At 73.2% G+C, this 57,671-nt stretch carries 43 protein-coding genes, 1 tRNA gene and 1 rRNA gene (1 of these 45 running past the window's edge); 14 read left to right on the top strand and 31 right to left on the bottom strand.

Annotation, left to right across the window (positions count from 1 at the left end):
* On the top strand, positions 1-1,141 hold the 3' portion of the coding sequence (locus ACF1BH_RS05210) for a trypsin-like serine peptidase (RefSeq protein ID WP_391641056.1). It extends 80 nt beyond the left edge of the window; the window shows 1,141 of its 1,221 coding nt (coding positions 81-1,221); its start codon lies off the left edge, out of view; it ends in the stop codon at positions 1,139-1,141.
* Positions 1,142-1,220: 79 nt separating this feature from the next.
* Here the strand turns inward: ACF1BH_RS05210 and hflX are convergent, their stop codons facing one another.
* The 9 genes from hflX to ACF1BH_RS05165 form a co-directional block, all read right to left on the bottom strand.
* The gene (gene hflX, locus ACF1BH_RS05205) at positions 1,221-2,705 is read right to left on the bottom strand and encodes a GTPase HflX (RefSeq protein WP_391641055.1); all 1,485 of its coding nucleotides are present in this window, start codon (positions 2,703-2,705) and stop codon (positions 1,221-1,223) included.
* Positions 2,706-2,955: 250 nt separating this feature from the next.
* Entirely contained in the window at positions 2,956-4,494 is a 1,539-nt protein-coding gene (locus ACF1BH_RS05200) for a M1 family metallopeptidase (protein ID WP_391641054.1), read from the bottom strand.
* A gap of 172 nt (positions 4,495-4,666) precedes the next feature.
* Positions 4,667-6,928, bottom strand: coding sequence for a RelA/SpoT family protein (locus tag ACF1BH_RS05195; protein WP_391641053.1), 2,262 nt, complete (start codon positions 6,926-6,928; stop codon positions 4,667-4,669).
* 191 nt (positions 6,929-7,119) lie between these two features.
* Positions 7,120-7,995, bottom strand: a complete 876-nt coding sequence (gene dapF / locus ACF1BH_RS05190) for a diaminopimelate epimerase (RefSeq protein WP_391641052.1) — start codon at positions 7,993-7,995, stop codon at positions 7,120-7,122.
* A 125-nt stretch (positions 7,996-8,120) separates the two neighbouring features.
* Positions 8,121-8,723: a hypothetical protein gene (locus ACF1BH_RS05185; protein WP_391641599.1), complete on the bottom strand. Its 603-nt coding sequence runs from the start codon at positions 8,721-8,723 to the stop codon at positions 8,121-8,123.
* A gap of 107 nt (positions 8,724-8,830) precedes the next feature.
* On the bottom strand, positions 8,831-9,769 hold the full coding sequence (miaA, locus tag ACF1BH_RS05180; RefSeq protein ID WP_391641051.1) for a tRNA (adenosine(37)-N6)-dimethylallyltransferase MiaA: 939 nt from the start codon (positions 9,767-9,769) through the stop codon (positions 8,831-8,833).
* 67 nt (positions 9,770-9,836) lie between these two features.
* Positions 9,837-10,550 carry a class III extradiol dioxygenase subunit B-like domain-containing protein gene (locus ACF1BH_RS05175; RefSeq protein WP_391641050.1) on the bottom strand — a complete coding sequence of 238 codons (714 nt, stop codon included), beginning with the start codon at positions 10,548-10,550 and terminating at the stop codon, positions 9,837-9,839.
* A gap of 164 nt (positions 10,551-10,714) precedes the next feature.
* Positions 10,715-12,202, bottom strand: a complete 1,488-nt coding sequence (miaB, locus tag ACF1BH_RS05170) for a tRNA (N6-isopentenyl adenosine(37)-C2)-methylthiotransferase MiaB (RefSeq protein WP_391641049.1) — start codon at positions 12,200-12,202, stop codon at positions 10,715-10,717.
* A 168-nt stretch (positions 12,203-12,370) separates the two neighbouring features.
* Positions 12,371-13,816, bottom strand: coding sequence for an FG-GAP-like repeat-containing protein (locus tag ACF1BH_RS05165; RefSeq protein ID WP_391641048.1), 1,446 nt, complete (start codon positions 13,814-13,816; stop codon positions 12,371-12,373).
* 342 nt (positions 13,817-14,158) lie between these two features.
* On the opposite strand from ACF1BH_RS05165, the gene ACF1BH_RS05160 reads away from it, so the two are divergent.
* Positions 14,159-15,184, top strand: coding sequence for a TAXI family TRAP transporter solute-binding subunit (locus tag ACF1BH_RS05160; protein ID WP_391641047.1), 1,026 nt, complete (start codon positions 14,159-14,161; stop codon positions 15,182-15,184).
* 57 nt (positions 15,185-15,241) lie between these two features.
* Here ACF1BH_RS05160 and ACF1BH_RS05155 read toward each other — a convergent pair whose 3' ends face one another.
* The 4 genes from ACF1BH_RS05155 to ACF1BH_RS05140 form a co-directional block, all read right to left on the bottom strand.
* Positions 15,242-16,849 (bottom strand): DEAD/DEAH box helicase, encoded by a 1,608-nt coding sequence (locus ACF1BH_RS05155; RefSeq protein WP_391641046.1) that lies wholly within the window; start codon positions 16,847-16,849, stop codon positions 15,242-15,244.
* A gap of 41 nt (positions 16,850-16,890) precedes the next feature.
* A complete protein-coding gene (locus tag ACF1BH_RS05150) occupies positions 16,891-17,094 on the bottom strand; it encodes a cold-shock protein (RefSeq protein WP_030288153.1) in 204 nt (67 codons plus the stop codon).
* A 224-nt stretch (positions 17,095-17,318) separates the two neighbouring features.
* On the bottom strand, positions 17,319-18,734 hold the full coding sequence (locus ACF1BH_RS05145; protein WP_391641045.1) for a sensor histidine kinase: 1,416 nt from the start codon (positions 18,732-18,734) through the stop codon (positions 17,319-17,321).
* A 13-nt stretch (positions 18,735-18,747) separates the two neighbouring features.
* The gene (locus ACF1BH_RS05140; protein ID WP_391641044.1) at positions 18,748-19,482 is read right to left on the bottom strand and encodes a response regulator transcription factor; all 735 of its coding nucleotides are present in this window, start codon (positions 19,480-19,482) and stop codon (positions 18,748-18,750) included.
* Between the two features lie 338 nt (positions 19,483-19,820).
* Here ACF1BH_RS05140 and ACF1BH_RS05135 point away from each other — a divergent pair, with 338 nt between their 5' ends.
* The 7 genes from ACF1BH_RS05135 (at position 19,821) to ACF1BH_RS05105 (ending at position 26,662) form a co-directional block, all read left to right on the top strand.
* Positions 19,821-20,606 (top strand): amino acid ABC transporter ATP-binding protein, encoded by a 786-nt coding sequence (locus ACF1BH_RS05135; protein ID WP_359041512.1) that lies wholly within the window; start codon positions 19,821-19,823, stop codon positions 20,604-20,606.
* Positions 20,607-20,663: 57 nt separating this feature from the next.
* Positions 20,664-21,581 carry a glutamate ABC transporter substrate-binding protein gene (locus ACF1BH_RS05130; RefSeq protein ID WP_391641043.1) on the top strand — a complete coding sequence of 306 codons (918 nt, stop codon included), beginning with the start codon at positions 20,664-20,666 and terminating at the stop codon, positions 21,579-21,581.
* A 191-nt stretch (positions 21,582-21,772) separates the two neighbouring features.
* Positions 21,773-22,420, top strand: coding sequence for an amino acid ABC transporter permease (locus ACF1BH_RS05125; protein ID WP_391641042.1), 648 nt, complete (start codon positions 21,773-21,775; stop codon positions 22,418-22,420).
* A gap of 73 nt (positions 22,421-22,493) precedes the next feature.
* Positions 22,494-23,414 carry an amino acid ABC transporter permease gene (locus ACF1BH_RS05120; protein WP_391641041.1) on the top strand — a complete coding sequence of 307 codons (921 nt, stop codon included), beginning with the start codon at positions 22,494-22,496 and terminating at the stop codon, positions 23,412-23,414.
* A 178-nt stretch (positions 23,415-23,592) separates the two neighbouring features.
* Positions 23,593-25,383 (top strand): FAD-dependent monooxygenase, encoded by a 1,791-nt coding sequence (locus ACF1BH_RS05115; RefSeq protein WP_391641040.1) that lies wholly within the window; start codon positions 23,593-23,595, stop codon positions 25,381-25,383.
* 159 nt (positions 25,384-25,542) lie between these two features.
* Complete coding sequence (locus ACF1BH_RS05110; protein ID WP_391641039.1) at positions 25,543-26,085, top strand: cysteine dioxygenase; 543 nt, start codon at positions 25,543-25,545, stop codon at positions 26,083-26,085.
* Positions 26,086-26,263: 178 nt separating this feature from the next.
* A complete protein-coding gene (locus ACF1BH_RS05105; protein WP_391641038.1) occupies positions 26,264-26,662 on the top strand; it encodes a rhodanese-like domain-containing protein in 399 nt (132 codons plus the stop codon).
* Positions 26,663-26,913: 251 nt separating this feature from the next.
* On the opposite strand, the gene recX is transcribed toward ACF1BH_RS05105, so the two are convergent.
* The 3 genes from recX to ACF1BH_RS05090 all read right to left on the bottom strand — a co-directional run bounded on the left by recX (position 26,914) and on the right by ACF1BH_RS05090 (position 29,293).
* Positions 26,914-27,543 (bottom strand): recombination regulator RecX, encoded by a 630-nt coding sequence (recX, locus tag ACF1BH_RS05100; protein ID WP_391641037.1) that lies wholly within the window; start codon positions 27,541-27,543, stop codon positions 26,914-26,916.
* A gap of 6 nt (positions 27,544-27,549) precedes the next feature.
* Positions 27,550-28,668 (bottom strand): recombinase RecA, encoded by a 1,119-nt coding sequence (gene recA, locus ACF1BH_RS05095; RefSeq protein WP_391641036.1) that lies wholly within the window; start codon positions 28,666-28,668, stop codon positions 27,550-27,552.
* A 250-nt stretch (positions 28,669-28,918) separates the two neighbouring features.
* Positions 28,919-29,293 (bottom strand): VOC family protein, encoded by a 375-nt coding sequence (locus tag ACF1BH_RS05090; RefSeq protein ID WP_391641035.1) that lies wholly within the window; start codon positions 29,291-29,293, stop codon positions 28,919-28,921.
* Between the two features lie 83 nt (positions 29,294-29,376).
* On the opposite strand from ACF1BH_RS05090, the gene ACF1BH_RS05085 reads away from it, so the two are divergent.
* A complete protein-coding gene (locus ACF1BH_RS05085) occupies positions 29,377-29,838 on the top strand; it encodes a MarR family winged helix-turn-helix transcriptional regulator (protein WP_391641034.1) in 462 nt (153 codons plus the stop codon).
* 13 nt (positions 29,839-29,851) lie between these two features.
* Here ACF1BH_RS05085 and ACF1BH_RS05080 read toward each other — a convergent pair whose 3' ends face one another.
* Together ACF1BH_RS05080 and ACF1BH_RS05075 are read right to left on the bottom strand one after the other, a co-directional pair.
* A complete protein-coding gene (locus ACF1BH_RS05080; protein WP_391641598.1) occupies positions 29,852-31,027 on the bottom strand; it encodes an AI-2E family transporter in 1,176 nt (391 codons plus the stop codon).
* A 147-nt stretch (positions 31,028-31,174) separates the two neighbouring features.
* Complete coding sequence (locus ACF1BH_RS05075) at positions 31,175-31,369, bottom strand: DUF3046 domain-containing protein (protein ID WP_030288116.1); 195 nt, start codon at positions 31,367-31,369, stop codon at positions 31,175-31,177.
* Between the two features lie 193 nt (positions 31,370-31,562).
* On the opposite strand from ACF1BH_RS05075, the gene ACF1BH_RS05070 reads away from it, so the two are divergent.
* The 3 genes from ACF1BH_RS05070 to ACF1BH_RS05060 all read left to right on the top strand — a co-directional run bounded on the left by ACF1BH_RS05070 (position 31,563) and on the right by ACF1BH_RS05060 (position 38,371).
* Entirely contained in the window at positions 31,563-32,483 is a 921-nt protein-coding gene (locus ACF1BH_RS05070) for a hypothetical protein (RefSeq protein WP_391641033.1), read from the top strand.
* 128 nt (positions 32,484-32,611) lie between these two features.
* On the top strand, positions 32,612-37,396 hold the full coding sequence (locus ACF1BH_RS05065) for an ATP-dependent helicase (RefSeq protein ID WP_391641032.1): 4,785 nt from the start codon (positions 32,612-32,614) through the stop codon (positions 37,394-37,396).
* 174 nt (positions 37,397-37,570) lie between these two features.
* On the top strand, positions 37,571-38,371 hold the full coding sequence (locus ACF1BH_RS05060) for an Fpg/Nei family DNA glycosylase (RefSeq protein ID WP_391641031.1): 801 nt from the start codon (positions 37,571-37,573) through the stop codon (positions 38,369-38,371).
* Between the two features lie 167 nt (positions 38,372-38,538).
* Here the strand turns inward: ACF1BH_RS05060 and ACF1BH_RS05055 are convergent, their stop codons facing one another.
* The 10 genes from ACF1BH_RS05055 to ACF1BH_RS05010 form a co-directional block, all read right to left on the bottom strand.
* Complete coding sequence (locus tag ACF1BH_RS05055) at positions 38,539-38,802, bottom strand: hypothetical protein (RefSeq protein WP_391641030.1); 264 nt, start codon at positions 38,800-38,802, stop codon at positions 38,539-38,541.
* A gap of 290 nt (positions 38,803-39,092) precedes the next feature.
* On the bottom strand, positions 39,093-39,563 hold the full coding sequence (locus ACF1BH_RS05050) for a Dps family protein (RefSeq protein ID WP_391641029.1): 471 nt from the start codon (positions 39,561-39,563) through the stop codon (positions 39,093-39,095).
* A 243-nt stretch (positions 39,564-39,806) separates the two neighbouring features.
* Positions 39,807-40,190, bottom strand: a complete 384-nt coding sequence (locus ACF1BH_RS05045; protein ID WP_345086987.1) for a helix-turn-helix transcriptional regulator — start codon at positions 40,188-40,190, stop codon at positions 39,807-39,809.
* A 94-nt stretch (positions 40,191-40,284) separates the two neighbouring features.
* Positions 40,285-40,812 (bottom strand): CinA family protein, encoded by a 528-nt coding sequence (locus ACF1BH_RS05040; RefSeq protein WP_391641028.1) that lies wholly within the window; start codon positions 40,810-40,812, stop codon positions 40,285-40,287.
* Positions 40,809-41,447: a CDP-diacylglycerol--glycerol-3-phosphate 3-phosphatidyltransferase gene (pgsA, locus tag ACF1BH_RS05035; RefSeq protein WP_391641027.1), complete on the bottom strand. Its 639-nt coding sequence runs from the start codon at positions 41,445-41,447 to the stop codon at positions 40,809-40,811. Before pgsA ends, ACF1BH_RS05040 begins: the two co-directional genes overlap by 4 nt.
* Positions 41,444-42,910 carry a 30S ribosomal protein S12 methylthiotransferase RimO gene (gene rimO, locus ACF1BH_RS05030; protein ID WP_391641026.1) on the bottom strand — a complete coding sequence of 489 codons (1,467 nt, stop codon included), beginning with the start codon at positions 42,908-42,910 and terminating at the stop codon, positions 41,444-41,446. Before rimO ends, pgsA begins: the two co-directional genes overlap by 4 nt.
* A 106-nt stretch (positions 42,911-43,016) precedes the next feature.
* On the bottom strand, positions 43,017-43,826 hold the full coding sequence (locus ACF1BH_RS05025; protein ID WP_391641025.1) for a helix-turn-helix domain-containing protein: 810 nt from the start codon (positions 43,824-43,826) through the stop codon (positions 43,017-43,019).
* 237 nt (positions 43,827-44,063) lie between these two features.
* Positions 44,064-46,820, bottom strand: coding sequence for a DNA translocase FtsK (locus ACF1BH_RS05020; protein WP_391641024.1), 2,757 nt, complete (start codon positions 46,818-46,820; stop codon positions 44,064-44,066).
* A 137-nt stretch (positions 46,821-46,957) separates the two neighbouring features.
* Positions 46,958-47,611 (bottom strand): two-component system response regulator, encoded by a 654-nt coding sequence (locus ACF1BH_RS05015; protein WP_143942621.1) that lies wholly within the window; start codon positions 47,609-47,611, stop codon positions 46,958-46,960.
* A gap of 284 nt (positions 47,612-47,895) precedes the next feature.
* On the bottom strand, positions 47,896-53,397 hold the full coding sequence (locus ACF1BH_RS05010) for a HAMP domain-containing protein (RefSeq protein WP_391641023.1): 5,502 nt from the start codon (positions 53,395-53,397) through the stop codon (positions 47,896-47,898).
* Between the two features lie 286 nt (positions 53,398-53,683).
* Between ACF1BH_RS05010 and ACF1BH_RS05005 the strand changes: the two genes are divergently transcribed.
* Entirely contained in the window at positions 53,684-56,332 is a 2,649-nt protein-coding gene (locus ACF1BH_RS05005; protein ID WP_391641022.1) for a SpoIIE family protein phosphatase, read from the top strand.
* Positions 56,333-56,440: 108 nt separating this feature from the next.
* Here ACF1BH_RS05005 and ACF1BH_RS05000 read toward each other — a convergent pair.
* The 3 genes from ACF1BH_RS05000 to rrf all read right to left on the bottom strand — a co-directional run bounded on the left by ACF1BH_RS05000 (position 56,441) and on the right by rrf (position 57,517).
* Positions 56,441-56,513: transfer RNA gene (locus ACF1BH_RS05000), tRNA-Thr, on the bottom strand.
* Between the two features lie 82 nt (positions 56,514-56,595).
* Positions 56,596-57,273, bottom strand: a complete 678-nt coding sequence (locus tag ACF1BH_RS04995; RefSeq protein WP_391641021.1) for a DegT/DnrJ/EryC1/StrS family aminotransferase — start codon at positions 57,271-57,273, stop codon at positions 56,596-56,598.
* Between the two features lie 127 nt (positions 57,274-57,400).
* Positions 57,401-57,517, bottom strand: a 5S ribosomal RNA gene (gene rrf / locus ACF1BH_RS04990).
* Positions 57,518-57,671 lie beyond the last annotated feature (154 nt).

Raw genomic sequence — 57,671 nt, 5'->3', positions numbered from 1 at the left:
CGTCGTGGCGCTGACCGCGACCGCCTGCGGTCCCGACGGCGACGCGGACGCCAAGGCCAGCGCGTCCGCCGCGCAGGACGCCCCGGGCGGCACCGAGATCAAGATTCCGCAGGACCTCCAGGAGAAGCTGAAGAAGCACGGCATCGACCTGGACAAGTGGAAGAACGGCGAGTGGAAGAACTGGGACCGCGACAAGTGGCTCCGGCAGGCCGGCGAGTTCATCAACCCGATCATCAAGGACTTCTGGGACCCGGACAAGATCGAGAAGGTCAAGCCGCCGCAGGACCCGAGCAAGCCCGAGGACATCTCCGAGGACCAGGGCAAGACCGACCCGGAGCCGGCCGCGGTGCCGGCGCAGGCGGTGCGGACGCCCTACACCTCCACCGCGCCCGGCGTGGGTCTGCTGCTCTTCAGCACCCCCGAGGGTGAGTCGCGGTGCTCGGCCACCGTCGTGAAGGACCCGGCGCACCCCGGCAAGTCCAACCTGGTGTGGACGGCCGCGCACTGTGTGCACGCCGGTAAGAACGGCGGTTGGTACCGCAACATGATGTTCGTGCCGAACTTCAACCGGAACGGCGTGTCCGCCGCCGAGATGAAGACCGCGCCGTTCGAGGACCGCGTCCCGGCGGGCAAGTGGTGGGCCGACGACATGGCCACCTCCAGCGAGTGGATCAAGGACGGCGGCGCGGTGCCGGGCGTCCCGATGGCGCCGTACGACTTCGCGCTGATGCACGTGAAGCCGGAGGAGGGCACCAGCGGCAAGTCGCTGGAGGAGATGGCCGGTGGCGCGTACACCGTCAACTTCAACGCGCCCGCGATGAGCAAGATCCCCAGCCTGACGGCGCAGGGCTACCCGGCGGAGGCGCCGTTCGACGGTGCGCTCCAGGAGCAGTGCACCGACCGGCCGACCCGTCTGTCGATGGACGCGGTCAAGCCCACCATGTACCGCATCGGCTGCACCATGACCGGTGGTTCCTCCGGTGGTCCCTGGTTCGCGAAGGGTGCCGACGGGCAGCCGGAGCTGATCTCCAACATGTCGATGGGTCCGCGTCCGGCCAAGTGGGCGGCCGGTCCGCACCTGGGCCCCGAGGCCCGGAACATGTTCGACGCGATGAGCAAGCGCTGGGCGGCCAGGGGCTGATCCGCCCCTGACGTCCCGGCAGCGTGAAGGGCCGCTCCCCCTCGGGGGAGCGGCCCTTCGGCGTGCGTACCGGCGCCGGTCAGGCGGCGGGGACGAACGGCTGCAGCTCGGCGGCGAGTTCCTGGTGGACGCGGGCCTTGAGGACCGTGCCGTCCGCGGTGTGCTCCTCGGAGATGACCTCGCCCTCGGCGTGCGCCCGGGAGATCAGCGCCCCCTGCGTGTAGGGGACCAGCGCCTCGATCTCGACCTCGGGGCGCGGGATCTCCTCGTCGAGCAGTTCCAGCAGCTCGGCCATGCCCTGGCCCGTGCGGGCGGAGACCACGAGGGCGTGCTTCTCCTGGCGCAGCAGCCGCTGGAGGACCAGCGGATCGGCGGCGTCCGCCTTGTTGACGACGACGATCTCGGGGACGTCGCCCGCGCCGACGTCGCGGAAGACCTCGCGGACGGCGGCGAGCTGCTCCTCGGGCGCCGGGTGCGAGCCGTCGACGACGTGCAGGATCAGGTCCGAGTCGCCGACCTCCTCCATCGTGGAGCGGAACGCCTCGACGAGGTGGTGCGGCAGGTGCCGGACGAAGCCGACGGTGTCGGCGAGGGTGTAGAGCCGCCCGCCGGGGGTCTCGGCGCGCCGGACGGTCGGGTCCAGGGTGGCGAACAGGGCGTTCTCCACCAGGACACCGGCGCCGGTGAGGCGGTTGAGCAGGGAGGACTTACCGGCGTTGGTGTAACCGGCGATGGCGACCGAGGGGATCTTGTTGCGCCGGCGTTCCTGGCGCTTGATGTCCCGGCCGGTCTTCATCTCCGCGAGCTCCCGGCGCATCTTCGCCATCTTCTCGCGGATCCGGCGCCGGTCCGTCTCGATCTTGGTCTCACCGGGACCACGGGTGGCCATACCGCCGCCCGCCGAACCGGAGCCACCGCCACCCATCTGCCGGGACAGCGACTGACCCCAACCGCGCAGCCGGGGCAGCATGTACTGCATCTGCGCCAGCGAGACCTGCGCCTTGCCCTCCCGGGACTTGGCGTGCTGGGCGAAGATGTCGAGGATCAGCGCGGTGCGGTCGACGACCTTGACCTTGACGACGTCCTCGAGGTGGATCAGCTGGCCCGGGGAGAGCTCACCGTCGCAGACCACCGTGTCGGCGCCGGATTCCAGGACGATGTCGCGCAGCTCCAGGGCCTTGCCGGAGCCGATGTAGGTGGCCGGGTCGGGCTTGTCGCGGCGCTGGATGACGCCGTCGAGCACGAGGGCGCCGGCCGTCTCGGCGAGGGCGGCCAGCTCGGCGAGGGAGTTCTCCGCATCGCTCGCGGTACCCGAGGTCCAGACGCCGATGAGCACCACACGCTCCAGGCGGAGCTGGCGGTACTCGACCTCGGTGACGTCTTCGAGCTCGGTGGACAGTCCGGCGACGCGGCGCAGGGCGGCGCGCTCCGACCTGTCGTACTGCTCGCCGTCACGTTCCTCGTCGACCGCGTGGCTCCAGGCGACGTCCTCTTCCATCAGGGCGTCGGCCCGGAGGCTCTCGGGGAGGCGCTGGCGGTCCGCAGGAAGAGAAGAGGAGGTCATTTGATCCTTTGTGTCGTCGGGAAGTCCTCGGGAGGCCGGTCGGCCGCGCTGGGACTTTCGGTGGTGACAACGTCCGGACCGCGCCGGAGATTCCCGGCCGCCGGAGTCGACCCGTCGATGGTCGCACGGGCGGTGGGGGCCGTCACGCGAGTTTCCCGGTGTTTCCGGCGATTCCCGGCGGACGGGCGCACACCGGGGCGGTACGGCGGATCCGGCGGCGGGCCCGCCCCGTGCGCCGTGCACGGGGCGGTCACGTGACGCGCCGGGACTTCCACTGCGGGTGGCCGGGCATCGGCGGGGTCTTCCTGTCGTACAGCCAGGCATGGAGGAAGCCGGAGAGGTCGCGGCCGGAGATCTCGGAGGCGAGGGCGGTGAAGTCGGCGGTGGAGGCGTTGCCGTCGCGGTGCCGGCGGACCCAGGCGCGCTCCAGGCGGTCGAAGGCGGCCGGGCCGATCTTCTGGCGGAGCGCGTACAGGACCAGCGCGCTGCCGTCGTAGACAACCGGGCGGAAGATGCTGATCTTCTGCCCGGCGACCGGCCGCTTCGGCGCGGCCGGCGGCCCGCCGTCGGCCCGCCAGCCGTCCGACTCGGTGTAGGCCCGGCGCATCCGGTCGGCCAGGGCGGCCTTCCCGCGGCCGCCCCTCTCCTCGGCGTAGAGCGCCTCGTACCAGGTGGCGTGGGCCTCGTTGAGCCAGAGGTCGGACCAGCGGCGGGGGCTGACGCTGTCGCCGAACCACTGGTGGGCCAGTTCGTGGACCATCACCGACTCGACGTACCAGGAGGGCCGGTGGTCCTCGGTGAAGAGACCCTTCTCGAAGAGGGAGAGGGTCTGGGTCTCCAGCTCGAAGCCGGTGCGGGTGTCGGCGATGAGCAGCCCGTAGAGCGGGAACGGGAAGCGGCCCACGCGGCGCTCCATCCAGGCGATCTGGGCCGGGGTGCGGGCGAGCCAGGGCTCCATGGCGGCGCGGGCGGTGGCGGGCACCACGTCGCGCACCGGCAGGCCGTGCGGCCCCCGGCGGGTGAGGACGGCGGACTTCCCGAAGGAGACCTGGGCCAGTTCGGTGGCCACGGGGTGGACGGAGCGGAAGGTGCGGGTCGGGCGGGGCCCGTCCTCGCCGCCCGGGACGGGCACCCCGCCGGCGACCGCGGTGACGCCGCGGGGCGCGGTGAGGTGGAAGGTGACGTACGCCTTGTCGGAGGGGTGATCGTTGCAGGGGAACACCCGGTGGGCGGCGTCGGCCTGGTTGGCCATGGCAAGGCCGTCGGGGGTGCGGATCCAGCCGCCGTCGGCGGCGCCCCGGGGGTCGCTGGTGTGGCGGACGACGATCCGCAGCGGCGCTCCCGCGGGCACCGGCACGGCGGGGGTGATCACGAGGTCCTCGCCGCGGCGGGCGAAGCGGGCGGGGAGTCCGCCGACGGTGACGGAGGAGACGGTGCCGCGGGCGAAGTCGAGGTTGAGGTGGTCGAGCGCCGTGGTGGCGCGGGCCGTGACGGTGGTGACGGCGGGGAGCGGCCGGTCGTTGTGGCCGCTGTAGCCGAGGGCGATGTCGTACGCGAGGACGTCGTAGCCGGGGTTGCCGAGCTGCGGGAAGAGCCGGTCCCCGATGCCCTCGGGGCCGGGCGCCGGGGGTGCGGCGGCGCCGAGGGCGGCGACGGCGGCCAGGGCGAGGGCGGTGGCGCGGCGGCCACGGCGCGCGGCGCGTCCGCCGTCCCGGGGGCGCGGCGACGGCTCGGGGCGGGCCGTGCGCGGACGGCGCCGGAGGTACCGGAGGTAAGGGGTGAGCGGCATGGACCACGGCTACCAGCGCCGCCCGCTCCCCCGGTGGCGGCTCTCCCCCCTGGCACCCGAACGGACGGTGGACGGCGCGCCGGGGCCCGTATGCGCAGGCGTGCGGCGGGGGTGTGTTCGGTGTGCGCGTGGGGCGCGTTCCCGGGCGGGCGCGCCCCTGCGCGGCGGGCGGTCAGGGGCGCGGTGCGGGCGCCCGGCGGGACTTGCCTTCCCGGGTGACGTCGTAGACGCCCGGCACCTGGCGCATGGCGCGCAGCAGGGCGGGCAGCGCGGCGGCGTCCGGCAGCCGGAGCGTGTAGGTGTGGCGGACGCGCTGCTCGTAGGGGGGCTCGACGGCGGCGGAGACGACGGCGGCGCCCTGGACGGCGATGGCCTCGGTGAGATCCGCGAGCAGGTGGGGGCGGCTGAAGGCCTCGGCGCGGAGCGTGACCCGGCAGCCGTGTCCGGCCGGTCCGGAGCCGTGCCAGCGCACCCCGACGGGCTCCCGCCCGGTGGCGGCCATCCGGGCCCCCACGGGGCACAGGGCGCGGTGCACGGTGACGTTGCCGCCCCGTACGGCGAAGCCGGTGACCGGGTCGGGCGGCACGGGCGTACAGCAGCCGGCCAGCCGGACGGCGGCACCGGGCAGCCCGTCGACGGCCAGCGCCTCGGGGGCGGGATCGTCGGCCCCGGGGGCGCCCGGCCCGGCCTCGTGCGCCCCTTCCCCTTCCCCTTCCGCCTCCGGGCCGGGCGGGGACGGCGGGTCGACGGCGGGCGGCGCACCGTCCGGAGCCCCGGAGGCCGAGGGGGCGCCCTCCCCCGGCGGCTGCCCCGCGCCCTGCTGTCCGCCGCGCTCCGCCAGCCAGCGGCCGATGGCGAGGCGGGCGGCCGGGGTGCGGGTGTGGTCGAGCCATTCCGGGGACGGGCCGGCGGCCGCGTCGGGGCCCAGCAGCAGCTGGAGGCTGTCGCCGTCGTGCAGCACGGTGGAGAGGGTCGCCAGACGGCCGTTGACCCGGGCGCCGATACAGCGGTGCGCGTCCTCGCCGTGCAGGGCGTACGCACCGTCCACACAGCTCGACCCGGCGGGCAGCCCGACGGGGCGGGCGCCGGCCGTACGCCCGCCCGGGGGGACGTCCCCGGGGCAGAAGACGGTGATCTCGCGGTCCTGGGCGAGATCGTCGCGGAGCGAGGACCAGAAGGTCTCCGAATCGGGGGTGGCGCTCTGCCACTCCAGGAGGCGGGAGAGCCACCCGGGGCGCGTCGGGTCGGCCCGCTCGTCCTCCGCGGTGTCCGCGCCGGCCGCCGGGGCGTACGGGTTGCCCAGGGCGATCACCCCGGCTTCCGCGACGCGGTGCATCTGATGGGTGCGGATCAACGTTTCCGCGATCTCCCCCGCCTCGCCCGCCACCGCGGTGTGCAGCGACTGGTAGAGGTTGAACTTGGGCGCCGCGATGAAGTCCTTGAACTCCGAGACGACCGGCGTGAAGCAGGTGTGCAGCTCCCCCAGGACCGCGTAGCAGTCGGCGTCCTCGGGCACCAGCACCAGGATCCGTCCCAGGTCCGCACCGGTCAGCTCGCCGCGGGCCCGCCGCACCCGGTGCACCGAGACCAGGTGGCGGGGGCGCAGCCGGACCTCCGCGTCGATCCCGGCGTCGGTCAGGACCGTACGCATCCGGGCGGCGAGCGCGGCGAGCGGATCGGGGCGAGCGGCGTGCTCGCTCAGCAGGCGGCGGGTGGCGGCATACTCCTCCGGGTGCAGGATCGCGAAGACCAGGTCCTCCAGCTCGCTCTTGAGGGCCTGGACGCCGAGGCGTTCGGCGAGCGGGATGAGGACGTCGCGGGTGACCTTGGCGATCCGGACCTGTTTCTCCGGGCGCATCACGCCGAGGGTGCGCATGTTGTGCAGCCGGTCGGCGAGCTTGATGGACATCACACGGACGTCGTGGCCGGTGGCGACGAGCATCTTGCGGAACGTCTCGGGCTCGGCGGCCGCACCGTAGTCGACCTTCTCCAGCTTGGTGACACCGTCGACGAGATAGCGGACCTCGGCGCCGAACTCCGCCCGCACCTGGTCGAGCGTCACCTCGGTGTCCTCGACGGTGTCGTGGAGCAGTGAGGCGGTCAACGTGGTGGTCTCGGCGCCGAGTTCGGCAAGAATCAGGGTCACCGCGAGCGGGTGGGTGATGTAAGGTTCGCCGCTTTTCCGCATCTGGCCGCGGTGCGAGGACTCCGCGAGCGTGTACGCCTTGGCGAGGATCGCGAGATCGGCGTGCGGATGGTGGCCGCGGTGCACCTTGGCGACGTGTTCCAGCGCGTCGGGGAGACCATCGCGCGGCGCCGGGCCGAGCAGCGCGGCCCGGCCGATACGGCGCAGTCCGCGCAGTGCGGGGCGGGGCAGACCACGGCGGTTCCGGGCCGTGTCCGGGTTTCCAGGGTTCGTGGCCTCTGCGCTCATGGGCACCTCCGGCAGCGAGTCGACCGGCGGTCAGGCGCCGTCGGTTGAGCGGCCGGGCCGGTGGTTGATGCTACCGAGCCCACCACGCGCCGTTCGCCCGCCCCCTCCCCCCTACGAAACGGATCACCCGTTCGAGCGAAATTCCTGGTAACGGCCGTGTCTTGGGAGGGCGGCGGTGCGACGGCGTACGGTCAGGCGGCTCCCCCGGCGAGCCACGTGGGATCGAGGGTCCCCTCGGCGACGATGACGGCGGGCCCGGTCATCTCCACCGTGCCGTCGGGCAGTTCGGTGATCTCCAGGGTGCCGCCGAGGACGTCGACGGTGTACGTGACGGGGGTGCCGGTCAGCGCCGGGTCGGTGCCGTCCCGGCGGGCGGCGGCGACGGCGACGGCGCACGCACCGGTGCCACAGGAACGGGTCTCGCCGGAGCCGCGCTCGTGCACCCGCATCGCGACGTGGCGCGGTCCGCGGTCGACGACGAACTCGACGTTGACGCCCTCCGGGTAGACCGCGGCGGGCGCGACGCCCGGGGCGTCGAGCAGGTTCCCGGCGTGCGCCAGGTCCTCGACGAAGGCCACGGCGTGCGGGTTGCCCATGTTGACGTTCCGGGACGGCCAGGTGCGCTCACCCACGGTGATGTCGGCGTTGCCCTCGGGCAGCTCGGCGCGGCCCATGCCGACGGTGACGTCACCGGTCTTGGCGACGTGCACCCGGCGGATGCCGGCGCGGGTGGCGACGGCGAGGTCACCGGCCTCGGCCAGCCCGGCGTGCAGGAGGTAGCGGGCGAAGACGCGGACGCCGTTGCCGCACATCTCGGCGACCGAGCCGTCGCTGTTGCGGTAGTCCATGAACCACTCGGCGTCGTCGGCCATCGCCCGCGCCTCGGGGTCGGCGGCGGCGCGGACGACGCGCAGCACACCGTCGGCGCCGATCCCGGCGCGCCGGTCGCAGATCCGGGCGACCTCGGCGGCGGTCAGGTCGAGGCGGCCCTCCGGGTCCGGAACGATCACGAAGTCGTTCTCGGTGCCGTGGCCCTTGAGGAAGTCGATACGCGCTGCGGTGCTCACCCCTGAATCGTACGGGCCACGGGGGCGGTCCGGCGCGCGGGGCGGACGGGCACGGGGCACGTACGGCGGGGCGGCACACGGGCCGCACGGTGCGGGCGCCGCGAGGGGCCGGCCGCCCCGTGGGGTCAGCGCAGGCGGGTGACGCGCCAGATGGCGAGGGCCGCGGGGACGACCACCACGGCGGTGTAGGCGAGCACCACGCGCCAGCTCGCGCGGCGGCCGGAGCCCCGGGTGGGCAGGCCGGGCCAGGTGTGGCCGACGCGACGGGCCGCCATCATGCCCCAGCCCGCGGCGCAGCAGCACAGCAGCAGGCCGAGCATGGCGATGGGCGCACCGCCGTCGCCGCCGAACTCGAAGGCGAGGGGGAAGGCGAACATCAGGGAGCCGACGGCGGCGAGCACCACGACCGGCGCCAGCTGCCACAGCCGCAGCCTCCGTGGCGGGCGCAGCTCCCGGAACGACTCCCCGCCCTCGGCGGCCGGCTCCTCGGCGTCGGGCCCGTCGGAGCCGTCCAGCGCGGGGCTGTACGGGGCCTGGAGACCGGTGCCGTCCGGCTCCGGAAGGGCGTCGGCGTGTCCGTCGCGGTCACCGGGGACGGCGTACGGGGCGGCGTCGGCGTCCCCCGGGTGCGCGGGGTGGTGCGGGGTCGGGGCGCCACCGTCGCACGGCGCCGTGCCGGTGCCGTGCCGGTCCGGGTGCTGCGCTCCGTTACGAGGGCCGGCCTCCATTGCCACGCGCCCTCCCCACTACAGACTGCACGCTCGATCGACGGTTGATGATGACACGGGCTCAGGGGCCCCGATGACGGGCGGAGCGTCCCGATGCCATGACGTGATCAGGCTGTGACCGGTCGTTCGAGGAGCGCAAGGGCGTGCCGGGGCAGTTCCGCGCGGTCGCCGTCGGCACCGCTGAGCCAGTGCACCCGGGGGTCGCGGCGGAACCACGCGTCCTGCCGCCGGGCGAACCGCTTCGTGGCCCGTACGGTCTCCTCCCGCGCTTCCGCTTCGGTGCACTCCCCCGCCAGGTGGGCGAGGACCTGCTGGTAGCCGAGGGCACGGGAGGCGGTGCGGCCCTCGCGCAGCCCGGCGGCCTCCAGGGCGCGCACCTCGTCGACGAGCCCGTCCTCCCACATGCGGTCGACGCGGCGGGCGATGCGGTCGTTCAGCTCCGGCCGCTCCACGCCGACGCCGATCTGCAAGGTGTCGTAGACGGCTTCGTGGCCGGGGAGGTTGGCGGTGAAGGGGCGCCCGGTGATCTCGATGACCTCCAGGGCGCGCACGATGCGGCGGCCGTTGCCGGGCAGGATCGCGCGGGCGGCCTCCGGGTCGGCGGCGGCGAGCCGGGCGTGCAGCACGCCGCTGCCGTGCTCGGCCAGCTCGGCTTCCAGACGCGCCCGGACCTCCGGGTCGGTGCCGGGGAACTCCAGGGCGTCGAGGGCGCCGCGTACGTACAGCCCCGAGCCGCCGACGAGGACCGGCGTGCGGCCCTCGGCGAGCAGCCGGTCGATCTCGGCGCGCGCCAGGCGCTGGTACTCGGCGACGTTGGCGGCGCGGGTGACGTCCCAGATGTCGAGGAGCCGGTGCGGCACGCCCTGCCGCTCCGCCTCGGTGAGCTTGGCGGTGCCGATGTCCATGCCGCGGTAGAGCTGCATGGAGTCGGCGTTGATCACCTCGCCGCCGAGGTGCGCGGCGAGCGCGACCCCCAGATCGGACTTCCCGGCCGCGGTGGGCCCGACAACGGCGATGACCCGCGGAGCGGGGACTGCGGTGTTCACGGGGTCCAGTCTCCCAAACCTCGCGGTGGGCGGGGTGCCGGGGCCGCGCGGGGCGCCGCGCCCGGGGCTACGCCCAGGACGCCACGAAGTACCCCACCCCGTACGGCGCCTCGTCGTGGCGCAGCGTCCCCCGGAGCGGGCGGCCGGCGCGGGCGGCTCCGGCGAGGATCTGCCAGGGGGCGCGGCCGGTCGCCTTGAGGGCGGTGGCCTCCTCGGGGGTGAGGGCGGCGAGGGCGTCGGTGTCGGCGGTGGCCAGGGCGCGGGCGAGGGCGGCGTCGTACTCCGCGGCGCGTTCGTCGTAGTAGCCGGGGGCTTTGACCGTGCGGCAGGCGCTGCCGTCGCCCATCACGAGGAGCGCCACCCGGGGGGCCGAGGCGGCGACCTCGCGGCCCGCCTCCAGACAGTCCTCCGGGGCGAGCGTCTCGGCCACGCCCAGACCCGCCACGGGGGCGTCGACGGGGGTGGCGTGGGCGAGCAGCCAGGCGCCGACGGACAGGGCCGGCGGCAGCGGGCGCCCGGGCGGGTGCGGTGCGGTGCCCAGGGCGACCTCGCGGTCCACGCCGAAGCCCCGGAACGAGCCGGTGGCGCCCTGCGGGTACGGCCCCTGTCCGGCGCCGTCCGTCGGGCCGACGACGACCAGCCGGTCGGGGCGGGCCGCGGCGAGGGCGTCGACGGCCTCCCGGCAGGCGGCGCGGAGCGGGTCCAGTTCGGCCGCGGCACCGGCGGCGACCTCGGGGACGAGCAGGGGCGGGCACGGGCACAGGGCAGCGGCTACGAGCATGCCGAGCAGCGTAGCCCGCACCCGGCGGGCGGGCGCCGCCCGCTCCGCCGCCCCGGGCCGCGCCGGTCACAGCGGGACGGGCCGCCCCGCGGCAGCCCGTCCCGGACGCCAGGAGCCGGCCCGGAGCGGCGCACCACGGCGCGGCCGCTCCCGGGCGTGCCCCGTCAGTCGCAGCCGCAGCCGCCCGTCGGGGCCGGGGCGGCGGCCGGGGCTCCGATGGAGGGGAGGCCCAGCATGACGCCGGCGGGCTTGGCGGCGGGAGCCGCGTTGCGGCGTTCCCAGGCGTCGCCGGCGGCGGTGCGGCGGACCGCGGAGACGGGGCCCTCGGCCAGGAGGTGGTGCGGGGCGGCGTAGGTGATGTCGACGGTCACCGTGTCGCCGGGGCGGACCGGCTCCTCGGGGCGGGTGAAGTGGACGAGGCGGTTGTCGGGGGCGCGGCCGGAGAGGCGGCGGGTGGCGTCGTCCTTGCGGCCCTCGCCCTCCGCGACCATGACCTCCAGGGTGCGGCCGACCTGCTTCTTGTTCTCCTCCCAGGAGATCTCCTCCTGGAGGGCGACGAGACGCTCGTACCGCTCCTGGACGACCTCCTTGGGGATCTGGTCGTCCATCTCGGCGGCGGGGGTGCCGGGGCGCTTGGAGTACTGGAAGGTGAACGCCTGGGCGAAGCGGGACTCGCGGACCGTGTGCAGGGTCTGCTCGAAGTCCTCCTCGGTCTCCCCGGGGAAGCCGACGATGATGTCGGTGGAGAGCGCGGCGTCCGGCATGGCGGCGCGGACCTTCTCGATGATGCCGAGGAACCGCTCCTGGCGGTACGAGCGGCGCATCGCCTTCAGGACGCGGTCGGAGCCGGACTGGAGCGGCATGTGCAGCTGCGGCATGACGTTCGGGGTCTCGGCCATGGCGGCGATGACGTCGTCGGTGAAGTCGCGCGGGTGCGGGGAGGTGAAGCGGACCCGCTCCAGGCCCTCGATCTTCCCGCAGGCGCGCAGCAGCTTGCTGAACGCCTCGCGGTCGCCGATGTCGGAGCCGTAGGCGTTGACGTTCTGGCCGAGCAGGGTGATCTCGGAGACGCCCTCGGAGACCAGCGCCTCGATCTCGGCGAGGATGTCGCCGGGGCGGCGGTCCTTCTCCTTGCCGCGCAGCGCCGGGACGATGCAGAAGGTGCAGGTGTTGTTGCAGCCGACGGAGATGGAGACCCACGCGGCGTACGCGCTCTCGCGGCGGGTCGGCAGCGTCGAGGGGAACGCCTCCAGGGACTCGGCGATCTCGACCTGCGCCTCCTCCTGGACGCGGGCGCGCTCCAGGAGGACCGGCAGCTTGCCGATGTTGTGCGTGCCGAAGACCACGTCGACCCAGGGGGCCTTCTTGACGATGGTGTCGCGGTCCTTCTGGGCGAGGCAGCCGCCGACGGCGATCTGCATGCCGGGGCGGGCGGCCTTCTTCGGGGCGAGCTGGCCGAGGTTGCCGTAGAGGCGGTTGTCGGCGTTCTCGCGGACCGCGCAGGTGTTGAAGACGACGATGTCGGCGCCGTCGGCGTCCTTGGGCGCGCGGACGTATCCGGCGTCCTCCAGCAGGCCCGAGAGCCGTTCGGAGTCGTGGACGTTCATCTGGCACCCGTAGGTGCGGATCTCGTAGCTTCGCTCAACGCCCACGTCATTACTCCGGTCACTGCTGCTGGTCACCCCACAAGGGTAAGGGGGTGCGGGAGGCGGCTCTCCCACGGCGACGGGGCGGGCCCCGTGCGGGCGCGCGCGGCGGCCCGCGCACCGTGCGCGGCGGCCCCCGCCCGGAGGAGGCGGGGGCCGCCGCGCACAGGGGCGTCAGCTCTCGTCGAGGCCCCAGAAGGGCGAGGGCGTCGAGCCGCCGAAGACGTCGCCGAAGCGGGCGGAGTACGCCGGGGCGCCGACGCCGGCGGCGGCGAAGGAGGTCACGCCGCCGTGGGCCGGGTTGCCGGTCGGGACGGACCAGACGGCGCCGTGCCGGTCGTTCTCGCCGGGTGCGGAGGCCGCCAGATCGGCGTGGCCGTTGCCGTCGGTGTCCAGCAGCCGGACGCCGGCGCCGAACATGTCGCCCGCCTCGGCGACACCGGGCACGCCGGGGCTGTCCTGGCTGAAGGCGACCGCGCCGGTGCCGGTCAGGCCCTTGTCGGAGCCCTTGAGCAGCACCACCGAACCGGCCTGCTTCTTGGTACCGACGGCCTCGCCGGGCACGCCGACGGCCAGCTCGTCGCGGCCGTCACCGTCGGTGTCACCGGCGGTGAGGGACGCGCCGAACACGTCGCCCTCCTCGTTCGCCCCGGGCACGCCGGGCGTGGCCTGGGTGAAGGTGTCGGTGCGGCTGCCGAGACCGGAGGCCGTGCCGTAGCGGACCTTGACGGTGCCGGAGTCGGTCCAGGGCCCCTCGATGATGCCGCCCGGCGCCTCGCGCCAGGCGAGGTCCGCGCGGCCGTCGCCGTTGAAGTCGCCCATGGTGGCGGGGAGCGCCTCGGGGCCCTCGTCGGACTGCTTGGTCAGCCCCTTGGGACCGCCGAGGAAGACGGCGCCGGGCCGGGACGACTCCTCCATGGCGCGGGCGACGAACACGTCGTCTGCGCCGTCGCCGTTGAGGTCGCCCGCGGTCAGCGACAACGCCTCGGAGTCACCGTCGGCGACCGACACGGTCTGCTCCTGCGCGGGCTTGCCGTCCCGGGTGAACGGGCCCTGGAGCAGCTTGGCCTGCTTCTCGTTCCCGTACGCGAGGGTGAAGAGGTCCTGGTGGCCGTCGCCGTTGAAGTCGCCGCCCGCGATGTGGCGGGCGTGGCTCAGCGTGACGGCGCCTTCGCCGCTCAGCCCCTTGCCCTTGGTGCCCCACAGGGCGAGCAGGGCGTCCTCCTCCCCGGACTCCACGACGACGGCGAGGTCGGTGATCCCGTCGCCGTCCAGGTCGCGGGCGACGAGTTCACTGCCGAAGACCCCGTTGGCGACGGCCGGGATGCCGGGCGTCTTGGCGTCGATGACGGTACGGGTCGCCGGGTCGAGTCCGTGTGCGGAGCCGTAGACCACGGTGATGTACGAGGGGTTGTCGTCCGCCGTGGGGGCGCCGATGACGAGGTCGTTGTAACCGTCGCCGTTGAAGTCCTCCTTCAGCACGGTCTTCTTGGCGGCTGCCCGGGGGGTGCTGCCGGGATCGCTGCCGCCGGACGTGACGGCGCCCGCGGTGACGGCGAGCGTCCCCACGACGACGGCTCCCACGCCTGCGGCTATCGCTCCCCTGGTGCGCTTGCGCACTCGGCCTCCTGGATATCAGTGGTTCGCGTAGTCCCTACGCCTGTCTTCGTACGGTGTCCGGGCCCGCCGGACACCGCCCCCGTCCCCTTCGAGGGGATGCCGTTCCGCGCCCCGCGGGCCGGTGGTGCACCCGGGAGCGGCGGAAGGTCACCTACGGGGACTCCGGAAGGGCCCCTGCCGGTTGCACTCCCGTTGCCTCGTGATTGCTCTGTGATTGCCTTGTGATTGCCCTTTACCTGTAAGGGCGTTGGGGCACGGGGCGCCGCACCGCCGTCCGGCGGACGGGCCGCGGGTTGTCCACACCCCTCCCCCTCCCGGATCCGCCCTGGCAGGATTCCGGTCATGTTTCCGGCGCTCCCGTCGCTCTCCGCACTCCCCCGCCGCCTGGCCGGGGCGCTGCGCCGCCCGCTGCCCGCCGTGGTCTGCGCCGCGGCGGCGCTCGCGCTGCTCGCCTGGTGGCTGTTGCCGCTGGGCGGCGCCCCGTCCCCCCGGGGCACCGTGACGCTGGCGACGGGCGTACCCACCGGCGTGTACGCGCGCTACGGCGAGCTGCTGCGCCAGGACCTCGCCCAGGACATGCCGCAGCTGGACGTCCGGCTGACGCGCAGCGAGGGATCGATCGACAATCTGCGCCAACTCACCTCCGGGCGCGCGGGGTTCACCATCGCGACGGCCGACGCGGTCGCCGCGTACCGGGAGCGCGGCGAGAGGGGCGCGCGCTCGCTGCGGGCCTGCGCGCGGCTCTACGACGACTACATGCAGCTGGTCGTACCGGAGGGATCGCGGGTGCGCTCGGCGAAGGATCTGCGCGGGCTGCGGGTGGGGGTGGGCGCCGACGGTTCGGGGGTCCAGCTGATCACCCGGCGGCTGATGGCGGCGGCAGGGCTGGACTTCGGCCGCGACATCCGCCCGGTGCGGGTCGGCATCGACACCATGCCGTCGCTGCTGCGCCGCGGGGAGCTGGACGCGTTCTTCTGGTCGGGCGGGCTGCCGACCGCCGCGGTGCAGCATCTGGAGGACCGGTTCCCGGTCCGGCTGGTCCAACTCGGCGACCTGGCGGCCGCGTTGCACCGTCAGGGCGGGCAGTCCCGCTACTACCGGGAGGCCGTGATGCCGGCCGACGCCTATCCGCGGGCGCAGCGCGGGCAGGGCGTGAAGACGATCGCGGTGGCCAATCTGCTGGTCACCACCGACCGGGAGGACGCGGCGCTGACCGAGGCGGTGACCCGGACGGTGATACGGAGCCGGGATGCGATCGGCGAGGAGGTGCACGCCGCGCAGAAGGTGGACCTGCGGACCGCGGTCTTCACCGATCCGCTGGCGCTGCACCGGGGCGCGCGCCGCTACTACGTGTCCGAGAAGCCCTGACGCGGTGCGGCCCGGCCCCCGGCTCCGAGGAGACCGGGGGCCGGGCCGCACATCGGCTCAGGCCGCGGGCGTACCGCCGGGGCGGCGGCCCGCGCGGCTGCGGCGCGGCCGGCGGCGGGCACCCGTCGCGCCCCCGCCGCCACCGCCGCCCGCGGGGTTGCGCCGTCCGCCGCCGGCCGCGGGGCGCCGCCGGGCGGGCTGCTGCGGGGCCGGCGCGGCGAGCTGGACCGGCTCACCCGAGGGGGTGCGGGCGCCGGTGATCCGTATCAGCTCGGTGTCGCCGGGGCGGACCGTGGCGGTGTCCGGGTCGATCTTGGCCTGGCGCATCAGCCGGGTCATGTCGCGGCGCTGGCCGGGGGTGACGAGCGTGACGACGGTGCCGGACTCCCCGGCCCGCGCGGTGCGGCCGCCGCGGTGCAGGTAGTCCTTGGCCTCGGTGGGCGGGTCGACGTTGACGACGAGGTCGAGGCCGTCGATGTGGATACCGCGGGCCGCGACGTTGGTGGCGATCAGCGCGGTGGCGTGGCCGGTGCGGAACTGCTCCAGGGTGCGGTTGCGCTGCGGCTGCGACTTGCCGCCGTGCAGCGCGGCGGCGCGGACGCCCTGGGCGAGCAGGTGCTTGGTGAGCCGGTCGGCGCCGCGCTTGGTGTCCACGAACATGATCACGCGGCCCTCGCGGGCGGCGATCTCGGTGGCGGTGGCGCGCTTGTCGGTGTCGGCGACGTAGAGGACGTGGTGGTCCATGGTCGTGACGGTGGCGGCCGACGGGTCCACGGAGTGGGTGACCGGGTCGGTGAGGAAGCGACGGACCAGTTTGTCGACATTGCGGTCGAGCGTCGCGGAGAACAGCATCCGCTGACCGTTCGGGTCGACCTTCTCCATGAGCCGGGTGACCTGCGGCAGGAAGCCCATGTCGGTCATCTGGTCGGCCTCGTCGAGGACGGTGACGGCGACCTGGTCGAGGGCGCAGGCACCGCGGTCGAGGAGATCGGCGAGGCGACCGGGGGTGGCGACCAGCACCTCGGCGCCGCGGCGCAGCGCGTCGGTCTGCCGGTTGATCGAGGTCCCGCCGACGACGGTGGTGGTCCGCAGCCCGACCGCCTTGGCGTACGGGCCGAGCGCGTCGGCGACCTGCCCGGCGAGTTCGCGGGTGGGAACGAGCACCAGCGCCAGCGGCCGCCGGCTCTCGGCGCGGCGGCCGGCGGTGCGGCTGAGCAGCGCGAGGCCGAAGGCGAGGGTCTTGCCCGAGCCGGTGCGGCCCCGGCCGAGGACGTCACGCCCGGCGAGCGTCGCGGGCAGCGTCGCCGCCTGGATGGGGAACGGCTCGGTGACGCCCTGCGCACCCAGCGCGGTCAGAAGCTCCGGGGCCAGCGGCAGCTCCTCGAAGGAGGCCACGGGCGCGGGGGCGGGCGTCCTGGGGGACGTGCGGGGGGCGGCGCTGCGTCGCGGTGCGGTCGCTCGTGTCACTGAAGGCCCTTCGGGTGGGGTGAGGCGTGGTCGTGTCGACCGCGCACTCCCCCGTGGGACGGCACTCGGGACACGAGGCGTACGGGTGCGCGGTGGGGCGGGGCCGGGGCGGTCGCGGCGTGCGCACCGTCCACCGGAGAGGCGGCGGACGGGGCGGGGCGCGCCCGGTGCCCCGCGGAGACGGGACGGGGCCCGCACCGGCTGGCCGGTGCGGGCCCCGTCCGCGAGACGCGTGGGCGTCAGGCGGGGATGATGTTCTCCGCCTGCGGGCCCTTCGGGCCCTGGGTCACGTCGAAGGAGACCTTCTGACCCTCGAGGAGCTCACGGAAGCCCTGAGCCTGGATGTTCGAGTAGTGGGCGAAGACGTCGGGGCCGCCGCCGTCCTGCTCGATGAAGCCGAAGCCCTTTTCCGAGTTGAACCACTTCACGGTGCCGGAAGCCATAATTTTCTCCTTCATGGGGCACGGAGCCCGCACTGCGCGGACTCCCTGTCGCCGAGATGAGTGCCCGACACCGGAGGATTCCGGTAAAAACACGGAACGCCCGGGGCTACCAGCCTCCGGGCGCACACGACGTTCATGGGTACCACAACTGCAACGCGGTTCACAGTAGCACAGTCCCCACCCGCCCCGGGCGGAGCACCCGCGCCACCCCCGTGACGCCCCGCTCACCCGCCGTGCGGGGCGTTCCGCGGCACCGTCACCCGTACCTGCAGACCGTGCGGCACATGGGGGGCGAAGCGGAGCGTGGCGCCGCCCGCGGCGAGCAGCGCGCGGCTGATGGAGAGGCCCAGACCCGAGCCGGAGACGTTCTGGTGGCGCCCGCTGCGCCAGAAGCGGTCGCCGATCCGGGCCAGCTCGTCGTCGGCGAGGCCGGGTCCGCTGTCGGCGACGGTGATCCGTACGCCGTGGCCGCGCGGGGTGACGGAGACGGTGACGGGGCCGCCGGGCGGGGTGAACTTCAGGGCGTTGTCGACGATCGCGTCGAGGGCGCTGGAGAGGGCGACGGGGTCGGCCCAGCCGGTGACCGCGGCGTGCCCCTCGTAGGTGAGGCGGACGCCCTTGTCGTCGGCGAGCGGGCGCCAGGAGCCGACCCGTTCGGCGGCGAGCGCGGCGATGTCGGTGAGCTGGAGGTCGGCCGCGGCGTGCTCGGCGAGCGCGAGGCCGAGGAGGTCGTCCAGAACACGGGCGAGCCGCTTGCCCTCGGTGCGTACGGAGGCGATCTCGGCGTTGCCCTCGGGGAGTTCCAGGGCGAGCAGTTCGATGCGGAGCAGCAGGGCGGAGAGCGGGTTGCGCAGTTGGTGGGAGGCGTCCGCGACGAAGGCCCGCTGCTGTTCCAGGACGTCCTCGACATGGTCGGCCATCTCGTTGAACGAGCGGGCCAGCCGCCGCAGTTCGGGCGGCCCGGCGGTGGCGGCGACCCGGGACTTCATCCGGCCGGTGGCGATGTCGTGGCTGGCCGCGTCGAGCACCCGCACCGGCCGCAGCACCCAGCCGGTGAGGCGGAAGGCGGCGGCGACGGCGGCGAGCATCGCCGCGCACTCCCCGGCGGCGATCAGCAGCCAGCCGCGCAGGATGCGGTGGCGCAGCTGCCCGGTGGGCGAGTCGGTGACGACGACCGCGACCACGTCACCGTCGCGGATGACGGGCGAGGCGACCGGGATGCGGCCGGTGTCGTCCCACGGCCAGATCTGGTCGGGGTCGTGGCTGCGGTAGCCGGCCAGCGCCTCCTTGAACGCCTGGGCGCCCGTGCCGTCCCGCGCCACCGGCCAGCCGTGCGGGGCGACGGCCATCGGGGTGCGGTCGCGGTGGAAGACCCCGGCCCGGATGGAGTAGAGGTCGTGGTAGCGGGCGAGTTCCGCGGCGAGGGTGGCGCTGCGTTCGTCCTCGTCGCCGGAGGTCTTGGCGGCGGAGCGGTCGGTGACGAACTGCGCGAGGGAGGCGAACCGTGCCGCGTCGTCGATGCGGTCGATGACCACTTTCTGCTGCTCGACACCGGCGGTGATCACCGCGAGCGGCACGCCGAGGGCGAGCAGCACCCCGGCGAGCAGGACGATGAGGAGCGGGAGGAGTCGGGTACGCACGGACCGGCGGGCCTCAGCCGGCCGGGGCGGCGGGCGGGCGCAGCGGGGCGGCGGGGGCGACGAGGCGGTAGCCGACACCGCGGACCGTCTCGATCAGCGCGGGCATCCGCAGCTTGGCGCGGAGCGAGGCGATGTGCACCTCCAGGGTCCGGCCGGTCCCCTCCCAACTGGTGCGCCACACCTCGCTGATGATCTGCTCCCGCCGGAAGACCACCCCGGGGCGCTGGGCGAGGAGGGCGAGGAGGTCGAACTCCTTACGGGTCAGCGGGACGGCGGTGCCGTCGACCGAGACCTGGCGGGTGGGCAGTTCGACGGTGACGGCGCCCAGTCGCAGCGCGTCGTCGGGGCCGCTCTCCTCGGTACGCGGCTCGGCGGGACCGGGCGCGCCGCGGCGGCTGACGGCGTGGATCCGGGCGAGGAGTTCGCCGGTGTCGTAGGGCTTGACGACGTAGTCGTCGGCGCCGAGGTTGAGGCCGTGGATGCGGGAGCGGACGTCGGCGCGCGCGGTGACCATGATGACGGGCACGGAGCGGATCCGGCGGATGCGGCCGCAGACCTCGAAGCCGTCCTGATCGGGCAGGCCGAGGTCGAGGAGGACCACCGCGAACGGTTCGTCGTGGTCGGGCAGGAGCGCATGGAGGGCCTCCTCGCCGTTGCGGGCGTGCACGACGGCGAAGCCGTGCCGTCCGAGCACCGCGGACAGGGCGGCGGCGACATGGTCGTCGTCCTCGACGAGCAGCAGTCTCATCGGCCCGGCCTCCTCCTCGGTGACGGTGGGCGCTGACGGTGTGCGGGAACCACAGGGCATCTACGGCGATGAACGGTGTGCCCGTCAAGGGGCGGCCACGCCCCGGACGCCATCCGTTACGCAGCCGGTACGCCCGGGGACGCCGGGGCGGCTCCGGGGCGCGGGAGAGGGGCGGGCGCCCCGTGCGGGCGCGCCGTGCGCCCATGTCCCCGAACCGGGGCGGCGGGTTCCGGCCGTCGCGGCCGGATTGTGATCCTCAAGTTCCGCTCAGATGTAATGACGCAGGTCGCAGGCCGTCCTACTGTCCTGGCAACCGAGGAGGACGGAGCTACACGCCGATGAGCGAAGTATCGGGGACCGGGAGCACCGAGGCCCCCGCACCGGCCGGGGACCAGTTGGTCGTGCTGGACAACGTCAACAAGCACTTCGGCGCGTTGCACGTGCTCCAGGACATCGACCTGACGATCCACCGTGGTGAGGTCGTCGTGGTGATCGGGCCGTCCGGGTCCGGCAAGTCGACGCTGTGCCGCACGATCAACCGTCTGGAGACGATCGACAGCGGCGCCATCAGCATCGACGGCAAGCCGCTGCCGCAGGAGGGCCGGGAACTGGCCAGACTCCGTGCCGATGTCGGCATGGTCTTCCAGTCCTTCAACCTCTTCGCGCACAAGACGGTGCTGGAGAACGTGGTCCTGGGTCAGACCAAGGTCCGCCGCACGGACAAGGCGGCCGCCGAGAAGAAGGCGCGCGCCCTGCTGGACCGGGTGGGCGTGGGCACCCAGGCGGACAAGTACCCCGCACAGCTGTCGGGCGGTCAGCAGCAGCGGGTGGCCATCGCCCGCGCGCTGGCCATGGACCCCAAGGTGATGCTGTTCGACGAGCCGACGTCGGCGCTGGACCCGGAGATGATCAACGAGGTGCTGGAGGTCATGCAGCAGCTCGCCCGGGACGGCATGACGATGGTCGTCGTCACCCACGAGATGGGCTTCGCCCGCTCCGCCGCCAACCGCGTGGTGTTCATGGCCGACGGCCGGATCATCGAGGAAGCGGAGCCCAACCAGTTCTTCAACAATCCGCGCAGCGACCGCGCGAAGGACTTCCTTTCGAAGATCCTCCACCACTGAGCCCGCGGTCGGGCCACGATGACCGTCCACACCTGTTGCAGACAAAGGACTTTCACCATGAGGATGCGTAAGACGGCCATGGCGTGCGCGGCGGTGCTCGCGCTGGCGGCGACGGCGACCGCGTGCGGCGGCGAGTCGGGCACGGCGGGCGACAAGCCGGCCGGCGGCGACGTCTACAGCGGCACCTACCAGCCCGCGTCCGGCGTCAAGGTCGACTCCCCCGTGCTGCAGAAGGCCCAGAAGGCGCACCAGATCACCATCGGCGTCAAGGCCGACCAGCCGTTCCTCGGTTTCAAGGACACGTCGGGCAAGTACACCGGCTTCGACATCGAGATCGCGAAGATGGTCGCCGCCGACCTCGGCTTCTCCGAGAAGGAGATCGTCTTCAAGACGATCGACTCCAACGTCCGTGAGACCACCATCTCCAAGGGCCAGGTCGACTTCTACGTCGGTACGTACTCGATCAACGAGGAGCGCAAGAAGCAGGTCGACTTCGCCGGGCCGTACTACACCGCGGGCGCCGACCTGCTGGTGGCGCGGGACGACAAGTCGATCACCGGCCCGATGTCGCTGCGCGGCAAGAAGGTCTGCTCCATCGTCGGCTCCACGCCGCTGCAGGAGATCAAGAAGCCGAAGTACGGCGCCGACACCATCGAGCTGTCGAAGTACTCGGACTGCGTCAAGTCGCTGCTCGACGGCCAGGTCGCCGCTGTGACCACCGACGACGCGATCCTCAAGGGCTACGCCGCACAGCGCAAGGACAAGCTGCGCGTCGTCGACAAGCCGTTCACCAAGGAGCCCTACGGCGTCGGCCTGAAGAAGGGCGACAAGGCGCTCCAGGGTGCGATCACCGACGCGCTGGAGAAGCACATCAAGAACGGCGACTACAAGAAGGCGTACGAGGGCACGCTGGGCAAGTCCGGTTCGCCGTTCACCGGCGACACCGCGCCGGAGCTGCCGCTTCCGCGAGGCTGACGCGCTCCCGCCCCGCTTCGGAGGTCAACCGCGTCCGTCCGCCCACCGGTGCGGGCGGACGCGCCCTCCACCGCACTCCCAGGGCTGCGCCCCGTACGCCCGCCGCGCCGGGTGTGCGGGGCGCGCTGCCGTCCGCCGCGCGGGCCCCGCCCCCTTCCCGCCGCCGACCCGACCGCAACCGCGGAGACCCCATGAACGTACTCCTCGATCATCTTCCCGAGTTCCGCGACGGCTTCCTCGGAACCCTGGCGATCACCGCGGCCAGCGCGCTGCTGGCGCTGGTGCTCGGCCTCCTCATAGCCGGCTTCCGGGTCTCCCCGATCCCGCCGCTGCGGGCGTTCGGGACGGCCTGGGTCACGGTGCTGCGGAACACCCCGCTCACCCTGCTCTTCCTCGTCGCGTTCTTCGTCGTGCCGCAGATCCTCTTCCCCGGCACCAGCCCCTTCGCGCTGGCGACGCTGGCGCTGGGTTTCTACACCTCGTCGTTCGTGTGCGAGGCGGTGCGCTCGGGCATCTCGACGGTGCCGATCGGGCAGGCGGAGGCGGCCCGTTCGCTGGGCATGACGTTCTCCCAGACGCTGCGCATGATCGTGCTGCCGCAGGCCACCCGCACGGTGCTGCCGCCGCTCAGCTCCATCTTCATCGCACTGACGAAGAACTCCGCCATCGCGGGCGCCTTCAGCGTCACCGAGCTGTTCAACGTCTCGAAGCTGCTGAGCGACAAGGGTTTCGCCATCGGCTGGATCTTCCTGTGGATCGCCCTGGCCTACCTCGTCATCACCTTCGCGATCAGCGGCCTCTTCCGGGTGCTGGAGCGGCGGATGGGGGTGGCCCGGTGAGCGGGACCGGACGGCGGATCAGTACGACGTGGGTGCCGCGCGCAGGCGGGGCGGATCGAAGCGAGGTATCGGCATGAGCGGCGCCAGCGTTCTCTACGACGCACCGGGCCCGAAGACGAAGGCGCGCAACCGCCTCTACAGCATCGTCGGCACGGTGGCGGTGGTGGCCGTGGTCGCCTTCGTCATCGAACGGCTCAACGCCAAGGGCCAGTTCAAGCCCGAGATGTGGAACATCTTCAACTACGCGGACGTGCGGACCAATCTGCGCGACGGCGTGCTGACCACGCTGGAGGTCTTCGCGGTCGCCGCGGTCCTCTCGCTGGCGCTGGGCGTGCTGCTGGCCGTGGCCCGGCTCTCCGACCACAAGCCGGTGCGCTGGCTGGCGACCGGTTTCGTCGAACTCTTCCGCGCCATCCCGCTGTTGATCACCATCTATGTGCTGTGGGTGATCCTCCTCGCCAACCGCGACGCGCTCGGCCTGTCCGGCAACGGTCCGCAGTTCTGGGCGCTGGTGGTGGGTCTGACCGCGTACAACGGTTCGGTGCAGGCGGAGGTGCTCCGTGCGGGCATCGTGGCGGTGCCGCGCGGGCAGGCCGAGGCGGCGTACGCGCTGGGCATGCGCAAGACGCAGGTCATGACGACGGTGCTGATCCCGCAGGCGGTGCGGGCCATGCTGCCGACGATCATCAGCCAGCTGGTGGTGACGCTGAAGGACACCTCCCTCGGCTACATCATCACGTTCGAGGAACTCCTCTACACCGCCCGCCAGATGAGCACCAACATCATCGTGAACGGCTCGGACACCTATGTTCCGGTCATCATCGTGACGGGCGTCATCTACGTCGCGATGTGTCTGGCGCTGTCCGGTCTGGCGACCTGGATCGAGCGGCGCGGCCGCCGTACGAAGACCGGCGTCGCCCCGGCCACCGCGGCTCCCGCAGGTGACCCGGCCGCCGCGGCCGGCACCGGGAAGGATCCGGCCGCCACCCCGTGACGCCCGCTGAACGGCGGGCCGGACGGACGGTACGGGGGCGGCGGCGGGGGCGACGCCGCCCCGGTCACTTGACGCGGACGGCCGCAGTGGGTTGCATACGCTGTGTGATCACGCACCGGGCTTCAACTGCCAGTTCCCGTACCGCCGCTTCGCCCCTCCGGGGCCGGGGAGCCACCTCGTGGACCCGGTGATCGTCGTGGGGGCGGGCCCGGTCGGCCTCGCCCTCTCCCTCTCGCTCGCCCGTCTGGGCGTCCCCTCCGTCGTCCTCGACGACACCACCGGCCCCGAGCCCGTCCGCCCGGCCCGCACCGCGGTGCTGCGCGAGGACAGCGCGGCGTACGTGGCGCGGCTGGGCTGCGCCGCCGCCCTGACGTCGGCCGGTACCCGCTGGACCGCCTGGCGCACGGTGCGCAGGCGACGCCTGATGGAGCGGGTGGAGTTCGGTCCCGGCGGCACCTGGACGCCCGGCGCCGGCGACGCGCCCGCCTCCCCCCTCCACCTCCCCCAGCACGCGCTGACCGGCGCGCTCCGTACCGCGCTGGAGGGTGAGGAGCTGGCCCGGATCGTCGGCGGCAGCCGCCTGGTGGAGCTGGAGCAGGACGCCGGCGGCGTCAGCGCCCACACCCGCGGCCCCGGCGGCACCTGGTGGCGCGGGAGTTATCTGATCGGCTGCGACGGCCCGCGCTCCACCGTCCGCAAGCTGCTGGAGATCCGCTTCCCGGGCCGCACCTCCGTCGAGCGGCACGCGGTCGCCGCCGTCCGCGCGGATCTGCCCTGGCCCGGCGAGGCTCTGCTGCACCGCGCCCCCGGGCGGCACGGCGTCACGGAGGTCTGCGCCCGGCCGCTGCCGGACGGGGTGTGGCGGCTGGACTGGCTGCTGCCGCCGGGCCGCGATCTGGTCACCCCGGACGCGCTGGTCGCCCGGATCCGCGATTCGCTGGCGGGCTGGGCCGCCGAACCGGCCCTGTCGACCGACGCCGAGGCCGCCCCGCAGCGGCCCCGCGGCCGCGGCCAGGCCCGCCCCGTACCGCCGTACGAACTGCTCGACACCGGCGTCCACACCGTCCACCACCGGCTGGCGCGGCGCTGGCGGCACGGACGGGCCTTCCTCGCCGGGGACGCGGCCCATCTGCTCGGCGCGCTCGGGACACAGGGCCTCGACGAGGGGCTGCGGGACGCCGAGAACCTCGCCTGGAAGCTGGCGCTCGCCTGGCACCACGGGGCGTCCGAGACGCTGCTGGACAGCTACCAGGCCGAGCGGCGCGGCGCGGTGGCCGCCCGGCTGCGCGCCGCCGACCAGGCGCTTCCGCTGCTGCGGGACGGTGGTGCGGGACGTCTGCGGCGCGCGCTGCCGGGCGCCGCGCGCGGTGGCTCCGCGCTCTTGACCGACGGTCATCTGGGGCGGGGGCCGCTGGGCGCGCCGCCGGTACACGCCCGTTCGCCGCTCGCCCCGGCCCCGGCGCACACCGCGGCGGCGCCGGTGGGCACGCTCCCCGGCGCGCCGGTCGCCGACGTCCCGGTGACGGCCGCCGACGGTGCGGTGGTGCCGCTGCGTGAACGGCTGGGCCGAGGGCTGCTGTTGGTACTCGTCGCGCCCGGTACGGGCGTGTGGGAGCCGCGGCACTGGCGGAGCGCCGGACTGATGCCGCGGCTGACCGGCGCGGCCGAGGGGCTGCCCGTCGCCACCGAGGTCCTGGTCGCCGAGGAGTATCCGGGTGCGGCCGCGCACACCGTGCTGCTGGTGCGCCCGGACGGCCATCTGGTCACGGCGATGTCCGGTGTCCACCCGGCCGAGCTGTACGCCTGCGCGGACGCGGTACGCGGCGGAGCCTCCGGCGGGGCGGCGCACCAGCCGTCGGCCGAGGGTGAGGACCCGGCCGTCGGCGACGGGGCGGACGACGGTTCTCCGGGCGCGGAATCCGTGGTTGACCCTGTGGGAACGTCCGTGTTTCACTCCGAACGTGACTGATCACGGCGCGCGTTTCTGGCGGAGGGTCCATCTCGACCTGGTCCGCTACGCGGGCTGCACCTGTCGTCCGTCCTGCTGATCCGCAGCTCCTTCCCGCGCGCCGCCGGCCGTCCGGCCGTGGCGAGCGCGTCTCCTCGCGATCACTCAGGACGGTCTCCCGTGCCCGGTCTCCCCACCCCTGCCCGCCCTCGGACCGCCCCGCCCACGGGCGGTCCGAGCGCCTCGGAACTCCTCGACTTCGTCCGCCACACCGCCGCGGACACCCCCCTCGTCGCCTCCCTCCCGCTGGACCCCGGGGGCCGCACCTGGCTGCGGCTGGACGGTCCGGACGGCAGCGAGGCATGGCTGATCGGCTGGCCGCCCGGTACCGGCACCGGCTGGCACGACCACGGCGGCTCCCGCGGTGCCTTCGCCGCGGCCGCCGGCACGCTGACGGAGGACTCCCTCACCGTCCCGCTCCCCACCGAAGGCTGGACGGTGCTGGGACTGGCCGACGGCGTCGACCGCACCCACACCCTGACCGACGGCCGGGGCCGCGCCTTCGGCCCCCACCACGTCCACCAGGTACGGAACGCCTCGCCCGCCACTCACGCGATCTCGGTGCACGCGTACCACCCGCCGCTCCCCCTGATGCGGCGCTACAGCCGCACCGGCCCTCTCCTCCGCCTCGAAGCGGTCGAGCGGCCGGAGGACTGGGGATGAGTGCGGCGGGGCGCGGGACGCGGGCCGGCTGTCGCGCGCCGTGCCGTTTCGCCCGGCGGGCCGAGCTGCGGCCCGGGTACGGTGCCGGGCCGCGGATCGGGGTCCGCGCCGGATCGGGCGGCGCCGCTGCGGCACCGCAGCGGCCACGGAGCCACAACGGAGAGGCGGAGGTGGGTAGTTGAGCGCCATCGACACCCTGCTGGAGCAGGCCCGCGCCCGGCTGCGGCGGCTGGGGCCTGCTGAGGCGGCGGCCGTGCAGCAGGCGGGCGGCCTCCTCGTCGACATCCGCTACGCGGCGCTGCGCGCCCGGGACGGGACCATCCCCGGCGCACTGGTCGTGGAGCGCAACGAGCTGGAGTGGCGCCTCGACCCGACGGGTGACCACCGCGCCCCGGAGGCGACCGGCCCCGACCTGCACACCGTCGTCATCTGCAACGAGGGGTACGCATCGAGCCTCGCCGCCGTCTCCCTCCACCAGGTGGGGCTGCACCGTGCCACCGACCTGATCGGCGGTTTCCAGGCCTGGCGCGCCGCGGGCCTTCCCGTGATCCCCGGCACGGCGCGGTTCCACGGCTGACCGGGAGGGCCCTGCTGCGCCTCCGGGCGCGGCGCCGGTTGCGGCCGGCCCTGCCCGGGACATGCCCCGGCACGGCGTGGTCCGGCACCGGGGCGCCGGGCGGCCGGCAGCCGGAGCGGCCGGAGAACGGAGCGGCCGGAGAACGGCGGGGCCCCGGCGCGAGGGCACGCCGGGGAACGGAGCGTGCCGGAGCGGCCGGTGCGGGACGGTCCTCGTACCCGCGGGTGCGGCCCCGGCCCTGCGCCGCGCCGCTACCCCTGTGCCCACTGCTCCAGCAGTTCGGAGTCCTCCCCCTCCTCCTCCAACGCCTGGCGGACCACCCGCAGGGCCAGCCCCTCGGAGTACCCCTTGCGGGCCAGCATTCCGGCGAGCCGCCGCAGCCGCTTGTCGCGGTCCAGGCCCCGGGTGGTGCGGAGCTTGCGCTCGACCAGCTCCCGGGCGGTGGCTTCCTCCTGCTCGGGGTCGAGGCGGCCGATCGCCTGGTCGATGACCTCGGACTCCACGCCCTTGGTCCGCAGCTCGCGGGCGAGCGCCCGCCGGGCCAGGCCCCGCCCGTGGTGCCGGGACTCCACCCACGCATCGGCGAACGCCGTGTCGTCGATGAGCCCGACCTCCACGAAGCGGGAGAGCACCTCCTCCGCGACCTCCTCGGGGATGTCCCGCTTGCGCAGGGCGTCCGCGAGCTGGCTGCGGGTGCGCGGTGACCCGGTGAGCAGGCGCAGGCATATCGCCCGTGCCTGCTCCTCGGGCGTGCGCGGGGACCCCTGCCCGGCCCTCGACGAGGAGGGGTCACCGCTGTCGTCACGGCCGCCACGGCCCTTACGGTGTTCGGCACCGCCCTCGGCGTGACCGCCGTCGGGCCATTCCGTTCGCCGCGTCATGACGGACTAGCTCTTGGCCGCGGTGGCCTTGGCGCCCTTGGCGCCCTTGGCCGCGGGCGCCGGAACCGCCTTCGCGGGCTCGGCCGAACCCGCCGCGTCCGGACCGGGCTCCGCCGCCGGGTCCTGCGGCTTGACGCCGATGCCCAGCTTCTCCTTGATCTTCTTCTCGACCTCGTTGGCGAGGTCCGGGTTGTCCTTGAGGAAGTTCCGGGCGTTCTCCTTGCCCTGGCCGAGCTGGTCGCCCTCGTAGGTGTACCAGGCACCCGACTTGCGGATGAAGCCGTGCTCCACGCCCATGTCGATCAGGCCGCCCTCACGGCTGATGCCCTGGCCGTAGAGGATGTCGAACTCGGCCTGCTTGAAGGGCGGGGCCACCTTGTTCTTGACCACCTTGCAGCGGGTGCGGTTACCGACCGCCTCCGTGCCGTCCTTGAGGGTCTCGATACGGCGGATGTCGATACGCACCGAGGCGTAGAACTTCAGGGCGCGGCCGCCGGTCGTGGTCTCCGGCGAGCCGAACATCACGCCGATCTTCTCGCGGAGCTGGTTGATGAAGATCGCGGTGGTCTTGGACTGGTTGAGCGCGCTGGTGATCTTGCGCAGCGCCTGGCTCATCAGCCGGGCCTGGAGACCGACGTGCGAATCGCCCATCTCCCCCTCGATCTCCGCCTTCGGCACCAGGGCCGCGACGGAGTCGATGACGATGAGGTCGAGGGCGCCGGAGCGGACCAGCATGTCCGTGATCTCCAGGGCCTGCTCACCGTTGTCCGGCTGGGACAGGATCAGTGCGTCCGTGTCCACGCCGAGCTTCTTGGCGTACTCCGGGTCGAGCGCGTGCTCGGCGTCGATGAACGCCACGGAGCCGCCCGCCTTCTGGGCGTTGGCCACCGCGTGCAGGGTCAGGGTCGTCTTACCGGAGGACTCCGGTCCGTAGACCTCCACCACACGGCCGCGGGGGATGCCGCCGACACCCAGCGCCACGTCGAGCGCGGTCGACCCGGTGGGGATGACCTCGATGGGTTCGTTCGGCCGCTCCCCCATGCGCATCACGGCGCCCTTGCCGAATTGCCGTTCAATCTGTGCGAGCGCGGCGTCGAGCGCCTTCTCGCGGTCAGTGCCTGCCATGGGTTCCACCCGATTTGCTTGAGTCGATCGCTTCACGTCCACGACGCTAACGCCTGCCACTGACAATGCGCCCGGACCCGGCTCCGGCCTGTGGACAACTCGGCGATGTGGCCCCGGAACTTTCGCTCCGTCGTACAGGTCGGACCCTTATGAGAATAGATGTTCGATTTTACTGTCAAGCGGACTCCGCCCGGCCCGGCGATCACACACCGACACCCGGGCATCGTCCGCCCGGCACCTCGGCGCACCCCTACTCGCCCCCGTGCGCCGTAAGCCGGTACCCCTCCGGACCTTCGAACGAGAACATCGGCCCGAAGGGGCTCTCCGCCATGGGCGTGAGGATCGTGACCCCGGCGGCGACGAGCCGGTCGTGGAGCCGCTGGGCGTCCGGGGTCCGGAACCAGAGCACCACGCCGAGGCCCGGTCGCGCGGCGTCGGCGAGGTCGACGTCCGGGAACGGCTCACGGACGGCGAACGGGATCGGCGCGGTGTCGAAGACGACCGCGTGGGGCGGCGAGGACGGGGAGCGGCGCCACCCCAGATGGCGCTCGCAGAAGGCCGCTGCGGCCTCCACGTCACGGACCTGCAGGGCGACGAAGCCGGGGCCGTCGACGGCAACAGACATGGTGTTCCTCAACTCGCTCTCATGTCAGGACTTTGACATGGGGGAGGCTAGAGCCCACCCCGCGGGCATGTCAAAATGCTGACATGAGAGCGAGTGTGCCACCGGAGCCGTCCCGCCCCGCGGACGACATCACCCACCACTTGGGTTATCTGCTCAAACGCGCCCAGGCGGCGCTGCGCGGCGCCATGGACACGGTGCTGCGCGAGCACGGGCTCACCGTGCCGCAGTACTCCACGCTCGAACTGCTGGCGCTGCGCCCGGGGATGTCCAACGCCGACCTCGCCCGCGCGACCTTCGTCACCCGGCAGTCCGGCAACGTCGTCCTCCGGGGGCTCCAGGAAGCCGGACTGATCACCCGTCCCACCACGGCCGATCACGGCCGGGCCCGGCCCGCCCGGCTCACCGACGAGGGGCAGGCCCGGCTGGCCGCGGTCCAGGCCGCCGTCCACGCCGTCGAACAGCGCATGATCGACGCGCTCCCGGCCCGGCGCGTCGCCGCGCTCCTGACCGACCTCGACCAGATCGCGACGGCCTTGGAGGAGTGACCGCCGACGCCCCCTAGGAGGGCTCGCCGCCCGGGGCCTCCGGTCCCCCGGGAGCCGCCTTCGGCCGCGCCTCCTCGGGTGCGTCGCGGTGCAGCCCCCGCCGGACCCGGGCCAGCGCCTCGGAGGCGCGACGGGAGCGGCGTCCGCCGTGGACCCTCGGGTCGGTCACCTCGTACCGCTTCACATACGCGCTCAGGAACGCCTGCAGGGTCGCCGTCGCGGGGATCGCGATCAGTGCGCCGACGGCGCCCATCAGCGCCGTTCCCGCGATGACGGAGCCGAAGGCGACGGCGGGATGGATGTCGACCGTGCGCGCGGTGATCCGGGGTTGCAGCAGGTAGTTCTCGAACTGCTGGTAGACCACGACGAACGCGAAGACCCACAGCGCGTACCAGGGATCGACGGTGAAGGCGATCAGAATGGGCAGGGCCCCTGCCAGATAGGTGCCGATGGTCGGGATGAACTGCGAGACCAGTCCGACCCAGACGCCCAGGGCCGGCGCGTAGGGCACCCCCAGGATCTCCAGCAGGACGTAGTGGGCGACACCGGAGATCAGCGCCATCAGGCCGCGCGAGTAGAGGTAGCCGCCCGTCTTGGCGACCGCGATCTCCCAGGCGCGCAGCACCTCCGCCTGACGGCTCGGCGGCAGCACGGAGCACAGCGCGCGGCGCAGCCGGGGGCCGTCGGCGGCGAAGTAGAACGAGAACAGCGCCACCGTCAGCAGGTTGAACAGGCTGCCCAGCACCGTCGCCGAGACGGCGAGGACGTTGTTGGCGCTGTCCTGGACGTACTTCTGCAGCCAGTCGGAGTTGAGGAGGTTGTTCTGCACCTCCAGCCGGGACAGATGGGTGTGGAAGGTGCTGTTCGCCCAGCTGATCACGGAGTCCAGGTACTGCGGGAACTCCTCGACCATGGTCGCGATCTGACCCGCGACCATCGAGCCGAGGAGGGTGAAGAAGCCCGCCGCGGCGATGAGGATGCCGAGGAAGACCACGCCGGTGGCGAGGCCGCGCCGGACCCCCCGGGCGGCCATCCAGTCCACCGCGGGCTCGACGGCCAGCGCGAGGAAGAAGGCGATCAGGATGTTCAGCAGCAGGCCGACGAGCTGGTGGAATCCCCAGGTGGCGAGCTGGAAACAGCCCACCAGTGCGAGCGCCAGCACCATGGCGCGCGGCAGCCAGCGCGGCATCCGCGCGTCCGGCGGCTCGGGAGGTCGTCGGGCGTCGTCGCTGAGCGTGTCTTCAATCGCGGGCACCGGCCCAGTGTCGCGCACCCGTACGGCGTTCCCCGTCGTCACGCGGCGCCCGGCGACCGTGCACCCCCGCCGGGGCGCAGGTCAGCGCCGCTCGTCCGGGACGTCCATGGTGACGCAGACCACCCGCCACACCTCCTTGGCGCTCCAGCCCGCCGCCAGCGCCTCGTGGACGGTGCGGCCCCCGAGGCCGGACATCACGTGATCGCGGGCGAACGAGTCGGCGTACGCCGGTCCGAAGTGGTCCGCCATCCGCTGCCAGAAGTCCGTCAGCCTCATGAATCCCGTCTCCTCCTGGCCCCGGCCCCGTCCGTCCGCCGGTCCGCGGCCGGAGCGGCACCGTGCTCCCCGAGCGTATGCCCTCCCCGGCGGGGCCGGCCCCGTCAATCCGGCGCCCCCGGTGTCCCGCCCTGGGAGGGCGTGGGCCCCGGTGCGGCGCGCCGGGGCGCGGTCCGGCCCTACGGTGCGGGGCATGGCCGAAACCGCAAGTCCGCCGTCCCCGCTGGCCCGTGCCGAGCGCTTCGTGTGGCTCACCGCCCGGGTGCTCGAACAGCGGCTTTTCGCGTACCACTTCCTGGACGGCGGTGACACCCCGGTGGAGCGTGCGCTCGCCGCGTACCGCAACGACGACGGCGGGTACGGCCACGCACTGGAGCCGGAGCTGCGCGGTCCGGCCAGTCAGCCGCTGCACACCGCGCACGCCCTGGGGGTGCTGGACCGCATCGGGCGCTGCGACAGCCGCCACATCGAGCACGTCTGCCGCTATCTGACCCGGATCTCGACCCGGGACGGGGCGCTGCCCGCGCTGCGGCCGCCGGCGCACGGGTACCCGGTGGCGCCGTGGTTGCCGGCCGCCGGTGATCCGCCCAGTTCCCTGCTGGCCACCGGGCCCGTGGTGGGCGTGCTGCACCGCAACAACGCCTGGCACGCGTGGCTGTTCCGGGCCACGGAGTACTGCTGGGCAGCCGTGGACGCGCTGACGGACACCCACCCCTACGAGGTCCGGGCGGCGCTCGCCTTCCTGGACGGCGTCCCGGACCGCCCCCGCGCCGCGGCCGCCGCGGACCGTCTGGGCACCCTGGTACGGGACCGCGGCCTGGTCGTCCTCGATCCGGCGCGGGCCGCGGACGCCCCGCTCGCACGGGGGTACGCCCCCGGGGAGCACCACTTCGCGTACGACTACGCGGCGACGCCCGGGTCGCTCGCCCGCGGCTGGTTCACGGACGCGGAGCTGGCGCGGTCGCTGGACCATCTCGCCGCGCTGCAACGCGACGACGGCGGCTGGCCCGCCGACGCGTACGTGCGGGCGCCGGGCACCGCGGCGGAGAGCCGCCCGGTCCTCACCCTGCGGGCCCTGCTGACGCTGCGCGCGCACGGACGGCCGCCGGGCTGAGCGGGGCCGGGCGACGGCGCGGTGCGCGGCCGCTCCGCCCGGTCGCGGTCGCCTCGCCGCACCCGACGTGAGCTGGGCGGATGCGTGGCCCGGCGGCGTTGTCAGTGGTGCGGTGCACGATGGGGGGCATGGACGGGACAGCGCTCGATTCCTTCTCCGCCGCGACCCGCGGCTGGTTCACCGGCGCCTTCCAGGCGCCGACGGCGGCGCAGGAGGGCGCCTGGAGCGCGCTGCGCGAGGGCTCGGACGTCCTGGTGGTGGCGCCGACGGGCTCCGGCAAGACGCTGGCCGCCTTCCTCGCCTCGCTGGACGCGCTGGCGAGCGCCCCGCCCCCGGCGCAGCCGAAGAAGCGCTGCCGGGTGCTGTACGTCTCGCCGCTGAAGGCCCTCGCCGTCGACGTCGAACGCAATCTGCGCAGCCCGCTGACCGGCATCCGGCAGGAGTCGGTCCGGCTCGGGCTGCCCGAGCCGGACGTCACCGTCGGCATCCGCTCCGGCGACACCCCGGCCGCCGAACGCCGCGCGCTCGCCACCCGCCCGCCCGACATCCTGATCACCACCCCCGAGTCGCTGTTCCTCATGCTCACCTCGTCGGCGCGGGAGGCGCTGGAGGGCGTCGAGACAGTGATCCTCGACGAGGTGCACGCCGTCGCCGGGACGAAGCGCGGTGCGCATCTGGCGCTGTCCCTGGAGCGGCTCGACGCGCTGCTGCCGCGTCCGGCACGCCGCATCGGGCTGTCGGCGACGGTCCGCCCGGTGGAGGAGGTGGCCCGCTATCTCTCGCCGCGGCGCCGGGTGGAGATCGTGCAGCCGCCGTCCGGGAAGCGGTTCGACCTGTCGGTGGTCGTCCCGGTGGAGGACATGGGCGAGTTGGGCGGCTCGCCCGTACGGGAGGGCGAGAGCGGGGAGAAGCCGTCGATCTGGCCGCAGGTCGAGGAGCGGATCGCCGATCTGGTGCAGGACCACCGCTCGACGATCGTCTTCGCCAACTCCCGCCGCCTGGCGGAGCGGCTCTGCAACCGCCTCAACGAGATCGCCCACGAGCGGGCCACCGGCGAGCCGCTGCCGGAGCACCACTCCCCGGCCGAGCTGATGGCCGAGTCCGGCGCCGCCAAGGGCGCACCGCCGGTGCTGGCCCGCGCCCACCACGGTTCGGTCTCCAAGGAGCAGCGGGCCCTGGTGGAGGAGGACCTCAAGGCGGGGCGGCTGCCGGCCGTCGTCGCCACCTCCAGCCTGGAGCTGGGCATCGACATGGGCGCGGTCGATCTGGTGATCCAGGTCGAGTCGCCGCCGTCGGTGGCGTCCGGGCTCCAGCGGGTGGGCCGGGCCGGGCACCAGGTGGGCGCGGTGTCGAAGGGCATCGTCTTCCCGAAGTACCGCGGCGACCTGGTGCAGGCGGCCGTGGTCACCGAGCGGATGCGGACGGGCGCCATCGAGGCGCTGCGGGTGCCCGCCAATCCGCTCGACGTCCTGGCGCAGCAGCTCGTGGCGATGACGGCGCTGGACACCTGGGACGTCGGGGAGCTGCTGGCCCTGGTGCGCCGCGCGGCGCCGTTCGCCTCCCTCCCGGAGTCGGCGTTCACCTCCGTCCTGGACATGCTGGCCGGCCGCTATCCCTCCGACGCCTTCGCCGAGCTGCGGCCGCGCCTGGTGTGGGACCGCGTCGCGCAGACGGTGACCGGCCGCCCCGGCGCCCAGCGGCTCGCCGTCACCTCCGGCGGCACGATCCCCGACCGCGGACTGTTCGGCGTCTTCCTGGCCGGCGGCGACGGCAAGGGCGGCGGCCGCCGGGTCGGTGAGCTGGACGAGGAGATGGTCTACGAGTCCCGCGTCGGCGACGTCTTCACCCTCGGCACGACCTCCTGGCGCATCGAGGACATCACCCGCGACCGCGTCCTGGTGACCCCCGCGCCCGGAGTGCCGGGCCGCCTGCCCTTCTGGAAGGGCGATCAGCTGGGCCGCCCCCTGGAGCTGGGCCGGGCGCTCGGCGCGTTCCTCCGGGAGATCGGGGCGCTGGCCCCCGAGGAGGCGCGGGCCCGGCTCGCCGCCGCCGGTCTCGACGACTGGGCCTGCGACAACGTCCTCGGCTACCTCACCGAGCAGCGGCAGGCGTGCGGCCATGTACCGGACGACCGCACCGTCGTCGTGGAGCGGTTCCGGGACGAGCTGGGCGACTGGCGCGTCGTGGTGCACTCCCCCTTCGGCGCACAGGTGCACGCCCCGTGGGCGCTCGCCCTCGGGGCGAAGCTGGCCGAGCGCCACGGCATCGACGCCCAGGTGATGCACGCCGACGACGGCATCGTGCTGCGGCTGCCCGACGCGGATCTGCTGGGCCTCGACCTCCTCGACGGGCCGGGCGGCGGCGCAGGTCCCGCGGCGGGCACGGAGTTCGACCCGGAGCAGTCGCCGGTCGGCGCCGCCGACGTCGTCCTCGACTCCGGTGACGTCGATCAGCTGGTCACCGACCAGGTGGGCGGCTCGGCGCTGTTCGCCTCCCGCTTCCGGGAGTGCGCGGCGCGCGCCCTGCTGCTGCCGCGGCGCAGCCCCGGCAGACGCACCCCGCTGTGGCAGCAGCGTCAGCGCGCGGCGCAACTCCTCCAGGTGGCGAGCGAGTTCGGCTCGTTCCCGATCGTCCTGGAGGCGGTCCGCGAATGCCTCCAGGACGTGTTCGACGTGCCCGGGCTGACGGAGCTGATGGGCGACATCGAGGCCCGCCGGGTCCGCCTGGTGGAGGTCACCACCCCGGAGCCGTCCCCGTTCGCCCGCTCCCTCCTCTTCGGCTACGTCGCACAGTTCCTGTACGAGGGCGACTCCCCGCTCGCCGAGCGCCGGGCCGCCGCACTGTCGCTGGACTCCCGGCTCCTGGCGGAGCTGCTGGGCCGGGCGGAGCTGCGGGAGCTGCTGGATCCGGAGGTGCTGGCGGAGCTGGAGCGGGAGTTGCAGTGGCGCACCGACGACCGCCGGGTCAAGGACGCCGAGGGCGTCGCCGATCTGCTGCGGGTGCTGGGCCCGCTGACCGGTGCGGAGCTGGCCGAGCGGGGCGCCGACCCGGCGTGGGCCGAGGAGCTGGCCGCGGCCCGCCGGGCGATCCCGGTGCGGCTGGCGGGCGCCGCGCACTGGGCCGCGATCGAGGACGCCGGACGGCTCCGCGACGCCCTGGGCACGGCGCTGCCGGTGGGCGTCCCGGAGGCGTTCACCGAGCCGGTCGCCGATCCGCTGGGCGATCTGCTGTCCCGGTACGCCCGCACCCACGGTCCGTTCACCTCCGAGCAGGCCGCGGCCCGCTTCGGTCTGGGCCCGGCCGTCACCGACGGCGCCCTCCAGCGGCTGGCGGCCTCCGGCCGTCTGGTGCAGGGCGAGTTCCGCCCGCCCGCCGCCCATCCCCCTTCCCCGGAGGCGCAGAGCGCCGCCCCCGTCCACGGCATGGGCCAGGAGTGGTGCGACGCGCAGGTGCTGCGGCGGCTGCGGCGCCGTTCGCTGGCGGCGCTGCGCGAGGAGCTGGAGCCGGTGCCGCCCGCCGCGCTGGCCGCGTTCCTGCCCCGGTGGCAGCAGGTCGGCACGCCGCGGCTCGCCCCGAGCGCCGCCCGTCCGCCGCAGGGCGCCGCCCCCGGGCTGCGCGGTCTCGACGGGCTGGTGCGCGCCGTCGAGCAGTTGCAGGGCGCGCCGGTGCCCGCCTCGGCGCTGGAGAAGCTCGTCCTGCCGTCCCGCGTCGCGGACTACTCCCCCGCGCTGCTCGACGAACTCACCGCCACCGGCGAGGTGGTGTGGGCGGGCGCGGGTGCGCTGCCCGGCAAGGACGGCTGGCTCACCCTCCATCTCGCCGACACCGCACCGCTGTCGCTGGCGCCGCCGCTGCCCCTGGAGCTGTCGGCGCTGCACGCCTCCGTCCTGGACGCGCTCGCGCCCGGGTACGGCCTGTTCTTCCGTCAGCTCGCCGACCGGGTCCGCGCCACCACCCACCCCGAGGTCACCGATCCGCAACTCGCCGATGCCCTCTGGGACCTGACGTGGTCGGGCCGGCTCACCAACGACACCCTGGCCCCGCTGCGCGCCCTCCTCGGCTCGGGCCGCACGGCCGGTTCCACCGCGCACCGCGCCCGGCGCTCCGTGCCCCGGGGCCGCTACGGCACCGCCTCGGCGGTGCGCACCGGCCGGCCGGCCGCATCGCGGTCCGGCCCGCCGACCGCGGGTGGCCGCTGGTCGCTGCTGCCCGCCCCGGAGCCCGATCCGACGCACCGCGCACACGCCCTGGCCCGTACGCTCCTGGACCGCCACGGCATCGTCACCCGCGGCGCGGTCGCGGCGGAGGGCGTCGAGGGCGGCTTCTCGGCTGCGTACCGCGTGCTGGCCGCGTTCGAGGAGAGCGGGCAGGCACGCCGCGGCTATGTCGTGGAGGGGCTGGGTGCGGCCCAGTTCGCGATGGACGGTGCGGTCGACCGGCTCCGCGCGGTGCACAACCGCCGCGAGCGCGATGCCGCGGACGGTTTCGCCCCCGCTGCGGACCGGCGGGGCGACGGCCCGCAGCGGGCGGTGGTGCTCGCGGCGGCCGACCCGGCCAACGCGTACGGCGCGGCCCTGCCGTGGCCCGAGCCGCCCGCGGGCTGCGCCCACAAGCCGGGCCGGAAGGCCGGTTCCCTGGTCGTCCTGGTCGATGGCGAGCTGACTCTCTACATGGAGCGCGGCGGCAAGACCCTGCTGCTGTGGCCGCTCGGCACGGACGCGGACGGCCCCCGGCCCGACGCCCGGCTGCGCGAGGCGGTCGAGGCGCTGGCCGCCCTCGCCCGCGCGGGTGCCCTGGGCACGGTCACCACCGAGCGGATCAACGGCATATCGGCCCTGACCTCCCCGTTCGCCGCCCTGTTGGAGGAGGCGGGGTTCCACCCCACCCCTCGGGGCCTGCGGATGCGGGCCTGAGGGCGGGCGGAGGGGCGAGGCGGGCTCACGGCCCCGGCCCGTCCCACATGCCGCACGCCGAGCCGGGCGTGGGCCCCCGCCCGAGCCACGCACGACCCGGGCGGCCGCGCACCGCGCACACCCCCGGCAGCAGGCGGCAGCCCGTACGCGCCTCGCCGCGAGCATCATGGACCCATGCCCGAAGGTGACACGGTCTGGCGGCTCGCCCGGCAGTTGCACGAGGCGCTGGCCGGAGAGGTGCTGGTCCGGTGCGAGCTGCGCGTGCCGCGGCTCGCGACGGCCGATCTGTCGGGCCGGACGGTCCAGGAGGTGGTGTCGCGCGGCAAGCATCTGCTCCTCCGCGTCGAGGGCGGTCTGACCCTCCACACGCATCTGCGGATGGACGGTGCCTGGCGGATCCACGCGGCCGGGGAGCGGTGGCGCGGCGGCCCCGCGCACCAGATCCGGGCGGTGCTCGGCACGGCGCACCACACCGTCGTCGGCTTCCGGCTGCCCGTACTGGAGCTGGTGCGGACCGCCGACGAGCACCGCGTCGTGGGGCACCTGGGCCCCGATCCGCTGGGTCCGGACTGGGACCCCGATGAGGCGCTGCGCCGCCTGCTCACCGCCCCGGACCACCCGCTCGGCGAAGCCCTGCTCGACCAGCGCCGTCTCGCCGGGCTCGGCAACGTCTACAGATGCGAGCTGTGCTTCCTCCTCGGCGCCTCCCCCTGGCTGCCGATCGGACAGCTCCCCGACCCCGCCCGCGCACCGGCCCTCGCCAGGAAACTCCTGGACGCCAACAAGGACCGCCCCGCCCGCCGCACCGTCCCCGGCTCCCGCCCCGACCGCCGCCTCTGGGTCTACGACCGGGCCGACCGCCCCTGCCTCCGCTGCGGCACCCCCGTACGCCACACCGCGCCCGGTCCCGCCCCCGGCGCCCGCGTCACCTACTGGTGCCCCCGCTGCCAGCCGGGCCCCGCCCCTGCCCCCTGACGGACACGCCCGCGGCCCGCACCGTCCCCCCGGCCCGCCCGAACGCCCGCACCCGGCTCGCCGCCCGGCCCGCACCCGGCTGCCCGCACCCGGCCACCGTCCCCACCCCCCACCCGCGGCCCCACGCGCCCCGCCCGGACCCGGGCTCCCGCACCGCACCCCGGGCCTCAGCCCCGCTCCCCCCGGAACACCCCCCGCACCACGTCCTCCCCCACGGCCCGCCACCCGCCGGGCGGCAGGATCCCCCGGCCCCGGCCACCTGCGCCCCGCCGCCGGCGCCGTCCCGCCCACGGCACGCAGTGCACCGGCAGCAGGCTCAGCCCCCAGCCGCCCGCGGCCACCGCCGATTCGACCGGTCCCGCGCCGGCCGGCCACCACACCAGCCGGGCCACCGCCCACCACCACACCGCCCCGGCCAGCACCGCGATCACGACCCGCCCCCGGGAACCGGCCCGCGGTCCCGGCCGGCCGCCCCTCCGGCCGGCCGGTGCGCGCCTGGCTGCTCCGTGTCCGCTCATCGCCGCCTCCTCCGGCCGGGCCGCCGTCCGGGCTCCACCGCTGCCCCGTACGACGCTAGTGGCGCCCGGTGACGGTGTGGCAGGGCGCATCGGCGCTCCCCCGGCGCATGCGTGCGCCGCGCCCGCCCGCCGCCCGGGGCCCCGCGCACGCCTCCGGACGGCCGCGCCGGTGGCGCCAACGCGCGGCGGGCGTCCGGCGGCCGTCAGTGGGCCTCGGCCTGGAACATCCAGTGGTGTTTCTCCAGGTCGGCGGTGAGGCCGATCAGCAGGTCCTGGGTGACGGGGTCGGGCGTCCCGGTCGCGTCGATCCGCTCCCGCATCCGCCCGATGACCACCCCCAATGCGGTGACCAGCGCCGTGACCCCGTCCTCGACCTTGATCCAGCCGTCCGCGATCTCCGCGATACCGGTGGTCCTGGCGACCGTCGCCGCCCGGCCGTCCGGCGGCACCCCCACCGCGGACGCCCGCTCGGCGACCTCGTCCGCGTGCAACCGCGCGGAGGCGACCACCTCGTCGAGCTGGAGATGGACGGAGCGGAACCGCGGACCGACGACGTTCCAGTGCACCTGCTTGGCGATGAGGGAGAGATCCACCAGATCGACCAGGGCGCCCTGCAGGGCCTTCCCCACGACGGCACGGTCGGCGTCGGACAGCGGGCTCGTGACCACAGACATCCAGCTCCTCCTCCAGGGGACGAACGCCCCGGCACCAGAGGCCCGAAACGTTCGGGAATGTACGGGTCCGGTCATCGTATAAACGATCGGTCGGCAGCGAGCAGTCGAGCGGTGGCACGGGGCACCGGACCCGCTCGGCCCAAGGATGCGTGCGGATGCCACCGGTCGTCTCCGGGCCCGAACGGCACGGAGCCCCGCCCGGTGATCACCGGGCGGGGCTCCGCGGATGGTCTGTGCAGTGCGTCAGGCGGCGACGCCGGCCACCACATCGGCGGGCGACTTGATCGTCACGCGGTCCTCCGCCACACCCGTCAGGGAGGCGACGGACACGGCGTTGAACGTGGGCCGCACCGGTGCGGGCACCGGGTCGGTCGCGGCCGCGGACTGGGCCAGTTCGGCGAGCGCCAGCTCGTCGCTGACCTCACGCATCAGCTCGGACATGCGCACATCCAGCGCGTCACAGATCGACGAGAGCAGTTCGGACGACGCTTCCTTCTGTCCTCGTTCGACCTCGGACAAATAGCCGAGCGACACCCGGGCGGAGGAAGAGACCTCGCGCAGGGTGCGGCCTTGGCGCTGACGCTGTCGGCGCAGCACGTCACCCAGCAGGCGACGAAGCAGAATCATCGCTGGCTCCCTCCTCGGACCTCGGATCCGGATCCTTCTCGCCCCACCGTACCGCCTCCGGCCGTAGCCGTGCCGGGCGCCGGTACGTGTTCACTCAGGGCTGTAAACATCCCTTCCCCCCGTGTTGTTCCGTATCCTGTGCCCCCGTATTTTCTGCCAGTTCGCCGAGCAGCAGCCCGATCACGGCCGCGACGCTGCCCGCGCGGATCCCCTCGCGGTCACCCTCCAGGGCCAGCCGCCGCACCGCGGTCGCCCGACCGGGGCCGCAGACCGCGACGTAGACGGTGCCCACCGGCTGTCCGTCCTGCGGGTCCGGGCCGGCCACCCCGGTGGTGGCGACGCCCCAGTCGGCGTCCAGCAGCCGCCGCACCCCGCACGCCATCTGCCGCGCGACCTCGCCGTCCACCGCGCCCCGCGCGGCGAGCAGCGCGCCGTCGACGCCCAGGACGGAACGCTTGACATCGGTGGCGTACGCGGTCACCGCACCGCGCACCACCCGCGAGGCCCCGGGCACGGCGGTCAGCCCGGCGGCGACCAGGCCGCCGGTGAGCGACTCGGCCGCCGCGAGGGTCTCACCCCGCGCGGCGAGCAGCTCCAGCGCCCGCGCCGCCGGCCCGGTCACCGTACGGCGTCCCGCTCGGCGCGCTCGCGGGCCAGTCCGGCCCGGCGCAGCGTGACGGCCTGACGCACGTAGTCGAGGCCGGTCGCGACGGTCAGCGCGACGGCGACCGCCATCACCCACCAGCGGAACGTGGCCAGCGGACCGGTGAGGACCAGGACGTACATCCCGACCGCGGTGCCCTGTGCCAATGTCTTGATCTTGCCGCCACGACTGGCCGGAATCACGCCGTGCTTGATCACCCAGAACCGCAGCAGCGTGACACCCAGCTCCCGGAAGAGGATCACGCCCGTCACCCACCACGGCAGATCGCCCAGCAGCGACAGACAGATCAGCGCCGCGCCCATGATCGCCTTGTCGGCGATCGGGTCGGCGATCTTCCCGAAGTCGGTGACGAGGTTGTACGAGCGGGCCAGGTGTCCGTCGAAGACATCGGTGATCATGGCGACGGCGAACGCGGCCCAGGCGAACGAGCGCCACACCGGGTCCCGGCCGTCGCCGTGCATCAGCAGCAGTACGAAGGCCGGCACCAGGACCAGTCGCAGCATCGTCAGGACGTTGGCGATGTTCCACAGCCCGGCCTGCCGGACCGCCGCCGGGCGCGGCCCGCCGGTGGCGGAAGCCGGCAGCGGCGTCATCTGCCCGCCCCCTCGGAGGTGCACACCTCGGCGATCAGGTCCACGCCCTCGCTCGCGACGACCTTCGCCTCGACCATCCGGCCGGGCGTCAGGTCGTCCGCGCCCCGCAGCAGCGTGACGCCGTCGGTCTCGGGCGCCTGGTGGGCGCCCCGGCCCACCACGCCCTCCTCCTCGTCGATCCGGTCGACCAGCACCCGGACGGTGTCGCCGATGCGCTCCTCGGCACGCTGCGCGGTCAGCTCCTCGGCCAGCCGCGACATCCGCGCCAGCCGCTCGGCGACGACGTCCGGATCGGTCTTGTCCGCGTACGAGGCGGCCTCGGTGCCGTCCTCGTCGGAGTAGCCGAAGACGCCGATCGCGTCGAGCCGCGCGCCGGTGAGGAAGCGCTCCAGCTCGGCGACGTCGTCCTCGCTCTCGCCGGGGAAGCCGACGATGAAGTTGGAGCGGGCGCCGGCCTCGGGCGCCTTGGCGCGGATCTGCTCCAGCAGCTCCAGGAAGCGGTCGGTGTCGCCGAAGCGCCGCATCCGGCGCAGCACCCCGGGCGCCGCGTGCTGGAAGGAGAGGTCGAAGTAGGGCGCCACCTTGTCGGTGGAGGTGAGGACGTCGATCAGCCCGGGCCGCATCTCGGCGGGCTGGAGGTAGCTGACCCGGATCCGCTCGATGCCGTCGACGGCGGCCAGCTCCGGCAGCAGCGTCTCCAGCAGGCGGATGTCGCCGAGGTCCTTGCCGTAGGAGGTGTTGTTCTCGGAGACCAGCATGATCTCCTTGACGCCCTGCTCCGCCAGCCAGCGGGTCTCGCCGAGGACGTCCGAGGGGCGCCGCGAGATGAACGAACCGCGGAACGAGGGGATGGCGCAGAACGAGCAGCGCCGGTCGCACCCGGAGGCGAGCTTGACCGACGCCACCGGACTGCTGCCGAGTCTGCGGCGCAGCGGCGCCCGCGGCCCGGAGGCCGGCGCCACGCCCTCCGGCAGGTCCTCGGGCGGGGTGTCCTGCGCGTGGCCGGGCAGCGCGACCGCTTCGGCGGTCTGCCGCTCGGCGGGGCTGATCGGCAGCAGCGCCCGGCGGTCGCGCGGGGCGTGCGCCTCGACGTTGCCGCCGCTGAGGATGGTCTGGAGGCGGTCGGAGATGTCGGTGTAGTCGTCGAAGCCGAGCACACCGTCGGCCTCGGGCAGCGCCGAGGCCAGCTCCTTGCCGTAGCGCTCGGCCATGCAGCCGACGGCGACGACGGCCTGGGTGCGGCCGTGATCCTTCAGATCGTTGGCTTCCAGCAGGGCGTCGACGGAGTCCTTCTTGGCGGCTTCGACGAAGCCGCAGGTGTTGACGACGGCGACATCGGCATCGGCGGCGTCCTCGACGAGGTCCCAGCCGTCCGCTGCCAGGCGGCCTGCGAGCTCCTCCGAGTCCACCTCGTTACGGGCGCAGCCAAGAGTGACAAGGGCGACGGTACGGCGTTCGGGCATGGGGCTCAGCCTACTTCGTCCCGGACGTACCCCTCGCGCGCAGGTCCGCCGCCGTGCGCTTTCCGGTGTCCGGGAAGCGCACGGCGGCGGAGGATGCCCGGCCTGCTCAGCCGGCCTGCGGGTCGCCCGGGGTGTAGCTCAGCCGCTCCACGGAGCCCTGGTCGCCGACCTCCTTGACCTCCTTGCCGTTGACGTACAGCTGCACGGCTCCGGCGTTGCCGAGGACGAGGTCGATGCGTTCCTTGTCGGTGAAGGTCTTGGACTCGCCCTCCCGCAGCAGACCGTCCGCCAGCAGCTTGCCGTTGGCGTCCTTCGCGGAGATCCAGCTCTGGCCGTCGCGGCCGATGACCTTGATCGTCACCTTGTCCTTCGGCAGCCCGGCGATGGCGCTGTCGGAGGGCTCCGGGTCGGCTCGGGGGTGCTTGGCAGGCGTGGTGTGCGGGTGCGGGGCGGGCTTCTTCTCGGGGTTGGTGTCGCCTCCGGCGACCGAGATCCCGCCGCCCTGCCCGCCGTCGCTGAACAGCGTGAAGCCGACGAAGCCGACCACCGCGACGATCGCGGCGACCATCGCGGCCGTCCAGTTGGGGCGGCGCCGCTCGGGCCGGATCCGCTCGGCCTCGAAGAGCGGCGCAGCGGGCGTCGGCTCGGGCCGGCCACCGTGCTCGGCGTCGAACTGCTCGATCAGCGGACCGGGATCGAGATGGACGGCGCGGGCGAGCGTACGCAGGTGGCCCCGGGCGTAGACGTCGCCGCCGCAGCGGGAGAAGTCGTCCTGTTCGATCGCGTGGACAAGGGGGATACGCACCCGTGTCGACGCACTGACCTCTTCGACGGTCAGCCGCGCCGCGATACGGGCCTGCTGGATGGCTCGACCGACGGAAGGCCGGTCGTCAGTTGGGGAGTTGCCGATGGACACGGGGGCGCCTTTCGAGCGTGTAGCCACCTGCTGGACGTTCAGTCTAGGGGTGGACCGAAAGGGACGGGCAAGCGGGCGGACGGAGTCCGTACGCCATCGGTACGCCGGCGGCGACGCCTCCGGCTCCGCTGGTGAAGCATCGTTCCCTCACCTCCCTCAACTTGACGTATCGGCAGGAGAAACGGTTGCTTTGGCGCCCGCACGCATGACTCGTACGGGTGAATGCCCGGGTTTTTTCTACCCGGAAGCCTCCCCCCGGATCACTCCGAGCACTCCGTCCAGCTCGTCCGGCTTCACCAGGACGTCGCGGGCCTTGGAACCCTCGCTCGGCCCGACGATGTTCCGCGACTCCATCAGGTCCATCAGCCGGCCCGCCTTGGCGAAGCCCACCCGCAGCTTGCGCTGGAGCATGGAGGTGGAGCCGAACTGCGTCGAGACCACCAGCTCCGCGGCCTGGCACAGCAGGTCGAGATCGTCGCCGATGTCCTCGTCGATCTCCTTCTTCTGCTTGCCGCCGACCGTCACGTCGTCACGGAAGACCGGCGCCATCTGATCCTTGCAGTGCTGCACCACCGCGGCCACCTCGGCCTCGGTGACGAACGCGCCCTGCATCCGGACCGGTTTGTTGGCACCCATCGGCAGGAAGAGGCCGTCGCCCTTGCCGATCAGCTTCTCCGCGCCCGGCTGGTCGAGGATGACCCGGCTGTCGGCGAGCGAGGACGTCGCGAAGGCGAGCCGGGAGGGGACGTTCGCCTTGATCAGACCCGTGACGACGTCGACCGACGGCCGCTGGGTGGCGAGCACCAGGTGGATACCGGCCGCCCGCGCCAGCTGCGTGATACGGACGATCGCGTCCTCGACGTCCCGCGGCGCGACCATCATCAGGTCCGCCAGCTCGTCCACGATGACCAGCAGATACGGATAGGGCGCCAGCTCGCGCCCGCTGCCCTCGGGCGGCTTGACCTTGCCGTTGCGGACCGCCTCGTTGAAGTCGTCGATGTGGCGGTAGCCGTACGCCGCGAGGTCGTCGTAGCGCAGATCCATCTCGCGCACGACCCACTGCAGCGCCTCGGCCGCCCGCTTCGGGTTGGTGATGATCGGCGTGATCAGGTGCGGGATGCCCTCGTACGCGGTCAGCTCGACGCGCTTGGGGTCGACCAGCACCATCCGCACGTCCTCCGGCGTGGCCCGGACCATCACCGAGGTGATCAGACAGTTGATGCACGAGGACTTACCGGAACCGGTGGCACCGGCGACGAGGATGTGCGGCATCTTCGCCATGTTGGCCATGACGTAGCCGCCCTCGACGTCCTTGCCGAGCGCCACGAGCATCGGATGCTCGTCGCCCGCCGCGTCGGCCAGCCGCAGCACATCGCCGAGGTTGACCATCTCGCGGTCGGTGTTGGGGATCTCGATGCCGACCGCGGACTTGCCGGGGATGGGACTGATGATCCGCACATCCGGGCTGGCCACCGCGTACGCGATGTTCTTCGCCAGCGCGGTGATCTTCTCGACCTTGACCGCCGGGCCCAGCTCGACCTCGTACCGGGTGACCGTCGGACCGCGGGTGAAGCCGGTGACCGCCGCGTCGACCTTGAACTCCTGGAAGACGTTGGTCAGCGCGGCCACTATCGCGTCGTTGGCGGCGCTGCGGGTCTTGCCCGGGCCGCCCCGGGAGAGCAGGTCCAGCGCGGGCAGCGAGTAGGAGGCGCCGCCCGCGAGCTGGAGCTGCTCCGCGCGGGCGGGCAGCGCGCCGTCCGGCTCCTTCGGCGTCTTGGTGAAGTCCGGCACCGACGGCGGACCGTCCGCCGGCGGCTGCGCGGCGCGGGCCGGGGGCACCGCACCGGACGGGGCGCTCCCCTCGCCGCCGCCCCGGCGCTCGCCGGAGACGCCGCTGCTGAGACCGGCGACGATCGGGGAGGGCTGGACGCCGTGCAACACCGCGCCGTCCAGCGCCGCCGCGGCCTCCGCCGCGACGTCCACGGCGTCCTTGGGCCGTGCCACGGCGGGCGGCGCCGGTTCCTTGCGTTCCTTGCGCGGTTGCCGCCGCTCGGCCAGCGCCTCCGCCTCCAGCGCGTCCGGGTCGCCCGCCTCCGCGGCGACGGACCGGCGGGAGCGGCGCGCCGGGCGCTCCTCCCACTCCTCCTCGCCGTCGGCCCAGTCCGCCCACTCCGCCTCCGGCTCGGCCTCCAGCACACCGAGCCGGGCGCCGAGCGCCCGCAGCCGCTGCGGGATGGCGTTGACCGGGGTGGCCGTGACGACCAGCAGGCCGAACACCGTCAGCAGCACCAGCAGCGCCACCGCCAGCATCTGCCCGAGGGTGAAGATCAGTGGCTTGGAGACCGCCCAGCCGACATAGCCGCCGGCGTCCCGCACCCCCACGGCGTCGTCCCGCCCCGGCGACCCGCAGGCGATGGCGACCTGCCCGAGGACGCCGATGACCAGCGCGGAGAGCCCGATCACGATCCGGCCGTTGGCCTCCGGCTGCTCGGGGTGGCGGATCAGCCGGATGGCGATCCCGGCCAGCAGGATCGGCGCGACCAGGTCGAGCCGCCCGAACGCGCCGGTCACCAGCAGTTCGACGAGATCACCGACCGGGCCGCTGAGGTTGGACCAGGTACCCGCCGCGACGACCAGGGCGATCCCCAGCAGCAGCAGCCCGAGGCCGTCCTTGCGGTGCGCCGGGTCGAGGTTCTTCGCGCCGCGGCCCATACCGCGGAACACCACACCGCACGCCCGGCCGCAGCCGCGCAGCAGACGGACGATGCCACCGGTCGGGGACGGTGCCGGTTTCGGCGGCGCCTTCTTCGCCGGGGCCCGCTTGGCGGGCGCCTTGCGGGGCGGCGTCTTCGCGGCGGTCTTCTTCGCCGGCGGCTTGCGTGCCGCCGCCTTCTTCGGGGCGGTCTTCTTGGCGGCGCCCCCGGACGCTCCGGCGCGCTGCTTCGAGGGGCCCGCCGTGCGTGGGGTTCCCTTGCCGGACGTACGTGAGGCCATGGTGACGAGATTACAGGCGCCGCCGGAGCAGACACGAGCGCACGGCGCTTCACCCGAACGTGTCGTACCGGAATGTCAGGACGGGTGTCCCCCACGGTGCGTGAGCGGCCGTCAGCCGAACGGCGGCGGCCCGGCGGTCAGCCCGCGGCGCCGCCCGCCCCCGGCTCCAGCGCATCCAGCGCCCGCCGCAGCCCGGTCAGCTTCCGCTCCAGATGGGCGGCGGTCGCCACCGCCGCCGCGTCCGCCGACTCGTCCAGCTGCTTGGACAGCGCCTCCGCCTGCTCCTCGACCGCCGCGAGCCGCGCCGACAGCTCCGCGAGCAGCCCGGCCGACTCCTTCGCCTCGTCGACCCGGCCGCCCTCCAGCTGGAGCCGCAACAGCGACGCCTGCTCCCGCAGTTGGCAGTTCTTCATGTACAGCTCGACGAAGACCGAGACCTTCGCGCGCAGCACCCAGGGGTCGAACGGCTTGGAGATGTAGTCCACCGCGCCGGCGGCATAGCCCCGGAAGGTGTGGTGCGGGCCGTGGTTGATCGCCGTCAGGAAGATGATCGGGATGTCACGGGTGCGCTCACGGCGCTTGATGTGCGCCGCGGTCTCGAAACCGTCCATCCCCGGCATCTGCACATCGAGCAGGATCACCGCGAAATCATCCGTGAGCAGCGCCTTGAGCGCTTCCTCCCCGGACGATGCCCGCACCAGCGTCTGATCGAGCGCGGAGAGGATCGCCTCCAGCGCCAGCAGATTCTCCGGCCGGTCATCGACCAGGAGGATCTTGGCCTTCTGCACCATGGCCCGACCTCCTCGCCCCGGCATGGGGCCTCCCCTGTCCGAAGGACTTGGGGAAGAACCGGACGCCGCCCCAAGGGGCGACTCCGTCATGCCGCCCGTCCTTGTGCCGGTCATCGTAGCTGCACCCCGCTCGTCGCCACACCCTGTCACCGCGATGTCACCGTGTACGTAGCGGAAACGCCGGAGGGGGCCGGAAGGTTCCCCCGCCGTGCGTCGCGCCACGTCCGCGGCCACCGTGCCTCAGCATCCGGTGATCCTCTTCCGCTTCCATACTGGACGCTCCGTCACCTCGCGCGCATCCATTGCTCCATGACCGACAACAGATGGTCGGTGTCGACCGGCTTGGTGACGTAGTCCGAAGCACCGGACTCGATGCTCTTCTCCCGGTCGCCCTTCATCGCCTTGGCGGTCAGCGCGATGATCGGCAACCCCGCGAACTGCGGCATCCTCCGGATCGCCGCCGTCGTGGCGTAGCCGTCCATCTCCGGCATCATGATGTCCATCAGCACCAGGACGACGTCGTCGTGCTGTTCCAGGACCTCGATGCCCTCCCGGCCGTTCTCCGCGTAGAGCACCGACAGACCGTGCTGCTCCAGGACACTGGTCAGCGCGAAGACGTTCCGGATGTCGTCGTCGACGATGAGCACCTTCTCCCCGTGGAAGCCGCCGCTCGCGGCCGGTTCCACCAGGTCCTGGCCGTTGCCGAGCCACTGCTCCTCCGCCTGCCACACCGGTGCCGGCGGCTCGGGCGCGACGCTCTCGGACCGCTGCGGGGCGGGCAGCGCCGCCCGGCGCGCGCCACCGGTCAGCCCGCGCCGGCGCCGGCGGCTCAGCGCGCCCACCGACGCCTGCTCCTCGGCCACCCGCGCCGCCTCCTCGGCCGCCTGCCGCCCGACCTCCGTCTCGCGCGCCTCGGCGTCCATCGCCAGGCCCCCGGCCACCAGCGCCGGGTAGCCCTGCGGCGGCAGCCCGCCCGGGTTCTGCGGCAGGTACAGCGTGAACGTCGAGCCGCGGCCCGGCTCGCTCGCGGCGTGGATCTCGCCGCCCAGCAGCCGCGCGATCTCCCGGCTGATCGACAGGCCCAGGCCCGTACCGCCGTACTTCCGGCTGGTCGTGCCGTCCGCCTGCTTGAACGCCTCGAAGATCACACGCATCTTGCTGGACGCGATGCCGATACCGGTGTCGGTCACCGAGAAGGCGATCATCTCGGCGTCCGGGTCACGCAGCGAACCGTGCTCCAGGAGCTGCTCGCGGATGGCCACCGGGACGTCCGACCCGGCCGGCCGGATGACCAGTTCGACGTTGCCGCTGTCGGTGAACTTCACCGCGTTCGACAGCAGGTTGCGCAGCACCTGCAGCAGCCGCTGCTCGTCGGTGTGCAGGGTGGACGGCAGATCGGGCGAGACCCGGACGGCGAACTCCAGGCCCTTCTCCGCGGTCAGCGGACGGAACGTCGCCTCGACGTAGTCGACCAGCTGGACCAGCGCGATCCGCGTCGGCGAGACGTCCATCTTGCCCGCCTCGACCTTGGACAGATCGAGGATGTCGTTGATCAGCTGGAGCAGATCGCTGCCCGCCCCGTGGATCGTCTCGGCGAACTCCACCTGCTTCGGGGAGAGGTTCCCCTCGGCGTTGTCGGCCAGCAACTTGGCGAGAATCAACAGGGAGTTGAGCGGCGTCCGCAGTTCGTGCGACATGTTCGCCAGGAACTCCGACTTGTAGCGCATCGAGACCGCGAGCTGTTCGGCGCGCTCCTCCAGGACCTGCCGCGCCTCCTCGATCTCGGTGTTCTTCACCTCGATGTCGCGGTTCTGCGCCCGCAGCTGCTCGGCCTTCTCCTCCAGCTCGGAGTTGGACAGCTCCAGCGCCTTCTGCCGGCTTTCCAGCTCGGCGGAACGCTCCTTCAGCTGCTCGGTCAGCTCCTGCGACTGCTGGAGCAGCACCTCCGTCTTGGTGTTGACCGAGATGGTGTTGACACTTGTCGCAATCATCTCGGCGATCTGGCTGAGGAAGTCCTTCTGGATCTGGGTGAACGGCTGGAACGACGCCAGCTCGATCACGCCCAGCACCTTGTCCTCGAAGAGCACCGGCAGCACGATCACGTTCGCCGGCGGCGCCTCCCCCAGCCCGGACGCGATCTTCAGATAGCCGGAGGGCACGTTCTCCACCAGGATCGTGCGGCCCTCCTCGGCGGCCGTCCCGATCAGCGTCTCGCCCGGCTTGAACGTCGTCGGCATCGCCCCCATGGCATAGCCGTACGACCCCATCAGCCGCAGCTCGTACGCGCCGCGCTCACCGCCGTCGGCGCCCAGCTCCTGGCCGTCGGGCCGGGCGGCGAGGAAGAACGCGCCGTGCTGGGCGGAGACCGCGGGCGACAGCTCGCTCATGATGAGCGTGGCGACGTCCTTGAGGTCCCGGCGGCCCTGCATCAGACCGGAGATCCGGGCGAGGTTGCCCTTGAGCCAGTCCTGCTCCTCGTTGGCGAGCGTGGTCTCGCGGAGCGTGGAGATCATGGTGTTGACGTTGTCCTGGAGCTCCAGGATCTCGCCCGCCGCGTCGACGTCGATACGGACGTTGTGGTCGCCGAGGGTGACCGCCGCGGCGACCGCGGCGATGGCCCGCACCTGACGGGTGAGGTTGCCCGCCATCTCGTTCACCGACTCGGTCAGGTCCTTCCAGGTGCCGGCCACGCCCCGCACCTGCGCCTGGCCGCCCAGCTGGCCCTCCGTCCCCACCTCCCGGGCCACCCTGGTGACCTGCTCGGCGAAGGACGACAGCTGGTCGACCATGGTGTTGATGGTGGTCTTCAGCGCCAGGATCTCGCCCCGCGCGTCCACGTCGATCTTCTTCGTCAGGTCACCCTTGGCGACCGCGGTGGTGACCATCGCGATGTTGCGGACCTGGCCGGTGAGGTTGTTGGCCATGGAGTTCACCGACTCCGTGAGGTCCTTCCACGTCCCCGCGACACCGGGCACACGTGCCTGGCCGCCCAGGATGCCGTCGGTGCCCACCTCACGCGCCACCCGGGTCACCTCGTCGGCGAACGACGAGAGGGTGGTGACCATGGTGTTGACGGTGTCGGCGAGCTGCGCGACCTCACCGCGCGCCTCGACCGTGACCTTCTTCGTCAGATCACCGTTGGCGACCGCCGCCGCGACCTGCGAGATGTTCCGCACCTGGATCGTCAGGTTGTTGGCCATCAGGTTGACGTTGTCGGTGAGGTCCAGCCAGATACCGGTCGCGCCCGGCACCCGCGCCTGCCCGCCGAGCTGTCCCTCGGTGCCCACCTCACGGGCGACGCGGGTGACCTGCTCGGCGAAGGACGAGAGCTGATCGACCATCGTGTTGACGGTGGTGACCAGTTCGAGGATCTCGCCCTTGGCGTCGACGGTGATCTTCTTCGACAGATCGCCGTCGGCCACCGCCGTCGTCACCTCGGCGATGTTGCGCACCTGCGAGGTCAGGTTGTTCGCCATGCCGTTGACGGACTGGGTGAGGTCCTTCCACGTACCGCTGACGCCCTGCACCTCGGCCTGACCGCCGAGGATGCCCTCGGTGCCGACCTCCCGGGCCACCCGGGTCACCTGGTCCGCGAACGACGACAGCTGGTCGACCATCGTGTTCAGCGTGTTCTTCAGCTCCAGGATCTCGCCCCGGGCATCCGCGTCGATCTTCTGCGACAGGTCACCGCGGGCGACCGCCGTCGCGACCTGCGCGATGTTGCGGACCTGCGCCGTGAGGTTGCCGGCCATGCCGTTCACCGAGTCCGTCAGATCCCGCCACACCCCGGCGACGCCCGGCACCTGCGCCTGACCGCCGAGCCGCCCGTCGGTCCCGACCTCCCGGGCGACGCGGGTGACCTGCTCGGCGAAGGCGGAGAGCTGGTCGACCATCGTGTTGATGGTGTTCTTCAGCTCCAGGATCTCGCCGCGCGCGTCCACATCGATCTTCTGCGACAGGTCACCGCGCGCCACCGCCGTCGTCACCTGCGCGATCTGCCGCACCTGCGAGGTGAGGTTCCCCGCCATGAAGTTGACGGAGTCGGTCAGCTCCTTCCAGGTGCCGCTGACGCCGTCGACCCGCGCCTGACCGCCCAGCCGGCCCTCCGTACCCACGTCCCGGGCCATCCGCGTGACCTGGTCGGCGAAGGACGACAGCTGGTCCACCATGGTGTTCACGGTGTTCTTCAGCTGGAGCATCTCGCCGGAGACGTCGACGGTCACCTTCTGCGAGAGGTCACCGTTGGCGACGGCGGTCGTCACCTGCGCGATGTTGCGGACCTGTCCCGTGAGGTTGCGGAACGCGGTGTTCACCGAGTCGGTGAGGTCCTTCCAGGTGCCCGCCGCGCCCGGCACCGCCGCCTGGCCGCCCAGCTCACCCTCGACACCGATCTCCCGCGCCACCCGCGTGACTTCCGCGCCGAACGCGGAGAGCTGCCCCACCATCGTGTTGACGGTGTTCTTCAACTCCAGCATCTCCCCGGCGACGTCGACCGTGACCGTCTGCGACAGATCGCCGTTGGCCACCGCCGTCGTCACCTGCGCGATGTCCCGCACCTGCGCGGTGAGGTTGCGGAACGCCGTGTTGACCGAGTCCGTCAGGTCCTTCCAGGTGCCGGCGGCGCCCGGCACCTGTGCCTGCCCGCCGAGCTGGCCCTCGGCCCCGACCTCGTTCGCCACCCGCGTCACTTCGTCCGCGAAGGTCCGCAGCGTCTCCGTCATGGTGTTCATCGTGTCGGCGAGCTGCGCCACCTCACCGCGCGCGCTGACCGTGACCCGCTGCGACAGATCGCCGTTGGCGACCGCCGTGGTGACCTGCGCGATCCCCCGCACCTGCGCCGTGAGGTTGCCCGCCATCAGGTTGACGGAGTCGGTGAGGTCCTTCCACACGCCGGCGACGCCGGGCACCCGCGCCTGGCCGCCCAGCTCGCCCTCGGTGCCGACCTCGCGCGCGACGCGCGTCACCTCGGAGGCGAACGAGGAGAGCTGGTCCACCATCGTGTTGACGGTGTTCTTCAGCTCCAGCATCTCCCCCTCGACGTGGACGGTGACCTTCCGCGAGAGGTCGCCCTTGGCCACCGCCGTGGTGACGAGAGCAATGTCACGCACCTGCGCGGTCAGCCGCGCGGCCATCGTGTTGACGGACTCGGTGAGGTCCTTCCAGGAGCCCGACATCCCGCGCACCCGCGCCTGGCCTCCGAGCTTGCCCTCGGTGCCGACCTCACTGGCCACCCGCGTCACCTCGTCGGTGAACGCCGACAACTGGTCGACCAGCCCGTTGACCGTCCGCCCGACCTTCAGGAACTCCCCGCGCAGCGGATGCTCCGAGGAACTGTCCGAGCTGCGCGAACGCAGATCCATCCGCTGTTCCAGGTCACCCTCGGACACCGCCGACAGCACCCGGCCCACCTCGGAGACGGGTCGTACGAGATCGTCGACGAGCGCGTTGGACGCGTCGATCGCCGCCGCCCAGGACCCCTCGCAGGCGCCGACCTCCAGCCGCTCCGTGAGCTTTCCCTCACGTCCGACGACCCTGCGCACCCGGGCCAGCTCACCCGTCAGATGCAGATTGCGGTCCGCGGCCTCGTTGAACACCGCCGCGATCTCGGCCATGACCCCGTCGCCGGAGACCGTGAGCCGCTTGCGGAAGTTGCCGTCCCGCATGGCGGCCAGGGCGACCAGCAGCCGGTTCAGGGCCGCCGTGTCCACCTCGGTCGTCCCGCCGTTCCGGGCTCGTCCGCCTTTCGCGCGCGTGCTTGCGCCCCGCGCCGCTGCGCCAGACTCCACCGTGTCCCTCCCGCAAGGGTCGACCGTTCCCGGGCTTTCTCCTGATGCCTGCCCAGTGTTTCACCATGGCCCAACCAGGCCATAACAGTTCGGCAGCATCGCATACCGTCCCTGGGCGCGATCGGGGCGGAATCACCCGTGACCGGCATCCGCAGCCGCGGCGAAGGTAAGTAACCTGGCACCGGGCTGTCCACCCGCACGGCTTCCCGCCCGAGACGGTGGCACACGCACGACAGGTAATCGGAGGGGCGCCGCAGGTATGGGGGACCAGATCACCGACACACGCATGAGGAGACCAGTGATCACCGCGCGGGCCGCCGCCACCTTCGAGCCGGTCGGACGCTCGGTCGCCCAGGCCCGCGCGTTCGTCCGCGACACCCTCCAGGGCTGGGGATACGGCGACATCGTCGACGACGCCGTCGTCCTTACCAGTGAACTGGTCACCAACGCCGTCGTGCACGCCGGCACCGCCGCCGACGTCCTGTGCCTGCGCGAGGAGAGCGGCGTCCGCATCTCCGTCGCCGACCGCTACCCCGAGCGCGAGATCCCGCTCCAGAACACCGGCCGCGTCCTGGTCCACCCCGACCGCGAGGGCGGCCGCGGACTGCTCCTGTGCGGCGCGCTCGCCGCCCGCTGGGGCGTCGAGTACTCCCCCGACCGCAAGTACGTCTGGTTCCGCCTCGACCTGCCCGAGCGCCCGGCCGGCACCCGCGCCGCCGGCCCCGCGCTGCCCGTCGACGCACTGCCGGTCGCCGACCACCGCGTCCGCGTCGCCGTCGTCCAGATCGACCGCGGCGGCTCCATCAGCGCCTGGAACGACGACGCCACCGGCCTCTTCGGCTACGACGCCGAGCAGGTCGTCGGCAAACCCCTCACCGACATCGCCGCCTGGCCGCACACCCCCGGCACCGGCACCGGCATCGCCGAGGCCCTGCGCCTCTCCCGCTGGGAGGGCTCCTACGGCGTCCGCGGCGCCGACGGCCGCGTCCTGCCCGTCTACGCCTCCCATCTGCGGGTCCGCGACGCCGACGGTGAGGCGTCCACCGTCTGCCTCCTCGTCCGCGACCACGAACGCGCCGTCCTGCAGAGCCCGACGCGCACCCCCGCCCCGGACGCCGCCTCGCAGACCGCCCGGGCCGACGGCCGCCCGTCCGACCCGTTCGAGGTCTTCATCGGCTCCCCCGCCCCCGACGACCTCGACGGCCTGCTCCAGCGCACCGTCGAACGGGCCCGCGACATGCTCGACGGCGACGCCGCCTATCTGCTGCTCGCCACCGACGACGAGACGGAGCTGGAGGTCCGCGCCTCCACCGGCCTGCCCTCCGCCCGCCAGCGCTTCGCCCGCGTCCCCGTCGAGACCGGCTCGGGCCGCTACGGCTCCGCCCGGATGCCGTCCGTCCACGAAGACCTCACCGCCGTCCCCGGCGCCGTCCCCCTCCTCAACGGCACGGGCATGCGCTCCGTCGTCACCGTCCCGCTGAAGGTCGAGGGCCGCCTCACCGGCTCGCTCGGCGTCGCCGCGGAGAGCGCCGGCCGCTACACCAACGAAGAGGCGCTGCACCTGCAGTTCGCCGCCGACCGCATCGCCCTCGCCGTCGAACGGGCCCGCCTGACCGAGCTGGAGAAGCTCCGCCGCGGCTCCCTCTCCTTCCTCGTCGAGGCGTCCGACCTGCTCGCCGGCACCCTCGACCGCGACCAGACGCTGGCGCTGATGGCCCAGATGACGGTCCCGACCCTCGCCACCTGGTGCGCCGTCTACACCGTCGCCGACCAGGCGTCCGAGCCCGAGCTGTCGTACGTCCTGCACGAGGACGAGGACCGCATCGACGGCCTCAAGACCCTGCTGATGAAGGTCGATCCGCCCGAGCCGGTGCCCACCCCGGGCGCCCGGGTGTGGACCGCCCCCACCGACGCCGCGCACGATGCGGCCCTGCGCACCTCCCTGCGCAGCCTGGGCCTCGGCGATTCCGCGCGGCCCTCCACGGGCCCGGGCGCCTCCCTCGCCACCGCCTCCGCAGTCGGCGGCGAGACCGTCGTCCTGCCGCTGGTGGCCCGCAACCGCGTCATCGGCATGCTCACCCTGGGCAAGCCCACCGAGGAGCACTTCCGCCAGGAGATCCTGGAGCTGGCCGAAGACCTCTCCCGCCGCGCCGCGCTCGCCCTCGACAACGCCCGCCTGTACTCCGAGCGCACCGCCATCAGCCAGTCCCTCCAGCGCAGCCTCCTCCCCCCGGAGCTGCCGGACGTCCCCAACGTCGAGGTCGAGGTCATCTACCGCGCCGCCGGCGAGGGCAACGAGGTCGGCGGCGACTTCTACGACCTCTTCCCGATCCGCGACGGCGCGTACGGCTTCGCCATCGGCGACGTCTGCGGCACCGGCCCCGAGGCCGCCGCCGTCACGGGCCTGGCCCGGCACGCGCTGCGCCTCCTGGCCCGCGAGGGCTTCGGCGGCCCCGCCGTCCTGGAGCGTCTCAACGCCGCGATCCTCGACGAGGGCGCCCGCAGCCGCTTCCTCACCCTGCTCTACGGCGAACTGTGGCCGCAGGAGGACGGCAGTGCCCTGCTGAAGGTCGTCTGCGCCGGCCACCCGCTGCCGCTCCGCCTCCGCCAGGACGGCTCGGTCGAACCGGCCGCCGAACCCCAGCCCCTCCTCGGCGTCATGGACGACCTGGAGCTGTACGAACAGACCGTCACCCTCGACCCGGGCGATGTCCTCCTCTGCGTCACCGACGGCGTCACCGAGCGCCGCGAGGGCACCCGCATGCTCGGCGACGACGGTCTCACCGAGGTCCTGACGACGTGTACGGGCCTGACGGCGGGCGCGGTCGCCGCCCGGGTCCTGCGCGCCGTGGAGCGCTTCGCCGCGGAACCGGCCTCGGACGACATGGCGATCCTCGCGATGCGCGTCCCCGAAATCCCCACCGCACAGCAGTAGAACGACAGCTTCTTTCCCGCCCGGTGACCGCCGGGCGGGAAAGAACCGCCTCTCCTGTCCGCCCATGCAAAAGGCCCCCGCCATCTCGGCGGGGGCCTTTTCTTTCTGAGCCCCAATACGGAATCGAACCGTAGACCTTCTCCTTACCATGGAGACGCTCTGCCGACTGAGCTATTGGGGCGAGCCAGCGGAATAGATCATACATGACCTGCGCCGAAGCTCCGAATCGCACACGGACGCTGCCGCGAACCGACCGGCGCCCCTCACATCGCGGGCTGCAGCAATCCCCCGAGCGCATTGCAGGCACCCACCATCCGCTGCACCTCCCGCCGTTCCATTCCTGCCCGCAGTGGCAACGCCAGCGTCTCGTCCACGGCCCGCTCGGTCTGCGGCAGGAACACGTCCCGCCGCAGCCCCGGCATCCGGTACACGGGCGCCTGTACGGGTATCCGGCAGCCGACGCCCTTGGCCCGCAACGCCCGGGCGAACGCGTCCCGGTCCGGACGGCCGTTGCCGGGGACCCGCACCACGTACTGCTCATAGGTGTGCCCCGCGGCAGGCTCCGGCGTCACCACGCCCTTGAGCCGTCCGTCGAGGTACGCCGCGAGCGCCCGACGTCGCTCGGCCCCTTCGGACGCCGCTCCTGGCTCGTCCACGACCAGCACCAACAGCCCGTGCCGCTGCCCCAGTTCCCGTATCCAGCCGTCGTCGGCCCGTCGCCCGAAGCGGTGTATGGCGACGACAGCGGCAGTACGGTGCGTCACCACGTCGGACACCGCGGCGGGATCGAGGCAGTAGCTCTCTCCGTCGACGTCGGCGAAGACAGGCAGCGCCCCCAACTCCACCACCGCTTCGGCCACTTCGGCGTTGCCGTACGCCGGCACCACGACCTCGTCACCGGCACGCACCCCGGCCGACTTGAGCGTCTCCACAGTCCCCATGCTGCGGATCCTGGCGACGCCAGGTGAACACGGCGTTACGCACACACGGCCACCTGTGGCCGAACGCAAAAAAGCTCCGGTCTCCGGAAACCATTCACTGGTTCCCGGAGACCGGAGCTGAAAAATTGTTCGGCGGCGTCCTACTCTCCCACAGAGTCCCCTCTGCAGTACCATCGGCGCTGAAAGGCTTAGCTTCCGGGTTCGGAATGTAACCGGGCGTTTCCCTAACGCAATGACCACCGAAACACTATGAAGTTGAACCACCGCACCCCGCAGAGGGGCGTGTTCGTTACTTCAGAACCTACACAGTGGACGCGAGCAACTGAGGACAAGCCCTCGGCCTATTAGTACCAGTCAACTCCACCGGTTACCCGGCTTCCATATCTGGCCTATCAACC

Source organism: Streptomyces sp. NPDC014733 (assembly GCF_043083385.1).
GTDB lineage: Bacteria > Actinomycetota > Actinomycetes > Streptomycetales > Streptomycetaceae > Streptomyces.
Note: the sequence above shows the minus strand (reverse complement) of the source record. Positions and strands in the feature narration are given on the sequence as shown.

Excerpts from the sequence above, each read along its gene's own strand:
- ACF1BH_RS05200 (WP_391641054.1), bottom strand. The coding sequence starts at position 4,494 with ATGCCGCTCACCCCTTACCTCCGGTACCTCCGGCGCCGTCCGCGCACG.
- ACF1BH_RS05075 (WP_030288116.1), bottom strand. The coding sequence starts at position 31,369 with ATGAGGCTGACGGACTTCTGGCAGCGGATGGCGGACCACTTCGGACCG.
- recA (WP_391641036.1), bottom strand. The coding sequence starts at position 28,668 with ATGGCAGGCACTGACCGCGAGAAGGCGCTCGACGCCGCGCTCGCACAG.
- ACF1BH_RS05195 (WP_391641053.1), bottom strand. The coding sequence starts at position 6,928 with ATGAGCGCAGAGGCCACGAACCCTGGAAACCCGGACACGGCCCGGAAC.
- ACF1BH_RS05175 (WP_391641050.1), bottom strand. The coding sequence starts at position 10,550 with ATGCTCGTAGCCGCTGCCCTGTGCCCGTGCCCGCCCCTGCTCGTCCCC.
- ACF1BH_RS04995 (WP_391641021.1), bottom strand. The coding sequence starts at position 57,273 with ATGGGGACTGTGGAGACGCTCAAGTCGGCCGGGGTGCGTGCCGGTGAC.
- ACF1BH_RS05125 (WP_391641042.1), top strand. The coding sequence starts at position 21,773 with ATGAACGTACTCCTCGATCATCTTCCCGAGTTCCGCGACGGCTTCCTC.
- ACF1BH_RS05045 (WP_345086987.1), bottom strand. The coding sequence starts at position 40,190 with ATGATTCTGCTTCGTCGCCTGCTGGGTGACGTGCTGCGCCGACAGCGT.
- hflX (WP_391641055.1), bottom strand. The coding sequence starts at position 2,705 with ATGACCTCCTCTTCTCTTCCTGCGGACCGCCAGCGCCTCCCCGAGAGC.
- ACF1BH_RS05015 (WP_143942621.1), bottom strand. The coding sequence starts at position 47,611 with ATGGTGCAGAAGGCCAAGATCCTCCTGGTCGATGACCGGCCGGAGAAT.
- ACF1BH_RS05020 (WP_391641024.1), bottom strand. The coding sequence starts at position 46,820 with ATGGCCTCACGTACGTCCGGCAAGGGAACCCCACGCACGGCGGGCCCC.
- ACF1BH_RS05065 (WP_391641032.1), top strand. The coding sequence starts at position 32,612 with ATGGACGGGACAGCGCTCGATTCCTTCTCCGCCGCGACCCGCGGCTGG.
- ACF1BH_RS05130 (WP_391641043.1), top strand. The coding sequence starts at position 20,664 with ATGAGGATGCGTAAGACGGCCATGGCGTGCGCGGCGGTGCTCGCGCTG.
- ACF1BH_RS05120 (WP_391641041.1), top strand. The coding sequence starts at position 22,494 with ATGAGCGGCGCCAGCGTTCTCTACGACGCACCGGGCCCGAAGACGAAG.
- ACF1BH_RS05085 (WP_391641034.1), top strand. The coding sequence starts at position 29,377 with ATGAGAGCGAGTGTGCCACCGGAGCCGTCCCGCCCCGCGGACGACATC.
- pgsA (WP_391641027.1), bottom strand. The coding sequence starts at position 41,447 with ATGACGCCGCTGCCGGCTTCCGCCACCGGCGGGCCGCGCCCGGCGGCG.
- recX (WP_391641037.1), bottom strand. The coding sequence starts at position 27,543 with ATGACGCGGCGAACGGAATGGCCCGACGGCGGTCACGCCGAGGGCGGT.
- ACF1BH_RS05160 (WP_391641047.1), top strand. The coding sequence starts at position 14,159 with ATGTTTCCGGCGCTCCCGTCGCTCTCCGCACTCCCCCGCCGCCTGGCC.
- ACF1BH_RS05005 (WP_391641022.1), top strand. The coding sequence starts at position 53,684 with ATGAGGAGACCAGTGATCACCGCGCGGGCCGCCGCCACCTTCGAGCCG.
- ACF1BH_RS05050 (WP_391641029.1), bottom strand. The coding sequence starts at position 39,563 with ATGTCTGTGGTCACGAGCCCGCTGTCCGACGCCGACCGTGCCGTCGTG.
- ACF1BH_RS05185 (WP_391641599.1), bottom strand. The coding sequence starts at position 8,723 with ATGGAGGCCGGCCCTCGTAACGGAGCGCAGCACCCGGACCGGCACGGC.
- ACF1BH_RS05070 (WP_391641033.1), top strand. The coding sequence starts at position 31,563 with ATGGCCGAAACCGCAAGTCCGCCGTCCCCGCTGGCCCGTGCCGAGCGC.
- ACF1BH_RS05080 (WP_391641598.1), bottom strand. The coding sequence starts at position 31,027 with ATGCCGCGCTGGCTGCCGCGCGCCATGGTGCTGGCGCTCGCACTGGTG.
- ACF1BH_RS05090 (WP_391641035.1), bottom strand. The coding sequence starts at position 29,293 with ATGTCTGTTGCCGTCGACGGCCCCGGCTTCGTCGCCCTGCAGGTCCGT.
- ACF1BH_RS05150 (WP_030288153.1), bottom strand. The coding sequence starts at position 17,094 with ATGGCTTCCGGCACCGTGAAGTGGTTCAACTCGGAAAAGGGCTTCGGC.
- rimO (WP_391641026.1), bottom strand. The coding sequence starts at position 42,910 with ATGCCCGAACGCCGTACCGTCGCCCTTGTCACTCTTGGCTGCGCCCGT.
- ACF1BH_RS05060 (WP_391641031.1), top strand. The coding sequence starts at position 37,571 with ATGCCCGAAGGTGACACGGTCTGGCGGCTCGCCCGGCAGTTGCACGAG.
- ACF1BH_RS05140 (WP_391641044.1), bottom strand. The coding sequence starts at position 19,482 with ATGAGACTGCTGCTCGTCGAGGACGACGACCATGTCGCCGCCGCCCTG.
- ACF1BH_RS05135 (WP_359041512.1), top strand. The coding sequence starts at position 19,821 with ATGAGCGAAGTATCGGGGACCGGGAGCACCGAGGCCCCCGCACCGGCC.